A 54,367-nucleotide genomic window follows, 5' to 3' on the forward strand; every position below is an offset into this window, starting at 1 on the left:
GAGACTGGCGGTGCCGCCGGGTCAGGTGCCCTTCCGGAAGGGCGCGTTGATCCGCGGGCCCGAGGCCCTGCCCGTGACGTGGTGAGCCTGCCATGAGCACGGAGGGACTGCTCGTGCCACCCGGTCAGGGCCGCATCGTCGAGACGCCGGCCCAGCGGGTGACCTTCAAGGTGACCGGCTCGCACTCGCGGGCGGCCTCCACCTTCGAGGTGGAGGTCCCGCCGGGGTTCGACGTGGGCGCCCATGTGCACACGCGCAGCGAGGAGTTGTTCTACGTGCTCGAGGGCGAGCTGGACGTGCTCGCCTTTGAGCCGCGGATCCGCACTCCCGACCACTGGCAGAGGTGGGAGTCCCGTTCCGGCAGCCGCGTGGTGCGGGCGACCCCGGGCACGGTCATCGTCGTGCCCCCGGGATGCCCGCACGCCTTCGCCAACCCCACGGACGCCCCGGCGAAGATGTTCTTCCAGGCGTCCCCGCCCCCGGATCACGAGCGGTACTTCGAGGAACTGCTGGAGATCCTGGGGAACGGGGGGCCGCCGGACCACGCGGCCATCGAGGAACTCAGGAAGCGCTACGACATCGAGCAGCTGACGCCGCTCAGGCACCGCTAGTGCTGTGGCCGGAAAGGTTTGCCGGAGAGCTCGCGGCGTCCGGTGCGGTGCGTCGCAAGGCGGAGCATCGCCCGCGTACTGGACGTACTCGGGTGATGCGGCGACGCGGCGAGGTGCCGTCCCGGGCGTCGCTAGCCGGTGAACCTTTCCGGTCGCAGCACCAGGTCCTGTCGCCGCGGGTAAGGAACCTGACTACAGGGCCTAACGGATCGGCATCCCCGAGATCGTGCGGGAGATCACCAGCCGCTGGATCTCGCTGGTGCCCTCGAAGATGGTGTAGATCGCCGCGTCGCGGTGCATCCGCTCCACCGGGTACTCCCGGGTGTAGCCGTTGCCGCCCAGGATCTGGATCGCCTGGGCGGTGACCTTCTTCGCCATCTCGCTGGCGAACAGCTTGGACATCGAGCCCTCGGCGGCCGTGAACGGCTTGCCGTTGACGGCCATCCACGAGGCACGCCACACCAGCAGCCGGGCGGCGTCGATCTGCGTGCGCATGTCGGCGAGCTGGAAGGCCACGCCCTGATTGTCGATGATCGGCCGGCCGAACTGCTCGCGGGTCTTCGCGTAGTCGAGGGCGACCTCGTACGCGGCCCTGGCGGTGCCCACCGCCATCGCGCCCACGGCCGGACGGGACGCCTCGAAGGTGGCCATCGCGGCGTTCTTCACGCGCTCGCCGCCCTTCTTCGCCTTCTCGCGGGCGCGGGCGAGCCGCTCGTCCAGCTTCTCCTTGCCGCCGAGCAGACAGGAGCCGGGGACACGGACGTTGTCCAGGATCACCTCGGCGGTGTGCGAGGCACGGATACCGTGCTTCTTGAACTTCTGCCCCTGCGCGAGGCCCGGGGTGCCCGGCGGGACGATGAAGGAGGCGTGGCCCTTGGAACCGAGTTCGGGGTCGACGACGGCGACGACCACATGGACGTTGGCGATGCCGCCGTTGGTCGCCCAGGTCTTGGTGCCGTTGATCACCCACTCGTCCTTGGCCTCGTCGTACACCGCGCGGGTGCGCATGGAGGCGACGTCGGAGCCGGCGTCGGGCTCGGAGGAACAGAAGGCGGCGACCTTGACGTCGTCCGCGTCGCCGTACATCTGCGGGACCCAGGTGCCGATCTGCTCCTCGGTGCCGTTGGCGAGGACGCCGACCGCGGCCAGTCCGGTGCCGACGATGGACAGGGCTATCCCGGCGTCGCCCCAGAACAACTCCTCCATGGCCATGGGAATGCCGAGGCCGGTGGAGTCGAAGTACTGCTGGGCGTAGAAGTCGAGGGAGTAGATGCCGACCTTCGCCGCCTCCTGGATGACCGGCCAGGGAGTCTCCTCACGCTCGTCCCATTCGGCGGCCGCGGGGCGGATGACGTCGGCGGCGAAGCCGTGCAGCCAGTCCCGGACCTCCTTCTGTTCGTCGTTGAGCTCCATGGTGAACCCGGTCATGTCCCCTCCAGCGGCGCACATGCGTGTTACTTGCGGTAACCCTACTGTGTTACCGGCCGGTAGGAAAAGTCAAATCCCGCGCCCGTCATCGGCAGCCCGTTCGATGTGCCGGGCGCGGTCAGTGTTACTTTGCGCAGGCGTCACCGAAACAGCACGGGTGGGGAGAGCTCATGGACACCACACAGCGGACCGATCAGCAGCGGTCCGCCGACCGCCGCCGGCGCGAGCTGCTGGAGGCCGCCGACCGGGTGGTGCTGCGCGACGGCCCGCAGGCGTCGATGAACGCGATCGCCGCCGAGGCCGGCATCACCAAGCCGATCCTCTACCGCCACTTCGGCGACAAGGGCGGCCTGTACGCCGCTCTCGCCCAACGGCACACCGACGCCCTGCTCGACTCGCTGCGGGCCGCGCTGGACGCCCCCGCGGAGCGGCGGGAGCGGGTGGAGTCCACCCTGGACACCTACCTCGCGGCGATCGAGGCCCGGCCGCAGGTGTACCGGTTCCTGATGCACCCCGCGGAGGGCAGCCCGGGCAGTGACCAGGGCTTCGACGTCGGCAAGCACTCCGCGCCGCTGCTGCGCCGGATGGGCGAGGAGCTGGCCCAGGTCATCGAGGAGCGGCTGGACCTCGGTCCGGGCAGCCAGCAGCTGGCCCGGGTGTGGGGCCACGGCATCGTCGGCATGATGCACGCCGCGGGCGACTGGTGGCTGGGCGAGCGCCCTTGCACCCGCGCGGAGTTGGTGCGCAGCCTGGCCGACCTCCTGTGGGGAAGACTGGCCGCGGCCGGAGACAAGATCGGCGGGCCGGGGTTCTAGGCACCCCGGCCGCCCGGCCGTTGCCTCCCCGGCTGGAACCGGGGCCGGGGTCCCACGTCCGGCACACGCCCGCGCGGCCTGCCACCGGCCGCACCTCCGCGCGGCCCGGCGGGCACCGGGCTCCCTGGGAGGGCAGGCATGCGCGCACCCCTCGGCCGGCAAGCGGGGGCCGGCACTCACCTCCCCCGGCCGGGCGGCCCGACATCCGCGTCCACCGGCCTCCCCGCCGGCCCCGGCGGCCCTAGACCCGCCGCCCCCACGGCGCCTTCGCCGCCTGCCTGAGCAGCTTGCGGCGGCGCCGGCCCGTGAGGTGGTCCGCGTACAGGCGGCCGTCCAGGTGGTCGCACTCGTGCTGCAGGCACCGGGCGAAGAAGCCCGTGCCGTGGACGGTGACCGGTTCCCCGCTCGCCGTGAAGCCCTCGACGACCGCGTGGTCGTAGCGCTCCGTCCCGGCCTCCAGGCCGGGCAGGGACAGACAGCCCTCCGGGCCACGGACGACCACGCCGTCGGTCTCGACCAGCCGCGGGTTCACCACATGGCCCAGGTGACGGACGTCCTCGTCGTCCGGGCAGTCGTAGACGAACACGCGCAGGGCCTCGCCCACCTGGTTCGCGGCCAGCCCCACGCCGCCCGCCGCGTACATCGTGGCGAACAAGTCCTCCACGAGCGCCGCCAGTTCCGGGCCGAAGCCGGTGACCTCCCGGCAGGGCGCGTGCAGCACCGGGTCGCCGAGCAGGGTGAGGGGCCGGACGCGCCCGCGGACGCCCGGGATCGAGCCTTGTCGCATGGCGGCAAGGGTACGGTCCTACCCGACGCGCGAAGGGCGCGCGGGCGCCGTCGCGGTGCCGGGATTCGGGAGCGGGAATGGATCTCGATAGGCTGAGGTCCTCACCACGTTGCCGGATGGCTCAGGCGCGGCGCGTACGCAAGGAGGATCGAGAACTGATGGCAGGCAACTCGGACCCGCTCACGCCGCGGGCCAAGCTGGCCGTGACCGCGGGCAAGGCGGTCGCTGCGGCATCGCGCGCCGCGGGGCGCGGCAGCGGTTCGGTGATCGGCGGTCGGGTGGCCCTCAGGCTCGACCCCGACCTGCTGGCCCGGCTCGCCCAGAACCTGGACGTCGTCCTGGTGTCGGCGACCAACGGCAAGACCACGACCACCCGGCTCATCGCGGAGGCGCTGCGGGCCGCCGGCCCGGTGGTCTCCAACGCGCTCGGCGCCAACATGCCCGCGGGCATCACCTCGGCGCTCGCGGGCGGCTCGGACGCCCGCTACGGCGTGATCGAGGTCGACGAGAAGTACCTCGCCGGCGTCGCCCGGGACACCGACCCCAAGTGCATCGCGCTGCTCAACCTCTCCCGCGACCAGCTGGACCGCGCCGCCGAGACCCGGATGCTCGCCGAGAACTGGCGTGAGGGGCTCAGCGGATCCAAGGCCGTGATCGTCGCCAACTGCGACGACCCGCTGGTGGTGTGGGCCGCGTCCTCCTCCCCCAACGTGATCTGGGTGGCCGCGGGCCAGATGTGGAAGGACGACGCCTGGTCCTGCCCGTCCTGCGGCGGTGTGATGCAGCGCCCCGGCGACGACTGGTTCTGCGGCGAGTGCGGCTTCCGCCGTCCCACGCCCAGCTGGGCGCTGAACGGCGACCACGTGCTCGACCCGCACGGCTCCGCCTGGCCGATCCACCTCCAGCTGCCGGGCCGCGCCAACAAGGCCAACGCCGCCTCCTCCGCGGCCGTGGCCGCCGTCTTCGGGGTGCCGCCGCAGGTGGCGCTGGAGCGGATGTACCAGGTGCAGGCGGTCGCCGGCCGCTACGACGTGGTGCAGTTCATGCAGCGCGACCTGCGGCTGCTGCTGGCGAAGAACCCGGCCGGCTGGCTGGAGACGTTCTCCCTGATCGACCCGCCGCCCACCCCGGTCATCCTGTCGGTGAACGCGCGCGGTGCCGACGGCACCGACACCTCCTGGCTGTGGGACGTCGACTACACCCGCCTGACCGGCCACCCGCTGTTCGTGATCGGCGACCGGAAGCTGGACCTCGCGGTGCGTCTGGAGGTCGCGAACCAGCACTTCCAGGTCTGCGAGAACCTCGACCAGGCCGTACAGCAGGCCCCGCCCGGCCGGATCGAGGTCATCGCCAACTACACCGCGTTCCAGGACCTGCGCCGCCGCGTCGGCAACTGACCACGGAGGACGAGCACTTCATGAGCGACAACCAACTGCGGCTGGTGTGGATCTACCCGGACCTGCTGAGCACCTACGGCGACCAGGGCAACGCGCTCGTCGTGGAGCGCCGGGCCCGGCAGCGCGGCCTGGACGTGGCCCGCCTCGACGTGCGCAGCGACCAGCCGATCCCGACCTCCGGCGACATCTACCTGATCGGCGGCGGCGAGGACCGGCCCCAGCGGCTCGCGGCCGAGCGACTGCGCCGCGACGGGCACCTGTACCAGGCCGTGCAGAACGGCGCCATCGTCTTCTCGGTCTGTGCCGGCTACCAGATCCTCGGCCACGAGTTCGTCAACGATCTCGGCCAGCGCGAGCCGGGCCTGGGCCTGCTCGACGTGGTGTCGGTGCGGGGCGAGGGCGAGCGGTGCGTCGGCGACGTGCTGGGCGACATCGACCCGCGCCTCAGCCTGCCTCCGCTGACCGGTTTCGAGAACCACCAGGGCGTCACCCACCTCGGCCCCACCGCCCGTCCCCTCGCCCAGGTCCGCCTGGGCAGGGGCAACGGCACCGGGGACGGCACGGAGGGCGCGTACAACGACACCGTCTTCGGCACGTACATGCACGGTCCGGTGCTCGCCCGCAACCCGCAGATCGCGGATCTGCTGCTGAAGCTGGCGCTCGACGTCAACGCGCTGCCGCCGATCGACGACCGCTGGTACGAGGCACTGCGCGACGAGCGCATCGCGGCTGCGCAGCAGCCCGCATAGGCACGGTGGCGCAGCAGCCCGCGTAGGCACGGTGGCGCGGCAGCCCGCCCAGGCGCCACCCGGCGGCCCGTACCGCGCACCTTCGCGCATCGGCCCACGTAGGAACGATTCTCCTGCTCGTCCGCCGGGGCCCGCGCGACACGCGTGCGCACCGGCCCGTCAGCACGGAGCGACCAGCCCGTCTGACGGGCCGTACGCACAGGTGAGCGGGCCAGTCCAGCAGGCGGACGCATGGTTCGGTCCTGCCCCCCGGTGCCGCTAGGGTGGCGGGGATCGAGCCGGACAGCGCGGTCCGGTCCCGTGCCCATGTGGAGAAGGTTATTCGGGCTATGCGCATTGGTGTCCTCACGTCCGGCGGCGACTGCCCCGGCCTGAACGCCGTCATCCGGTCCGTCGTGCACCGTGCCGTCGTCGACCACGGCGACGAGGTCATCGGCTTCCGCGACGGCTGGAAGGGCCTCTTGGAGTGCGACTACCTCAAGCTCGACCTCGACGCCGTCGGCGGCATCCTGGCCCGCGGCGGCACCATCCTCGGCTCCTCCCGGGTCCGTCCGGAGCACCTGCGTGACGGCGTGGAGCGGGCCAAGGGCCATGTCGAGGAGCTCGGGCTCGACGCGATCATCCCGATCGGCGGCGAGGGCACGCTCAAGGCGGCCCGGCTGCTGTCGGACAGCGGTCTGCCGATCGTCGGGGTGCCCAAGACCATCGACAACGACATCGCGGTCACCGACGTCACCTTCGGCTTCGACACCGCCGTGACCGTCGCCACCGAGGCGCTGGACCGCCTGAAGACCACCGCCGAGTCCCACCAGCGCGTGCTGATCGTGGAGGTCATGGGCCGCCACACCGGCTGGATCGCGCTGCAGTCCGGCATGGCGGCCGGCGCCCACGCCATCGTCGTCCCCGAACGGCCCTTCGACATCGAGGAGCTGGCGAAGAAGGTCGGCGAGCGCTTCGCGGCGGGCAAGCGGTTCGCGATCGTGGTGGCCGCTGAGGGCGCCAAGCCCCGGGCGGGCACCATGGACTTCGACGAGGGCGGCAAGGACATCTACGGCCACGAACGGTTCGCCGGTGTCGCCCGGCAGCTCTCGCTGGAGCTGGAGGAGCGCCTCGGCAAGGAGGCCCGGCCGGTCATCCTCGGGCACGTCCAGCGCGGCGGCACGCCGACCGCGTACGACCGCGTGCTGGCCACCCGGTTCGGCTGGCACGCCGTGGAGGCCGTGCACCGCGGGGAGTTCGGCCGGATGACCGCGCTGCGTGGCACGGACATCGTGATGGTGCCGCTGGCCAAGGCCGTGGAGACCCTCAAGACGGTCCCGGCGGAGCGGTACGCAGAGGCGGAGTGCGTGTTGTAGAAGACGCACCAAGCACAAACCGCCCCCGGCCGCAAGAGCGGCCGGGGGCGGTTCTACTCTGGGTGCGGACAGACAGCTGCGGATGGGCACAGCTGTGGTCGGACAGCGCACAACCCCCACGAACCAGGAGCCGGCGGATGGATCACAGCGGCCACGGCATGACGATGGACCTGCCGCCGTTCACGCTGGGACGTGGCCTCGAGTGGTCCGCCGACCCCTTCTTCCTCGTCGCCTGCCTGCTCGGCCTCGGCCTGTACGGCTGGGGCGTGCTGCGGCTGCGGCGGCGCGGCGACTCCTGGCCGGTGGGCCGGACCGTCGCGTACGCCGCCGGCGTGCTGACCGTGATGCTGGTGATGTGCACCGGGCTGAACGACTACGGCATGGTCATGTTCAGTGTGCACATGGTCCAGCACATGGTCATCAGCATGCTGTCACCGATCCTGATCCTGCTCGGCGCCCCGGTCACGCTGGCGCTGCGCGCGCTGCCCCCCGCCGGCAAGGGCCGCAAGGGGCCGCGTGAGCTGCTGCTCGCGCTGCTGCACAGCCGCTACATGCGGATCGTCACGCACCCCGCCTTCACCATCCCGATGTTCATCGCGAGCCTCTACGCGCTGTACTTCACGCCGATCTTCGACTTCCTGATGGGGTCGAAGGCGGGGCACATCGCGATGATGGTGCACTTCCTCGCGGTCGGCCTGGCGTTCTTCTGGCCGATCATGGGTGTCGACCCGGGCCCGAACCGGCCGGGCCATCTGATGCGGATGCTGGAGCTGTTCGCGGGCATGCCCTTCCACGCGTTCTTCGGGATCGCCCTGATGATGGCGTCCACTCCCATGGTCGAGACCTTCAGGAACCCGCCGGCCTCGCTCGGCATCGAGGCCCTCTCCGACCAGACGGCCGCCGGCGGCATCGCCTGGGCGTTCAGCGAGGTCCCCTCCGTGCTGGTGCTGCTCGCGCTGCTCTTCCAGTGGTACCGCTCCGAGCAGCGGCAGGCCAAGCGCAAGGACCGGGCCGCCGACCGCGACGGCGACAAGGAGCTCGAGGCCTACAACGCCTATCTCGCCTCGCTCAACGCACGCGGGAACTGAAGCCCCGGAACCGACACCCCGGTACCGACGCCCTGGAACCGAGGCCCCGAGTGAAAGCCCGGAATCGGAGGGCGCATCCCCCACCTCCTCCCCCACGCTGTCCGCAGACGGCGGATCGGGGCACCATGGAGCAGGACGGACCATGAGGAGGGTGTCGCGATGCCCGGTTCCACGGACGGTTCCACGAAGGCGATGGGGGTGCTCACCGTCGGCGCCCTTGTCGTGGTGACGGCCTACACGGTGGCGCTCGGCGGCAACGGCTGGCTGTGGTTCGGCTGGGTCGTGCTGGGCCTGATCACCCTCGGCATGATCGCCACCCGCAGCACCTGACGCCCTCTGCGGGGCGTGTTCGGCCCTCACTCCCCGGGCAGCCGCCCCGCGGAGTGCACGCCCGGCTGGTACTTCGGCAGCCGGGCGGTGATCTTCATACCCGCGCCGGGCGCGGTCTCGATGACCAGGCCGTGGTCGTCGCCGTAGACCTGGCGGAGCCGGTCGTCGACGTTGGACAGCCCGATGCCGCCCGACGGGCTGACCTCACCGGCGAGGATGCGGCGCAGCAGGGCGGGGTCCATGCCGGCGCCGTCGTCCTCGATGACCACCAGCGCCTCGGCGGCCGCGTCCTGGGCGGTGATACGGATGCGGCAGGTACCGGTCTTGCCCTCCAGCCCGTGCTTGACGGCGTTCTCGACCAGCGGCTGCAGGCACAGGAAGGGCAGGGCGACCGGGAGCACCTCCGGGGCGATCTGGAGGGTGACGGCGAGACGGTCGCCGAAGCGGGCCCGGACGAGCGCCAGGTAGTGCTCGATGGCGTGGAGCTCGTCGGCCAGCGTGGTGAAGTCGCCGTGCCGGCGGAAGGAGTAGCGGGTGAAGTCGGCGAACTCCAGCAGCAGCTCGCGGGCGCGCTCGGGGTCGGTGCGGACGAACGAGGCGATCACCGCGAGCGAGTTGAAGACGAAGTGCGGGGAGATCTGGGCGCGCAGTGCCTTGACCTCGGCCTCGATGAGCCGGGTGCGGGAGTCGTCGAGGTCGGCGAGTTCCAGCTGGACGGAGACCCAGCGGGCGACCTCGGCGGCGGCCCGGACCAGGACGGCGGACTCGCGGGGCGCGCAGGCGACGAGGGCGCCGTGCACCCGGTCGTCGACGGTGAGCGGGGCGACGACGGCCCACCGCACCGGGCAGTCCGGTATCTCGCAGGTGAGCCGGAAGGCCTCGCCGCGGCCGGTGTCCAGCGGACCGGTGAGCCGGTCCATGATCTCGCCGCGGTGGTGTGCGCCCACGCCGTCCCAGGCCAGGACCTGTTCGTCGTCCGTGAGGCAGAGCGCGTCGGTGCCGAGCAGCGAGCGCAGCCGGCGGGCCGACTTGCGGGCGGTCTCCCCGGTCAGACCCGCCCGCAGCGGGGGCGCGGCCAGCGAGGCGGTGTGCAGGGTCTGGAAGGTGGCGTGCTCCACGGGGGTGCCGAGCCCGCCGAGGCTCTGTGGGCGGGCGGTGCGCCGGCCGAGCCAGTAGCCGGCGGCGAGCAGCGGCAGCACGGCCACGCACATCCCGGCGAGGAACCCGCTCACGTCCTCACCTCCGCCCGCAGTTGTTCGGGCAGGTGGAACCGGGCGAGGATGGCCGCGGTCCGGGGCGGCACCCGGCCCGGCGTGGCCAGGGACACCAGCGTCATGGTGAGGAAGCCCAGCGGCACGGACCACAGGGCGGGCCAGGCGAGCAGCGCGTGCAGTGGTCCGGTGCCCGGGAAGCCCGCCATGGTCGCGGCGACGGCGACGAGTGCGGCACCGCCGCCCGTCAGCATCCCGGCGGCCGCGCCGGGCGGGGTGAGCCGCCGCCACCAGATGCCGAGGACGAGCAGCGGGCAGAACGAGGAGGCGGACACCGCGAAGGCGAGCCCGACCGCGTCGGCCACCGGCAGCCCTCCGACCAGGACGCTCGCGGCCAGCGGCACGGCCATGGCGAGCACCGTGCCGAGCCGGAAGTGCCGCACTCCCCGCGAGGGCAGCACGTCCTGGGTGAGCACCCCGGCCACCGCCAGGGTGAGGCCGGAGGCGGTGGACAGGAACGCGGCGAAGGCGCCGCCCGCGACCAGCGCGCCGAGCAGGTCGCCGCCGAGGCCGCCGATCATGCGGTCGGGCAGCAGCAGGACGGCGGCGTCCGCGTTCCCGGTGAGGGTCAGCTCCGGGGCGTAGAGACGGCCGAGGGCGCCGTAGAGGGGTGGCAGCAGGTAGAAGCCGCCGACCAGGCCGAGCACGGCCACCGTGGTACGGCGGGCGGCGACGCCGTGGGGGCTGGTGTAGAAGCGGACGACGACGTGCGGCAGGCCCATGGTGCCGAGGAAGGTGGCGAGGATCAGTCCGTACGTGGCGTACAGCGGGCGTTCCTCGCGGCCGGTGGCGAGCGGGGTGGACATGCCGCCGCCCGCGCCGCGCTCGGCCGCGGGGACGGCGGCACCCCGGGCGAAGGTGAGCCGGGTGCCGCGCTCGACGTGATGGGTGCCGGCGGGCAGGCTCACCCGCCGGCCGTGGTGGGTACGGCCGTCGACGCTGCCGCTGACGGTGACGGTGAGTGGGCGGTCGAGGGTGAGGTCGAGGGTGTCGTCGACGCGTACGGTGCGCTGCTCGCGGAAGGCGGCCGGCTCCGTGAAGGCGTGTCGGGGCGCGCCGTCACCCTGCCACGCGAGCACGAGGAAGAGCGCGGGGACGAGCAGGGCGGTCAGTTTCAGCCAGTACTGGAAGGCCTGGACGAAGGTGATGCTGCGCATGCCGCCCGCGGCGACCGTGGCCACCACCACGACGGCGACGATCACTCCGCCGAGCGCTTCGGGCGCCCCGGTGAGCACGGCCAGGGTCAGCCCCGCGCCCTGGAGCTGGGGCAGCAGATAGAGCCAGCCGACCCCGACGACAAAGCCGCCCGCGAGCCGCCGTACGCCCGGTGAGGCGAGCCGGGCCTCGGCGAAGTCGGGCAGTGTGTAGGCGCCGGAGCGGCGCAGCGGGGCGGCGACGAACAGCAGCAGCACCAGATAGCCGGCCGTGTAGCCGACCGGGTACCACAGCATGTCCGGGCCCTGGACGAGGACCAGGCCCGCGATGCCCAGGAAGGAGGCGGCGGAGAGGTACTCGCCGCTGATGGCGGCCGCGTTCAGGCGCGGGCCGACGGTGCGGGAGGCGACGTAGAAGTCGGAGGTGGTGCGGGAGATGCGCAGGCCGAACGCGCCGACGAGCACGGTGGCCACGACGACGAGGGCGACGGCGGGGACGGTGTAGGCGGAGTTCAACGGCTGATCCCGGCCTCAGCGGTCCTCGACGAGCCGGACGAAGTCGCGTTCGTTGCGCTCGGCGCGGCGCACGTACCAGCGGGCGAGCAGCACCAGCGGGGCGTAGAGGCAGAAGCCGAGGACCGTCCAGGTGAGGCGGCGGGCCTCCGGGGCGGCCGCGAAGACCAGCGGAAGCGGGCCGACGAGCAGCACGAGCACCGCGAACACCGTGAGCGCGGCGCGCAGTTGGCTGCGCATCAGGGAGCGGACGTAGGTGTGGCCGAGGGTGGTCTGCTCGTCGATCTCGGTGCGCGGGCGGTAACGGCCCGGGGCCCGGCGGGTGCGGCGGGACGGCCCGGTGACGACGACACGGCGCTCGGTCGGGTCCTGCGGCATGGTTGACGCCCCCTAGCCCGCGGTCCGGCGTGTCAGCATCTCCCGCAGCTCGCGCGCGTGACGCCGGCTGACCTGGAGTTCGTCGGTCCCGATCAGCACGCTCACCGTGCCCGCGTCCAGGCGCAGTTCGCCGATGTGGCGCAGGGCGACCAGGTGGCGGCGGTGGATGCGGACGAAGCCGCGGCTGCGCCAGCGCTCCTCCAGCGTGGACAGCGGGATGCGCACGAGGTGGCTGCCCTTGCCGGTGTGCAGCCGGGCGTAGTCCCCGCGCGCCTCGACATGGGTGATGTCCTCCACGGCGACGAAGCGGGTCACGCCGCCCAGCTCGACCGGTATGTGGTCGGGGTCGGGCTCGCTCACCGGGATGCGTGGGGCGGCCCCGCTCAGCTGCGCGGACCGGCGGACGGCCTCGGCCAGCCGCTCCTTGCGGACGGGTTTGAGCACGTAGTCCACGGCCTTGAGGTCGAAGGCCTGCACCGCGAAGTCCTCGTGGGCGGTGACGAACACGATCAGCGGCGGCTCGGCGAACCCGCTGAGCAGCCGTGCCAGGTCCAGGCCGTCCAGGCCGGGCATGTGGATGTCGAGGAAGACGACGTCGATGGCGTCGGGTCCGTCCGGGCCGGACTGCAGCGCCCGGTTGATGCGGCGCAGTGCCTCGGTCGCGTCACCGACGCCCTCCGCGCGGCCGATCCGGGGGTCGGCGTTCAGCAGGTAGAGCAGTTCCTCGAGCGAGGGGCGTTCGTCGTCGACGGCGAGGGCGCGCAGCATGAAGGTGGAGTGTAGGGGCGAAAGGCATGCCTGGACATGTGCCGGGCATGGGCGTTCGCGCTGGATACAGTGCGGACATGAACAGCAGGCCGGCACCGTTCGACGAGCTCGACCGGAAGATCCTCACCGCCCTGATGGCGAACGCCCGCACCAGTTTCGCCGAGATCGGCGCGGCCATCGGCCTGTCCGCGACGGCCGTCAAGCGCCGGGTGGACCGGCTGCGCGAGACGGGGGTGATCACCGGGTTCACGGCCACGGTGAAACCGGCGGCGCTGGGCTGGCGCACGGAGGCGTACGTCGAGGTGTACTGCGAGGGCGCGGCCCCGCCCCGGCGGCTGGCCGAGGTGGTGCGCAACCATCCGGAGATCACGGCGGCGATGACGGTGACCGGCGGCGCGGACGCGCTGCTGCATGTACGGGCACGGGACGTGGAGCACTTCGAGGAGGTGCTGGAGCGGATCCGGACCGAGCCCTTCATCCGCAAGACGATCAGCGTGATGGTGCTTTCCCACCTGCTGCCGGACAGCCCCGAGGCGGGTGCCAGCCACGTAGCACCGCAGTGACGCAGCAGACGTGCGCTGAGCTCGAAGAACACGCAGCATTCCTGCTCCAACGCGCAGCTTTCGTTTCTTGTCGTCCGTCTGTGTCACTTTCTACCTTTGTGTCGACCCTCAGTCGACACCCAGGAAGCGGAGGAACCCCTCTGTGCCCGAATCCCGTGTGCCGCGCCGGCGGCGCTTCCTCGTCTGCGAACCCAGACACTTCGCCGTGCAGTACGCGATCAACCCCTGGATGCGTCCCGACACCCCCGTCGACGTGTCCCTGGCCCAGGCCCAGTGGCAGGCGCTGATCGATGCCTACCGCACGCACGGCCACAGCGTCGACGCCGTGGAACCCGTGCCCGGCCTGCCCGACATGGTCTTCGCCGCCAACGCGGCGGTCGTCGTCGACGGCCGCGTCTTCGGCTCCCTCTTCCACGCGCCGGAGCGCCGCCCGGAGTCCCTGCCCTACGACACGTGGTTCAAGTCGGCCGGCTACGACGTCTACCGCCCCGAGTCCGTGTCCGAGGGCGAGGGCGACTTCGTGCCGGCCGGCCGCTGGGTGCTCGCCGGAACCGGCTTCCGCACCACCCGTGAGGCCCATCGCGAGGCGCAGGAGTTCTTCGGCGCCCCGGTGATCGGCCTGACCCTGGTGGACCCGTTCTTCTACCACCTGGACACGGCTCTGTTCGTCCTGGACGAAGACAACATCGCCTACTACCCGGAGGCGTTCTCGCCCGGCAGCCGCGAGGTGCTGGCCCGGCTCTACCCGGACGCCGTGATCGCCACCCGGGAGGACGCGATGGCGTTCGGGCTCAACTCCGTCTCCGACGGACGCCACGTCTTCATCTCGCCCGGCGCCACGGCCCTCGCCGACCAGCTCACCCGCCACGGTTACATCCCCGTCCCCGTCGACCTGTCCGAGTTCCACAAGGCCGGCGGCGGCATCAAGTGCTGCACCCAGGAGATCCGCTGATGACCGCGCCCACCCGTACCCCTGCCCGCACCCGTACGTCCTCGGAGCTGATCCAGGCCGAGGAGCCGGTCCTCGCGCACAACTACCACCCGCTGCCCGTGGTCGTCGCCCGCGCCGAGGGCACCTGGGTGGAGGACGTCGAGGGCCGCCGTTACCTCGACATGCTGGCCGGCTACTCGGCCCTCAACTTCGGCCACCGCCACCCCGCGCTGATCGAGGCGGCCCACCGCCAGCTCGACCGGCTCACGCTCACCTCGCGCGCCTTCCACAACGACCGGCTCGCCGAGTTCGCCGAGCGGCTGGCGGCACTGACGGGGCAGGGCATGGTGCTGCCGATGAACACCGGCGCCGAGGCGGTGGAGAGCGGTATCAAGGTGGCCCGCAAGTGGGCCTACGAGGTCAAGGGTGTCCCGGCCGACCGGGCGACGATCGTGGTCGCGGCGGATAACTTCCACGGCCGTACGACGACGATCGTGAGCTTCTCCACGGACGAGACGGCGCGGTCGGGCTTCGGCCCCTTCACGCCGGGCTTCCGGATCGTCCCGTACAACGACCTGGCGGCGCTGGAGGCGGCGGTCGACGAGACGACGGCGGCCGTGCTCATCGAGCCCATCCAGGGCGAGGCCGGCGTGATCATCCCGGACGACGGATACCTGACCGGGGTACGGGAGCTGACCCGCCGGGCAGGCTGTCTGTTCGTGGCGGACGAGATCCAGTCGGGCCTCGGCCGCACCGGGCGCACCCTCGCCGTCGAGCACGAGAACGTGGTGCCCGACGTGCTGCTCCTCGGCAAGGCGCTGGGCGGCGGCATCGTTCCGGTGTCCGCGGTCGTGGGGAGCCGGGAGGTGCTGGGTGTGCTGCGGCCGGGCGAGCACGGGTCGACGTTCGGCGGCAACCCGCTGGCCGCCGCGGTCGGCACGGCGGTGGTCGAACTGCTGGAGACCGGCGAGTTCCAGCGCCGGGCGGACGACTTGGGCGCGGTCCTGCGCGAGGGGCTCACCGAACTGGTCGGCAAGGGCGTGACCGGCTTCCGCTCGCGCGGCCTGTGGGCCGGCGTGGACGTCGACCCGGCCATCGGCACCGGCCGGGAGATCAGCGAGCGGCTGATGCGCGCGGGGGTCCTGGCCAAGGACACCCACGGCTCCACGATCCGGCTGGCTCCGCCGCTCACCATCACGGAGGACGAACTGCGGTCCGCGCTGAGCTCGTTGGAGAAGGTACTGACCGACTGACGGGGCACGACGCGACGGGGGCGCCGGTGCGGCGCCCCGTCGGACGGTGCAGCCGCCGCCCCGCAGGCTGAACCTCGGTGGTTGGTCCTCTCTGGTCGGGACCTCACCGGTTGGACCTCACTGGGCGGACCTCGCCCCGCCGATGTCCCCGGGCGCCGCGCCGCGCCCGGGGCGCGCTCGGCGGCGAGGCCGCCGGGGGAGGCGAGGCCGCGGGCCGTGCCCCGGGGCGGGCGTGACCGGCCGTGGCCGGGCGTCAGTGGTAGGCGTGCACGACCGCATGTCCCTTTCCCCGGCCGATCATCCACCGGTTGACCGGCGTGGTCAGCACGAAGGCCAGGACGAGTGAGAGGGCCAGCGAAACCCAGAACAGGGCGTCGGACAGACCGGCGTCCATGGCGCCGGGCACCCCGACCGTGACGGTGTTGTCGATCAGCTCCATGACCGCGATGGACACGGTGTCGGCGGCCAGGGCGACCTTCACCGCCGGCCGGAGGGGAAGCCCTGCGCGCAGGACACCGCGCATGGTCAGCGCGTATCCGAAGACGAAGGCCAGCGCGACGGAGACGACCACCGTGGCCGTGTTGTGCAGCCCGGCGGCGGTGCCGACGACCATGCCCAGCACCTCACCGATGGCGCAGCCGGTCAGGCAGTGGAGCGTGGCCTGCGCGGCCGTGCGCCAGGAGGCGCCCGGCGAAGCCTGGTGAGGTCCCTGGTGTTCATGGTGTGCGTGCTGTTCGTGGTGTTCGTGCTGTTCGTGGTGTTCGTGCTGTTCATGTGCCGACCGAGTCATCGCCGCTCTCCCCTGCTGATGAGACGTTCACCGCACGACAACCCATATACCCCTAGGGGGTATTCCCGGCTCCCCTTCCCGTTCTACTCCGCACGCTCCCGGCGCCGTCGCAGCAGATGACGGGCGACGAGTGCCACGACGATGACGCCGAGCGCGGTGAGCACATAGGGCTCGTACTTGCCGATCGCGTCGTGGACGGCGCCGATGTGCGTGCCCGCGAAGTAGGCCAGCGTCAGCCACAGCCCCACCCACAGCGCCGCGCCGAGCGCGTTGAAGACGAGGAAGCGGCGCCAGGGCATCCCGGAGGTACCGGCGATGATGCCGTTGGCCTGACGCAGGCCCTCGACGAAACGGGCCACCACGACGATCTTTCCGCCGTGCCGGGCGAAGAACCGCTCGGCCGCCTCGAACCGCTTCGGCGTCAGGAAGACGTACCGGCCCCAGCGGTGGACGAGGGCGCGGCCCCCGAAGCGGCCGATGAGATAGCCGATGTTGTCCCCGGCGACCGCGGCGGCGAACGCGATCACCCCGACGGCCACGACGTCGAGCTCGCCCGCCCCCGCGTACACGCCCGCCGCGATCAGGATCGTCTCGCCCGGTGCGGGGATTCCGAAGTCCTCCACGAAGACCACACCGCCGACGGCCAGGTAGCCGTAGTGAGTGAGCAGCGGTGCCAGGTGGGCCAGCGGACCGGGAAGCGGAGGGGCGGCCATTTCCCCACCGTACGCCGCACCGTGCACGGCATCCGCCAGGCGCCCCCGGGCCGGCCGTCCCGGCACCAGAAGGCGAGTGGGGATTCAAGAGCCACATGCGCGCCAGCCACCACCAAGATCGCGTCACTCTGTGCGATCGACTTGATACGCAATGCTGATCCGCAGCAGGCTGATCCGGCCGCAACCGGTTCCGCGTCACTGCCCGTGCACTTAAACTGGCACCCCACGAGATACAGGTTGACCTGCGAGAACGCGGCGGTTGAGCAGATCCGCACGAGTGAGGAGCGACCCCTTGTTCTACTACCTGCTCAAATACGTCCTGCTGGGACCGCTGCTGCGCATGGTCTTCCGGCCGCGGATCGAGGGGCTGGAGCACGTCCCGGCGTCCGGGCCGGCCATCGTCGCGGGCAACCACCTGTCGTTCTCGGACCACTTCCTGATGCCCGCCATCCTCAAACGGCGCATCACCTTCCTGGCCAAGGCCGAGTACTTCACGGGCCCGGGCGTCAAGGGCCGGCTCACCGCGGCCTTCTTCCGCAGCGCGGGGCAGATCCCGGTCGACCGCTCCGGCAAGGAGGCCGGCCAGGCCGCGATCCGCGAAGGGCTCGGGGTGCTGCGCAAGGGAGAGCTCCTCGGCATCTACCCGGAGGGCACCCGGTCGCACGACGGCCGCCTGTACAAGGGCAAGGTGGGCGTCGCGGCGATGGCGCTCAAGGCGCAGGTGCCGGTGATTCCCTGCGCGATGATCGGCACGTTCGAGGCCCAGCCGCCGGGCAAGATCGTCCCCAGCATCCACCCGGTCGTCATCCGCTTCGGCAAGCCCCTGGACTTCTCCCGCTACGCCGGGCTGGAGAACGAGAAGGCGATCCTGCGCGCGGTCACCGACGAGATCATGTACGCCATCCTGTCGCTGTCCGAGCAGGAGTACGTCGACCAATACGCGGCCGTGGCCAAGGCCGAGCTGGCTGCGGCGAAGGGCGAGAAGGAGCGCAAGTTTCCGCGGGCGCCGCTGGGTTGACGCCCGTCGTCGGTACGAGGAAGGGGCGGCCGGGAGGTGATCCCGGCCGCCCCTCGCACGTCACGTCCGCCTGTTACGGCTGCGGCGTCGCGTGCGGACCGCAGGTCACGTCCGCCTCGTCCACCTTGCCGGTGAGCAGGTAGGCGTCCACCCGGGCGTTGATGCACGGGTTGACCAGGCCGGTGACGCCGTGGGAGCCCGCGTCCTTCTCGGTGATCAGACGGGACCCCTTGAAGCGCTTGTGCAGCTCGACGGCGCCGTCGTACGGGGTGGCGGCGTCACGCGTGGACTGCACGATCAGCACCTGCGGCAGGCCCTTGCCGGTCCTGACGCTCACCGGGGTCTGCTGCTTGACCGGCCAGGTGGCGCACGGCAGGTTCATCCATGCGTTGGACCAGGTCAGGAACGGGTACTTCTTGTTCAGCCGCGTGTTGTCCGCGTCCCACTTCTTCCAGCTGGTGGGCCACTTGGCGTCGGTGCACTCGACGGCCGTGTAGACGGCATTGCCGTTCTCCGCGGCGATGTTGCCCGCGGTGTCGGACATCTTCGGAGCGGCCGCGTCGACGAGCGCCTGGGTGTCACCGGCGAAGTACTTGCCGAACACCGTCGCCACCGGGACCCACGAGGAGTCGTAGTACGGGGCGCTCTGGAAGAAGGCGAGCAGTTCGGCCGGGCCGACCACGCCGCCGATCGGGTGCTTCTTCGCGGTGGCGCGCAGCTCGAGCCACTTCGCCTGGACGGCGTCGCGGGTGGTGCCCAGGTGGAAGGTGGCGTCGTTCTTGGCGACCCAGTCCTGCCAGTCCTTCCAGCGGCCCTCGAAGGCGATGTCCTGGTCCAGGTTGGCCTGGTACCAGATCTTCTCCTTCGACGGGTTGACCACGCTGTCGACGATCATCCGGCGCACATGGCCCGGGAACAGCGTGCCGTAGACGGCGCCCAGGTAGGTGCCGTAGGAGACGCCCAGGTAGTTGATCTTCTTCTCGCCGAGCGCGGCGCGGATGACGTCCAGGTCACGGGCGGTGTTCGCCGTGGTCATCTGCCGGAGCATCGCCCGGCCGGTGCGCTCGTAGCAGCCGTCGGCGTACTCGCGGGCCAGCTTGCGCTGGGCGAGCTTGTCGGCCGTGGAGTCGGGCACCGGGTCCATCTTGGGCGCCTTGACGAACTCCTGCGGGTCAATGCAGGAGATGGGCGCCGAGTGGCCGACACCGCGCGGGTCGAAGCCGACGAAGTCGTAGGCCTTCGCCACGTTGGCCCAGACGGCGTTCTTGGTGGTGACCCGGCGCGGGAAACGCAGGCCGGAGCCGCCCGGACCGCCGGGGTTGTAGACGAGCGCGCCCTGGCGCTCCTCCTTGGTGCCCGTGTTGCCGATGCGGTCGACGGCGAGCTTGATCTGCTTGCCGTAGGGCTTGGCGTAGTCGAGCGGCACCGAGACATAGCCGCACTGGATGGGCTTCTCCAGGCCCCAGTCGGCAGGGCAGTCCTGCCAGTCGATTCCGGCCTTCGCGGCGCGGGCCGCGGCGATCGCGGCGCCGCGGGCCTCAGGGTCCTGGCCGTGGCGGCTGTCCGCGCTGGCGGCGGGTGCCCCCACGGCGCCGGCTATCAGGGTCGCCGTGACGAGCGCGCCGGCCGAACCGAGCGCCGCCACCCGGTTCTTCGGTCTCATGTCCCTCAAGTGGGACCTCCCCGTACATCGTTGCGAATTGTGTACCGGGGGATCCTTCCGGCTCCAAGGCCCCTGAGAACAGGGGTTGTTGACCTTCTTTGCCAATCCGATAACCGGCGCGGCATGTTCCGCTGAGCGGAGACACCGGCGTGACTCAGCCGAGGGCCGCCAGTCCCTCGTCCAGCAGCCGGCGCAGCAGCAGCGCGTCGGGCGCGAGAGCGGTCACCAGCGCGGCGGGTCCGGCGAGCGGGACCAGGGCGGCGCCCTCGCCCAGCATCCGGGCCGGGACCGGCGTCCGGTCGAACTCCGGCCGGACCACGACGAGTTGACCCACGGCCCGCCGTCCGGCCAGCACGGCGGGGCCGTCCCAGCCGCCCGGGGCACCGGGTCCGCAGGCCAGCTCCTGGTCCAGGACGGTGCGCCCGGCGATCCGGACAGCAAGACGGCTGGTGAGCCGTCCGGGTTCCTCACCCGCGCGCCCCAGCACCTGCTCCTCACGCAGCACCAGCCGGGCTCCCGGCGCCAGTTCGACGTGCGTGGTGACGTACAGGTCGCTGCCCCGGGCGGAGATCAGCTGCTCGGGCAGCCAGTGCAGTTCGCCCCCGTCGGCCACGGTGAGCCGTACGTCGTACCGGGCCGCCTCGCCCTTCGTCTGGCCCGGCAGCGCGATGGTGGCCGCGGCCGACCCGACCCGCAGCCGGGCCCCCTCCGCCACCCGCGCCTCGACGGCGAAGTGGTCGCCGCCCAGCGGCCCGCTCATCGCGCCGACGAGCACGACCCGGGCCTCGCCCCCGCTCGACCGGGTGCGCCGCGGCGCGAGCGGCCCCTCGCCCTCCAGCACGGGCAGGGACGTACCGCCCCGGCCGTCGTCCCGGGCGGCGATCCGTGCGGTGGCCCGCACCCCGGTCGTGGTCACCGCCGCTGTGGCCGTGCCCGCCGCCGGGGTGGTCGCGGTCACCGCCACTGCGGTCTCGTTCGCGTCCGCCATGCCCCCGGTTGCCACCGGTTTGGTCGCGGTCACCGCCGCTGTGGTCCCGTTCGCGTCCGCCGTGCCCCCGGTTGCCACCGGTGTGGTCGCGGTCACCGCCACTGCGGTCTCGCTCGCGTCCGCCGTGCCCCCGGTTGCCACCGGGGTGGTCGCGGTCACCGCCGCTGCGATCTCGCTCGCGTCCGCCGCGGTCGCCGTCATGACGTCACGCATGACGTCACGCCGTCCACGCCGCGAGCCGCCCCCGGACCCAGCCGGCGACGCCCGACACCCCGGCCCCGCCACGCAGCGACTGCAGGACGACCGGCAGTTCGCCGCGCGCGGCCGCTGCGTCGGCGGCCATCCGCGCGAGGTCGGCGCCGACGTGCGGCGCGAGGTCGGTCTTGTTGACGACGAGCAGGTCGGCGGTGGTGACGCCGGGGCCGCCCTTGCGCGGGATGTCGTCGCCGCCTGCGACGTCGATGACGAAGATCTGCGCGTCGACGAGCCCCCTGGAGAAGGTCGCGGTGAGGTTGTCCCCGCCGGACTCCACGAGGATCAGGTCCAGCGGCCCGACGGCGTCCTCCAGGTCCTCCACCGCCTCCAGGTTGGCCGAGATGTCGTCCCGGATCGCCGTGTGCGGGCAGGCGCCCGTCTCCACCGCCGTGATCCGCTCGGGCGGCAGTACGGCCTCACGCAGCAGGAACTCGGCGTCCTCGCGCGTGTAGATGTCGTTGGTGACGACGGCCAGCGACAACTCCTCGCGCAGCGCCCGGCACAGCGCGGCCACGGTGGCGGTCTTCCCGGACCCGACCGGCCCACCGAGCCCGATGCGCAGGGCCCGGCGGGTCCCGTCGGGCCGGCGCGCGTCGGCACCGGGGACGGGAGTGACATCGTGGAAATGATCAAGGTGCATGACAACGGCTCCGGAAGGGGTCCGGGGGCCGAAGCCCCCGGGGTCGGGATTGGGGAAGGGACGGCGGCGAAACCCCTAGGACGCGAACAACCGCACAGGCCAGGCGGCATGCGCCTGCGCCGCGACCTCCAGCAGCGGCGCCGAGGCCGCGGGCAGCACGTCGGCCCCGTCGACGACGGCCAGCCGGCCCGCCGCCACCGCCCGGCCGGCCACCCGGTCCAGCTCGGGCGCCAGCCGCGCCAGGACGCCGGTCGCATCGAAGGGATCAAGCGCGAGCAACCGCACCGTGGCCGTCGCCGGCCCGCTCACGCTCTCGTACGCCGCGCAGTACGCCGCGGCCTCGGGCTCCAGCCCCGCCGCTCGCGCCACCAGACCGAGCACCACCGGCTGATGCGCCCCCTTGGGGAACTCCCCGGCAACGGCGTCGAGTTCGGGTGACGGCCAGGTCGCCCGGGCGGCCCGCATCAGTTGCCGCCCCAGCCTGCGCGCCGCGACCCGCAGAGCGGGCGAGCAGGTCCGCGCGTCCGCCGCGGCGTCCAGCTCGCCGGGGTCGCATCCGAACGCGGCGGCCGCCGCGAGCGAGGCCGCGACAAGACCGGCCGTGTGCAATCGCCCACGGCAGAAGTCCTCGAGACTCGCGGCCCCGGTGATGTGCCCGGCCCTGACGGCCGCCTCGGCCCCGCCGGAGTGCGCGTGCCCTCCGGCGGGGAAGCGGCCGTCGGCCAGGACGAGAAGTGCTGCCTTCGACATCACGGCGCCCTCAGAAGAGGAAGTAACGCTGGGCCATGGGCAGTTCGGCGGCCGGTGTCGCCTCGACCAGCTGCCCGTCGATGTGCACGGCGAAGCTGTCGGGATCGATCCGGACGTCGGGCAGCGCGTCGTTCTCCCGCATGTCCGCCTTGGTCACCGCGCGCGTGGACTCGATGGCGACGAACGGCTTGCCGAGCCGCAGCCGCTCCGGCAGGCCGTCCTCGATCGCGAGCGGTGCCACGAAGTTGAACGAGTTCGAGGCCGGCGCCCGCCCGATCGCCCCGTACATCGGGCGCGGCAGGATGGGCTGCGGTGTCGGGATCGAGGCGTTCGCGTCACCCATCTGCGCGTACGCGATCTGGCCGCCCTTGATGACGAGCTGGGGCTTGACCCCGAAGAACGCGGGCTCCCACAGCACCAGGTCGGCGAGCTTGCCCGTCTCGACGGAGCCGATCTGGCGGTCCAGCCCCTGCGCGGCTGCCGGGTTGATCGTGTACTTGGCGACATAGCGACGTACCCGACGGTTGTCGGCGCGCGTGTCGCCGGGCAGGGCGCCCCGGCGCCGCTTCATCACATGTGCCGTCTGCCAGGTGCGCAGGATCACCTCGCCGACCCGCCCCATGGCCTGGGAGTCGGAGGAGATGATCGAGATCGCGCCCAGGTCGTGCAGGACGTCCTCGGCGCCGATCGTGGACGGTCGGATCCGCGACTCCGCGAACGCCAGGTCCTCGGGCACCGCCGGATTCAGGTGGTGGCACACCATCAGCATGTCGAGGTGTTCCTCGGCGGTGTTGACGGTGAACGGGCGGGTCGGGTTCGTCGAGCTCGGCAGCACGTGCGGCTCGCCGACCACGGTCATGATGTCCGGGGCGTGCCCGCCCCCCGCGCCCTCGGTGTGGTAGGCGTGGATGCCGCGTCCCGCGATCGCGGCGAGCGTGTCGTCCACGAAACCGGCCTCGTTGAGGGTGTCGGTGTGAATGGCGACCTGGACGCCGGTGCGGTCGGCGACCGTGAGCGCGGCGTCGATGACGGCGGGCGTCGACCCCCAGTCCTCGTGCAGTTTCAGGCCGAGCGCTCCGCCGCGGATCTGGGAGAGCATCGCCTCGTGGGAGACGGTGTTGCCCTTGCCCAGCAGGCCGATGTTGAGGGGGTACGCCTCCAGCGCCTCCAGCATCCGTGCCAGGTGCCAGGGGCCGGGCGTCACGGTGGTGGCCTTCGAGCCCTCGGCGGGTCCGGTGCCGCCGCCCACGAGGGTGGTGATGCCGGAGGCGAGCGCCTCGTCGGCGATCTGGGGGCAGATGAAGTGCACGTGCGCGTCGATGGCGCCGGCGGTGAGGATCCGCCCGTTGCCCGAGATGACCTCGGTCTCCGGGCCGAGGACCAGATCGGGGTGGACGCCGTCCATGGTGTCGGGGTTGCCGGCCTTGCCGATGCCGGTGATCCGGCCGTCCCGGATGCCCACGTCGGCCTTGACGATCCCCCAGTGATCGACGACGACAGCCCCGGTGATCACGGTGTCGGGGGCGCCGTCGGCCCGCGTGACGCGCGACTGGCCCATGGACTCGCGGATCACCTTGCCGCCGCCGAAGACGGCCTCGTCACCGGCGAGCCCCGGACCGCCGCAGCGGTCCTCCTCGATCTCGATCAGCAGGTCGGTGTCGGCGAGCCGGACACGGTCGCCGGTGGTGGGGCCGTAGAGGTCGGCGTAGGCGGCGCGGGAGATCTCAGGCATCGAGGGCACCTCCGGTCCGACCGCGCAGTCCCGGTACGATCCGGGCGCCGGTGAGCGGGACGAGTTCGACATCGACGGGGATGCCGGGCTCGAAGCGCACGGCGGTTCCGGCGGCGATGTTGAGCCGCTTGCCGTGCGCCGCCGAACGGTCGAACTCCAGTCCGGGGTTGGCCTCGGCGAAGTGGTAGTGCGAGCCGACCTGGACGGGCCGGTCGGCGGCGTTGAGGACGGTCAGCCGGGTGACCGCGCGGCCCTCGTTGTAGACGATCGGGCCGTCGGCGAAAAGGATCTCTCCGGGAATCACGGCAGCCCGCCCCTCAGACGATCGGCTCGTGGACGGTCACGAGCTTGGTGCCGTCGGGGAAGGTGGCCTCGACCTGGACGTCGTGGATCATCTCCGGGACACCGTCCATGACGTCGTCGCGGGTGAGCACCTTGCGCCCGGAGGACATGAGTTCGGCGACGGTACGGCCGTCGCGGGCCCCTTCGAGGATGTGCGACGTGAGGAGCGCGACCGCCTCCGGGTGGTTCAGCCTCAGCCCGCGGGCCCGGCGCTTCTCGGCCACGTCGGCCGCCACGTGGATCAGCAGCCTCTCTTGTTCGTGCGGGGTCAGTTGCACGTGCCCACCTCACAGTCCTTGCTCCGGACCGTGCGGGGCCCGGTTGCCGCAGCCACCGCGACGGGGACAGGTGTAACACACAGACAGATTGCGCGATCTTGAGCAATCCGGACGGAAAAACCCCAGGTGGCGTGGAGGGGCAGGCTAGTTCGCCGGAGTTTCAGCGACGTTAACCGGACCTTGATCGATCCATGACCGGCCGCTGGGCTGCGCCATACGTGTCACGGCGGGCGCCGTACCGCCCACCCTCCGGGCCGGCGCTTTCCTGCCACCGCCAGTGCTGCGACCGGAAAGGTTCACCGGCTCGCGACGCCGCAGGGCATCTCGCCGCGTTGTCGCATCACCCGAGTACATCCAGTACGCGGGCGGTGCTCCGCCTTGCGATGCACCGCACCGGACGCCGCGAGCTTTCCGGCAAACCTTTCCGGCCACAGCACTAGCGGGACTTGGGGCCCCGGTGCTCCGCGGTGATGCCGAAGCGGCCCTGCTCGCGCGCGGCGGACGGAACGTCGTGGACCCGCGAGACCGCGCCGACCACCTCTTCACCGGCCGCCTCCGCGAGCCCCTCGAGCCGTTCCAGGTCGGCGGCGGAGACCAGGGCGACCAGGGGCTTGCCGTGCCGCGTGACGACGACGCGCTCACCGCCGTACACCACCCGGTTGATCAGGTCGGCGAGCTCAGCCCTGGCTTGCGTCACCGGAATCTCGTAGGCCATACCCCCACCTTACGGGGCCTTCGCGGTTGCCCTCAGGGCCCGGACCGGCCGGTGGAGAAGCGCATCGCGTGCCGGTCGAGCGCCTGCCGCAGCTCCTCCAGCTCGGTGTCGGGCAGGGCCCCGCCCTGGGCGAACTTCAGCACGCGCTCGGCGACCGTGCGCACCTTGGTGTTGGAGCGCTGGGAGACGTCCCTCAGGACCCACCAGGCGTCGTCGGGCGGGATCCGCCCGAAGGCCACGACGGCGCCTATCGCCTGGTCGATGACGGCGTGCGAGGTCAGGGCGCAGCGCAGCTGGTCGATCTCCTCGTGCAGCCGCTCGTGCTCCAGCACCAGGTCGGTGGTGGACAGCGGCTGGAGAGGGTGCCGCTTGGAAATCGCGAAGAACACCATGGCAATCCCCTGGGTCGTCGAGCGGCCGTACTTCCAGCTTCACCCAGGAGGACGCCGCGCACGACCCGGCGCCGCCCGGACGGCCCGCCCCGAAGAGCTGCCCCAGCTACGTACGTCCTGTACATTCTTTACAGGGACCTCTTCGCCGGAGGCGGCCCCTGCCCGCATGGAAGGGGCGTGTCATGACCCGAGCATCCGCCCGCCACGTCCTTCCGGGGTCCACCGAGCGCACCAGCGCCGGTCACCGGACCCTGGACCCCTGCGCGAAGCTGCTGGAGGAGCGCATCGTCGTTCTCGGCACACCGATCGACGACACCGCGGCGAACGACGTCGTCGCTCGGTTCGTCCTCCTGGAGCACCAGGACCCCGGCCGGGACATCTCGCTGTACATCGACTCCCCCGGCGGCCCGTTCGAGGCGATGGCGGCCGTCCACGACACGATGCGCTTCGTCGGCTGCGACGTGGAGACGGTCTGCGTGGGCCGGGCAGCCTCCACCGCCGCCGTGCTGCTGGCCGCCGGCACCCCCGGCAAGCGGTACGCGCTGCCGGGCGCCCGCGTGGTCCTCCAGCAGCCCTCGCTGCCCGAGCCGGTGTGCGGGCAGACGTCCGACCTGGCCGTCCGGGCCGAGGAGTTGCTGCGCGTCCGGGCCCGTCTGGCGGACATGCTCGTACGGCACACCGGGCGCACCCGGGAACAGGTGCGCGCGGACCTGGAGCGGGAGCGGGTCCTGGACGCGGCGGGCGCGCTGGAGTACGGGCTGGTGGACCGTGTCGTCCCCCACCGCGCGGCTCCGCGCACCGAGCCGGACGCGAGGTGACCGGCCCGATGCCACCGGCCGAGCCGCCGCCACCGCCGCTGCCGGCGCTGACACGGGCGGAGGGGGAGCTGATCGACCGTACCTCGACGCGGCCGATCTGCCCGGCCGCGTCAACCCCGCCCTGCACGGGGGCACCTATCGGAGCCTGAGGGCCGCTCAGGCGCTGGTCGCCAAGGCGGCCGAGCTGCGCGACGCGCTGACCCTGATGCACCAGCGGGGCGAGACCGAACTGCACACGGCCACCCTGGCGCGGGCCCTGCGCGTCCTGGACGGCGAGCGGCGCACGGCCCGCGTCACCGTGCCGCCGCCCTGCGCAAGTTGACGTCCCCACGGCCGGACGTCCCGTCGACGGCGGAACACGGGGCGTCCGGCCGTGAGTCGAAACGGACCAAATGGCGTACCCCCTTCCGGCGTAGATTCGCCTCCTTTTTTGCGGCCGTCGCGGTTGCGCAACTCGGCTGCCCTAATGGCGGAATGGAACCTTCCGGTGCTGGTCCGGGGGTCATCGGGGAGGGAGACAGTCGTTCGAGCGCGCGGGTGTCCACCCGAACGGGTGAGTGGTGAGTAACAACACAAATCCCCGGTTCCGTTGGGATTTTCGGACATCGGTAGGTGAAGATCCCTGTCTGACGACAAGCCCCCGCCACAGCGGCGGGGCGGTCCGGGCGGACGCCGAGTCCTGCCGCCGCCCGGATGACCGGTCGACAGGAGTGGATCGGCAGGAGTGGAGGACCCAAGCACGACGGGTCGCCGGCACGGTCACGCCATGGCCGGGCCGAGCAGCCCTTGGGGTGAAGCCGCGTCTCGACGCGGCCGGGCAACTTCGCCAGCCCGAATCCGACAGGTCATCCTTCACAGGCGGCTGACGAAGGGTTGCGCATGACTGCGCTCAATCGTGTCCCGTCGCTGATGGCCCGGGCCGGTACGGCCTCTGCCCTGACCATTGCCGCCGTGGGCGGCTCGATCGTGGTCCCGGGCGTCGCGTCCGAGGCCTCGGCCGCGACCATGGCGACGAAGGCGCTTCAGGTCGCGGCGTCCAAGAAGGGCTCCCCCTACCAGTGGGGAGCGACCGGGCCGCGCCGGTTCGACTGCTCCGGACTCACGCTGTACTCGTTCAAGAAGGTGGGCAAGAGGCTGCCCCGCACGGCGGCCCAGCAGTACAACAAGACCCATCACATCTCCGCGAAGAACCGCCGCGCCGGGGACCTGGTGTTCTTCCACTCGGGCTCGTACGTCTACCACGTCGGCATCTACGCCGGCGGTGGCAAGATCTGGCATGCCCCGAAGACCGGGGACGTGGTGAGGCTTCAGAAGATCTGGACGCGCAGCGTCTGGTACGGCCGGGTCAGCTGACCCGCCCGGGCGCGGTGGCGGTGCCCTGACGCGCCGCCATCGCCCTCGGGTTGCCGCCGCCTCCCCCGGAGCCACCGCCCCCGGGCCGGCGCCCCCGGGCCACCGCACGTGCCGCGGCGGCACGGTTCCGGCCGCCGCGACGCCCTAAGGTTCCTGCCGGCCCGCGGTCGTGACCGGGCGGACCGGGACCGTCCACGGAAGCTCGATGCAGACCGTCTTGCCGCCCTCGCGGGTGGGCCGCACGGTCAGCCTGCCGCCGCACTCCGCGGTGAGCCACCGGATGATCACCATCCCCCGGCCGTTGTCCTGCTGGACGGCGGCCGGCAGTCGTTTCGGGAACCGCGGATGGCTGTCGGTGACCCCGATGCGCAGCCATTCGTCGCGCTCCAGGACGAGGTCCACCGTGAAGGTGGGGGACTGCCCGAACGTGTGCTGTACCGCGTTCGTGGCGAGTTCGGAGACGATGAGCCGGACGGTGTCGGCGGTGTCCGTCCCGGACGGCAGTCCCCACTCGGCCAGGGTGCTCACCACATAGGCCCGGGCCGCGGAGACCGAGGCGGGATCGCTCGGCAAGGTGACGGATGCTTCCAGATGGTCTGCCATGGCGACGCCGTCCCTTTCCCGCGGGACCGCGGTCCGACACGGAGTGGATGGTTCGAGTACGGTCCCGGACTGGTGCTTCGCCGTCAGACTGCCATCACCGCGCCGGTCCGGGTGGCGATCCACCAAGATATGCATATATCTGTCGCTCGAAGCGGTGAACTCTGCGACGGCAGGCCGTATCGGGGCGGCTCGGAAGGAGTAAGGAGTAGCCCATGCAGCACGGTCCCGCGGTGCGCCGCCGGAAACTGGGCGCCGAACTGCGCGCGCTGCGCACCGGTGCGGGTCTCACCAGTGGTGAAGCGGCGCGCCTGGTGGGCTGGCACCAGTCCAAGGTCAGCCGGATCGAGACAGGATCCAGCGGGGCCAAACCGGCCGATGTGCGGTTACTCCTGGACGCGTACGCGGTCCGGGACGCCCAGCTGCGCGAGCTGCTGCTGGTGCTGGCCGGCTCCGACGACGGCGGTGGCCGGCACCACTGGTGGCACGCCTACCGCGGCGTACTGCCGCCGACCTACCGGGACTTCATCAGTCTCGAGTCACAGGCGAGCGGCATGCGCACCCTGGAGACCTCGGTCGTCCCCGGACTGCTGCAGACCCCCGAGTACGCGCGTGCGGTCACCCGGGCCGCCGTGGAGGGGCTCGACGACGAGCGGCTGGACGCGCTGGTGGAGGTGCGGCTGGCCCGGCAGGACGTGCTGCGGGCGCGGCCACCGCTGGAGCTGAGCGCGGTCCTGGACGAGGCGGTGCTGCGCCGGGAGATCGGCGGCCCGAAGATCATGGCGCGCCAGCTGGAGCGGCTGACGGAGGCGGCACGGCTGCCCCAAGTGCGGCTTCAGGTACTGCCGTTCGCCGCCGGGGCGCATATCGGCCTCACAGGGCCTTTCGTTATCTTCTCATTTTCGAACACTTCTGATCTGGACGTGGTTGTTCTCGACCACTTGACGAGTAGCCTCTACCTCGAACGGAAAGAAGACCTAGAGGCCTACACCGAGGCCTTCGACACCCTTCGGAGCCACGCCCTTTCGCCCGAGGACTCGTTGGACTTCATCGCCGGGATACACCGGGAAAGGTGACGGCGCTCCACCGCGTCAAGGAGGCACCTTGTCTGCTCTGCCTCGGAACGTACCTTCCAGTACCCAACTGCCCGCTGCGCGATGGCTGCGCAGCAGCTACAGCACGGGAGCCAACAACTGCGTCGAAACGGCCCGGCCGGTCTCAGGACCGTGGGCCGGACTGCTCGCCGTGCGCGACTCCAAGGACCCGGCCGGGCCCGCGCTGCTCTTCTCCCCCGGGAGCTGGGCGGACTTCACGGCCGCGGTCCACCGCTTCTAGAACCGGACCCGGCGACGCACGGCCGTGTCACGCCGACTCATGGTCGCGTCTCGCCGATGACTGCCACAGCACGTTCGATCTGCGCCCCGGAGAGGTCCGCGCGGGCGGTCAGCCGCAGCCGTGAAATGCCGTCGGGCACGGAAGGAGGACGGAAACAGCCCACGGCCAGCCCCGCGGCGCGGCAGTCGGCCGCCCATCGCACGGCCCCCTCCGGGGACGGCGCGCGCACCGAGACCACCGCGGCGTCCGGACGCACCGCCTCCAGGCCCGCGGCGGTCAGCCGCGCATGGAGTTCACTCGCCACCGCACGCGCGCGTGCCGCCCGCTCCGGCTCGCGGCGCAGCAGTCTCAGCGCCGCCAGGGCCGCGCCCGCCGCCGCGGGGGCCAGGCCCGTGTCGAAGATGAAGGTCCGGGCCGCGTTGACCAGGTGGTCGATCACCCGCGCGGGGCCGAGCACGGCCCCGCCCTGACTGCCGAGCGACTTGGACAGCGTGACCGTCACGACCACGTCGCCGGCACCCGCGAGCCCCGCCGCGTGCGGGGCGCCGCGGCCGCCGGCGCCCAGCACGCCGAGCCCGTGGGCGTCGTCCACGACGAGCCCCGCGCCGTGTTCCCGGCAGACCGCGGCGAACTCCGCGAGCGGTGCCGCGTCTCCGTCGACCGAGAACACCGTGTCGGAGACGAGGACCGACGGGCCCTCGTGCGTGCCGAGCGCCTTGCGCACGGCCTCCGGCTCGGCGTGCGCGACGACCTGCGTGGTGCCACGGGCCAGCCGGCAGCCGTCGATGAGCGAGGCGTGGTTGCCCGCGTCGGAGACGACCAGCGTGCCGTGCGGCGCGAGTGCGGTGACCGCGGCGAGGTTGGCCGCGTACCCGGAGGAGAAGACCAGGGCCGCCTCGAAGCCGCAGAAGGCGGCCAGCTCGCGCTCCAGTTCGGTGTGCAGCTCGGTGGTGCCGGTGACCAGCCGGGAGCCGGTGGAGCCACCGCCCCAGGCACGCGCCGCGGCCGCCGCGCCCTCGGTCACCTCCGGATGGCGGGCGAGCCCGAGGTAGTCGTTGCTCGCCAGGTCCAGCAGCGGCGAGTCGGCCGGGCGGGGGCGCAGGGTCCGTACGAGTCCGGCCCGGCGGCGTGCGTCCGCCTGCTCGTCGATCCAGCCGAACGCCATGGGTCCTCCGGGGCTTTTGTAGGCAGTGCACAGACCCTAGCGGGACGACCCGCCGCCCATGGTGTGGCAATACCCACACGTCGATGGGTCTCTGTTGTGCAAACTCTCCTTGGCCCCGGGCGGCCCGGTAGGACAGGATCGGCTCTCATGGACCTGCTGAACACGCTGGTGGACAAGGGGCTTCGGCGCGAGCTGCCGACCCGTGAGGAAGCTCTGGCCGTGCTGGCCACCTCCGACGACGACCTGCTCGACGTGGTGGCCGCGGCCGGAAAGGTGCGCCGTCACTGGTTCGGCCGGCGGGTGAAACTCAACTATCTCGTCAACCTCAAGTCCGGCCTGTGCCCCGAGGACTGCTCCTACTGCTCCCAGCGGCTCGGCTCGAAGGCCGGCATCCTGAAGTACACCTGGCTCAAGCCCGGCGACGCCTCCAAGGCCGCGGCGGCCGGGCTGGCCGGCGGCGCCAAGCGGGTCTGTCTGGTGGCCAGCGGGCGCGGCCCGACGGACCGTGACGTGGACCGGGTCTCGGAGACCATCAAGGCCATCAAGGACCAGAACGAGGGCGTCGAGGTGTGCGCCTGTCTGGGGCTGCTCTCCGACGGCCAGGCCGAGCGGCTGCGCGAGGCCGGGGCCGACGCCTACAACCACAACCTCAACACCTCCGAGTCCACCTACGGCGACATCACCACCACCCACACCTACGCCGATCGGGTGGACACGGTGAACAAGGCGCACGCGGCCGGACTGTCCGCCTGCTCCGGGCTCATCGCCGGCATGGGCGAGAGCGACGAGGACCTCGTCGACGTCGTCTACTCGCTGCGCGAGCTGGACCCGGACTCGGTACCGGTGAACTTCCTGATCCCCTTCGAGGGCACCCCGCTCGCCACGGAGTGGAACCTCACCCCGCAGCGCTGCCTGCGCATCCTCGCCATGGTCCGCTTCGTCTGCCCCGACGTCGAGGTCAGGATCGCGGGCGGCCGCGAGGTGCACCTGCGCACCATGCAGCCCCTCGCCCTGCACCTGGCCAACTCGATCTTCCTCGGCGACTACCTCACCAGCGAGGGCCAGGCCGGCAGGGCCGACCTGGAGATGATCGCGGACGCCGGCTTCGAGGTGGAGGGCACCGGCCAGGTGACCCTCCCGGAACACCGGGCGGCGGCCATGGGCGGCTGCGGGTCCCACGAGGGCGCGGGCTGCGGGTCGCACGCGGACGCCGGTGCGGGTGCCGGGTGCGGGTCCCACGCGGACGCCGGTGCGGGTGCCGGGTGCGGGTCGCACGAGGGCGCGGGTGTGTGCGGTTCCTCCGCTCGGGCCGCCGCCAGTCCGGCCGCCGAGCCGAAGGGCAACGAGCCCCGCACGGATCTCGTCGCCGTACGCCGCCGGGGCGCCGGAACGGACCTCGCACCCAATGCCTGACCTGCCCGGCCTGAGCGTCCCCGAGCTGCTGGACCTCGACCGGCGGCATGTCTGGCACCCGTACGGTCCGATGCCCGGCCGTCAGGAACCGCTCGTCGTGGAGTCGGCGAGCGGGGTGCGGCTGAGACTCGCCGGCGGATCGGGCGAGCTGATCGACGGCATGTCGTCGTGGTGGGCCGCCATCCACGGCTACCACCACCCGGTGCTCGACGAGGCCGCCCGCGAGCAGCTGGCGCGGATGAGCCATGTGATGTTCGGCGGGCTCACCCACGAGCCCGCCGTCCGCCTGGCGAAGCTCCTTGTCGACATGTCGCCCGAAGGTCTCGAACACGTCTTCCTCGCCGACTCCGGTTCGGTGTCGGTCGAGGTGGCCGTCAAGATGTGCCTGCAGTACTGGCGTTCGCTGGGCCGCCCGGAGAAGCGGCGGTTGCTGACCTGGCGGGGCGGCTACCACGGCGACACCTGGCAGCCGATGTCCGTGTGCGATCCCGAGGGTGGGATGCACGAGCTGTGGTCCGGTGTGCTGCCGCGCCAGGTGTTCGCGGACGCGCCGCCGGCCGAGTACGAGGAGGCGTACGCCGCCCATCTGCACGACCTGATCGAACGGCACGCAGGCGAACTGGCCGCGGTGATCGTCGAACCGGTGGTGCAGGGCGCGGGCGGGATGCGGTTCCACTCCCCCGCGTACCTGCGGGTGCTGCGCGAGGCGTGCGACGCGCACGACGTGCTGCTGGTGTTCGACGAGATCGCGACCGGATTCGGCCGCACCGGCGCGCTGTTCGCGGCGGGGCACGCGGCCGTGACGCCGGACGTGATGTGCGTGGGCAAGGCTCTGACCGGCGGCTACCTGACGATGGCGGCGACGCTGTGCACCGCTCGGGTGGCCGACGGGATCTCGCGTGGCGAGGTGCCGGTGCTGGCACACGGCCCGACGTTCATGGGCAATCCACTGGCCGCCGCGGTGGCGTGCGCGTCGATCGAGCTGCTGCTCGGCCAGGACTGGCGCACCGAGGTCAAACGGATCGAGGCGGGCCTGCGGGACGGACTGGCACCCGCGGCGGAGCTGGCCGGAGTCAGGGACATAAGGGTCCTGGGCGCCATCGGCGTGGTCCAGCTGGACCACACGGTGGACATGGCGGCGGCGACGCGGGCCGCGGTGCGCGAGGGCGTGTGGCTGCGGCCGTTCCGGGACCTGGTCTACACGATGCCGCCGTACGTCACCGGTGACGCGGACGTGGCACGGATCGCGCGCGCGGTGTGCGCGGCGGCGCGGGAGGGATGAGATGCCGGTACTGGTGATCACGGGCACGGGTACGGAGGTCGGCAAGACGGTCACCACGGCCGCCGTCGCCGCGGCGGCGGTCGCGGCCGGCCGGTCGGTGGCCGTGCTCAAGGCCGCGCAGACGGGCGTGGGCCCCGAGGAGCGCGGGGACGCCGACGAGGTCGCCCGGCTGGCCGGCCCGGTGACGGCGGGCGAACTCGCCCGCTACCCCGAACCGCTGGCGCCCGGAACGGCAGCACGCCGGGCCGGGCGGCCCCCGGTCCGCCCGCAGCAGGTGGCCGAGGCCGCCGCCAAGCTGGCCACCGAGCACGACCTGGTGCTGGTGGAGGGCGCGGGCGGGCTGCTCGTACGGTTCGACGATGCGGGCGGGACGCTCGCGGACGCGGCGAAGCTGCTGCGGGCCCCGGTCCTGCTCGTCGCCTCCGCCGGTCTGGGCACTCTCAACACCACCGAACTGACGGCCCGTGAGCTGCGCTTTTGCGAGCTGGACCTGCTCGGGGTGGTGATCGGCAGCTGGCCGGCCGAACCCGACCTGGCCTCCCGCTGCAACGTCGCCGACCTGCCCCACGTGGCCGGCGCACCCCTGCTCGGCGCGCTGCCCCACGGCGCCGGGACGCTGTCCCCCGCCGAATTCCGCGCCACGGCCCCGGCCTGGCTGGCCCCCCGCCTGAACGGCAGCTGGGATGCGGAGGCCTTCACGGTGCGGGAGGCCCCGGCACCGTTCGCGTAGACGGGTGCCGCGGCGCATCCTGACGCGGCGGCAGGGCCCGCCGGACCCGCCCACGCGGGCCCGGGAGCGGTTCGCGGGAGGCGGCGTGCGACCGGTCCGCACCGGGCGACCGGTCCGCACCGGCGCCTGCGCGAGCGGTCCTGGGCAGGCGTCCCCCCTGTGCGGGGCGTGCACCGGGGTCCCTTCGGGCGGGCCTGCGGCTGCCCGCGGCAACAGGGGCGCGGCCCCCGTCCCCGGCCGGTCCGGCTCCTGGCCGGGCGGCACACCGCGGACCGCGTGGATGGGCGGGCGTCCGGCAGCCCGGCCGGGGCGCGCGTGCGCGAGTCTCGTCGGGGTGGGCGTGCGGCGGGTTTCGTCGGGGTGGGCGTGCGGTGCGGGTGTGCGGGGGACACTTTCCGTAGGCCCGTCCGACCGGGGAGGTCGCCATGCCGCTACGGTCCGCCGGATCCGGCAAGGTGGCACGGGATGCCGTGCACCATCCGCTGTTCGCCCGCTACTACGCCCGCGCCAGCGTGGCCGCGGAGACCAGGCTGGGCATGGCGCGGCTGCGGGAGCGGCTGCTCGCCGGACTGGGCGGGCGGGTGATCGAGATCGGCGCGGGCAACGGGCTGAACTTCGCCCACTATCCGGGCACGGTCGCCGAGGTCGTCGCGATCGAGCCGGAGCGGCTGCTGAGGCAGCGGGCCGTGGAGGCGGCCCTGCGTGCCGGGATCCCGGTCGACGTGGTGCCGGGCTGTGCGGAGGCGCTGCCGGTCAAGAGCGAGGGGTTCGACGCGGTGGTGCTGTCACTGGTGCTGTGCAGCGTGCGCGACCTGCCGCGGGCGCTCGCCGAGATACGGCGGGTGCTGCGGCCGGGCGGCGAGGTGCGGTTCTTCGAGCACGGCAGGGGTGGCGGCCGGGCGATGGTCCTCACCCAGCGCGCCCTGGACCGCACGGTCTGGCCCGCGCTGAGCGGCGGCTGCCATCTGTCCCGCGATCCGGTCGGCGCGCTGCGGGACGCGGGGTTCGAGCTCGGCCCGTACCGCCGGCTGCTGGTGCCGGACAAGGGGCCGGCCCTGCCCTGCTCGTACTGCGCGCTGGGCACCGCCTGGCGGCCCGGGCGCGGCGACGATCCGGTCCCCGAACGCTGATCAGCGCCTCACCGGCTCCACTGGCGCAGCTCCCGCGCGATGTCGTGCACCGACGCCTGGCCGCTCTTGACCAGCCGGGCCAGGTCGCGGACCTGTTCGGGCGAGGTGACGACCTTCAGGCCGCTGGCGACCAGGTAGGCGTAGGCGACCGCGGAGGCGAACAGGGCGTTGGAGCGCTCCAGCGCGGGCACGTGGACGAGGAGTTGCAGCAGCGCGGCGGCCCGGGCGTGCGGAGTGTCGTAGACGGGGACGTCGAAGATCTCCGCCTGGTGACGTGCCACCGCGGCGACCAGGGCTCCCCAGTCGGTGACCTGGGGGTCTCCCGGTGTCATCCGTTCCGCGAGCATGAGCAGCCAGGCGAGGTCGATTCTGAGATCGCTCAAGGGATCAGCGACGGCCTTCGCCCCGGTGCCCGCGGCCGCCCTCGCGCTCCGCCCCGAACTCCTCGGCGAAGACGGCCTCGTAGCTCTTCATGAAGTCCGCGGCGGCCTCCACGAAGGTGTGGCCCACCTCTCCGGTGTCCTGGCGGACCAGTTCCTCGATGTAGCGGTTGACGCTCATGCCGCGGGCCAGAGCACGCTCGCGGGCGGCACGGGCGGTGCCCTCGTCCACTCTCACGTTCAGCTGGGTCTTCGCCATGCCTCGACGCTAGCGCCGGACCGCTAGCACGGGCAAGGGCGTGCCGCTCCCGCCCGGGTGGATAACCCGCCCAGGGGGGAGATCCCGCCACGGGTGGAGAGTGTCCCTTACACGGGTCCCGTGACGCCGACCCGGGGGTGGAGACCGGCCTGGGCCCAACGGGGGATACCGGCTCTGCGGCCGGTCACACTAGGCTCGGCCGGGGACAAAGGTGTCATGAGCCAGGACGTGCAGGGTCGCAGGACCACCGAGGAGGCCGCCGTGACCACACCTGACGGGGCGCCGGGCCAGGCGTCGGCCGACCGGATCGCGGCCCGCGCCCGCGGTCTGACCAAGGCGTACGGGTCGGGCGAGACCACCGTGCTCGCGCTGGACTCGGTGGACGTCGACATCGCGCGCGGCCGTTTCACCACGGTGATGGGGCCCTCCGGCTCGGGGAAGTCCACGCTGATGCACTGTCTGGCGGGGCTCGACACCGTCTCGGCCGGCCAGGTGTGGATCGGCGACACCGAGATCACGGGCCTGAAGGACCGCGAGCTGACCCGGCTGCGCCGGGACCGGATCGGCTTCATGTTCCAGTCCTTCAACCTCATCCCCACGCTGAACGCGCTGGAGAACATCACCCTGCCCATGGACATCGCGGGCCGGGAGCCCGACGAGAAGTGGCTGGACCAGGTCATCGACACACTGGGCCTGCGCGACCGGCTCAAACACCGGCCGTCCCAGCTCTCCGGCGGCCAGCAGCAGCGCGTGGCCTGCGCGCGGGCACTAGCCTCCCGGCCGGAGCTGATCTTCGCGGACGAACCGACCGGCAACCTCGACTCGCGGGCCGGCCTGGAGGTGCTGGGCTTCCTGCGCGACGCCGTCGACACCCTCGGGCAGACCGTCGTCATGGTGACCCACGACCCGGGCGCCGCCGCCCACTCCGACCTGGTGCTCTACCTCGCGGACGGACGGATCGTGGACGAGATGGAGAACCCGACGGCGGAGGCGGTGCTGGAGCGCATGCGCCTGTTCGCGGGGGTCGGCGCCCAGCCATCCGGTCCCGACGCGATGGACGACCGGTTCGTCGAGGAGGGGACTCTGCTCCACGGCGGGGACGGCGCCGCCGTCGAGGAGGCCTGACCCGTGCTCAAGGCAACGCTGCGCAGCTTCCTCGCCCACAAGGGGCGGCTGCTTCTCTCGGCCCTGGCCGTCGTCCTGTCCGTGGCCTTCGTCGCGGGCAGTCTGATCTTCTCCGACACCGTCACCCGCACCTTCGACCGGCTCTTCGCCTCGACCGCCGCCGATGTGACGGTGGAGCCGAAGCAGGATCTGAAGTCGCCCGTGCGGACCGGCGCGGTGCAGACCGTGCCCGCCTCGCTCGCCCGGCGGCTGGCCGGGATCGACGGGGTCGCCGCCACCCGCGTGGACGCGGTCGTGCAGAACGTGGTGGTCGTCAACAACCGCAACGAATCGGTCGGCCCGACCACCGGCGCCCCCACCATCGCCCGCAACTGGGAGACCACCGACCGCAGTCCGGTGAAGCTGACCTCCGGTCACGCCCCGCACGGCGACGGCGAGGTCCTGCTGGACGCCGACACGGCCGGTCACAAGCATGTGCGGATCGGCGACGTGCTCACGGTGCAGGCCCAGCCGGGCACGTTCCATGTGCGGGTCGTCGGGATCGCCACCTTCACCACCACCAATCCGGGCGCGGCCCTGCTCTTCCTCGACACGCCCACCGCGCAGACCCGGCTGCTCGGCTCCACGGCCCGCGCGACCAGCATCTCGGTGGACGCGGCGAAGGGCGTCACCGACGCCGAGCTCAAGCGCCGCGTGGGCGAGGCGATCGGGACCGGTGCCGGGGCCGGCACCTACGACCTGAAGACCGCGGGCGAGCAGGCCAAGTCGGCCGCCGCCGAGCTCGGCGGGTTCCTGAAGGTCATCAAGTACGTGATGCTCGGCTTCGCCGGGATCGCGGTCCTCGTCGGCGTGTTCCTGATCGTCAACACCTTCTCCATGCTGATCGCCCAGCGCACCCGTGAGCTGGGGCTGCTGCGCGCCCTCGGCGCCGACCGCCGGCAGGTGCGGCGCTCGGTACTGACCGAGGCCGTGCTGCTCGGCCTGGTCGGGTCCACGCTGGGACTGGCCGCCGGGATCGGTCTCGCGGCCGGACTGATCAGGCTCATGAGCGCCTTCGGGATGAACCTGAAGACCACGGAGATGGTGATCGGCTGGGTCACGCCCGTCGCGGCGTACGTCGTCGGTGTCGGCGTCACCTTCGTGGCGGCCTATCTCCCGGCCCGCCGGGCCGCCACCGTGTCCCCGATGGCGGCCCTGGCGGACGCCGAGGTGGCCGGTGTGGGGCGGCCGTTGCGGGTGCGCGCGGTGGTGGGCGCGGTCGTCGGGACGGCCGGCGCGGCCGCGCTCGCCGGCTGCGCCGCCGCTGCCAGGACCGCGACCGCCGCCTCCCTGCTCGGGCTCGGAATCGTGCTCACCCTGATCGCCACCGTGGTCGCCGGACCGCTGCTGGTGCGCCCGCTGATCCGGGTGCTGGGCGGGGCCTTCCCGGCGCTGTTCGGCTCGGTCGGCCGGATGAGCCAGCGCAACGCCCTGCGCAACCCGCGCCGGACCGGTGCCACGGCGGCCGCCCTGATGGTGGGTCTGGCCCTGGTCGGCGGGATGTCGGTGGCCAGCGCCTCGATGACCCGGTCCTTCGACCACCAGATCGAGAAGACGCTGGGCGCGGACTTCGTCGTCCAGAACCGCCAGTTCCTGCCGTTCTCCTCGGACGTCACCGACAAGGTGCGCGGCACGCAGGGCGCGGGACTCGTCGTACGGCAGCGGCTCGCGGCGATCGCGGTGCGGCTGCCGGACGGCAAGCGCGTCGAGACGGCCGCCTCCGGCTACGACGGGCAGCTGGACGCCGTCGCGCACATCAAGTACGCGGCCGGGAACACCGCGGCGGCGCTGGCCGACGGGCACATGGCCATGGACGCCGGCTTCGCCCGGAAGCACGGCGTACGGGTGGGCACCGTGCTGCCCGCCGAGTTCCAGGGCGGACGCCGTACCGCACTGACGGTGGGCGCCCTGACCGACCAGGAGGCGGCCGAGGGTTTCGGCATGCAGGGCGGGCTGTACTTCGGCATCGGCACGGTCGACAAGTACGTGCCCGGCACGCAGGACGCCGCTCTGTATGTGAACGCCGCCCCCGGCACCGGCGCCGACCAGCTGCGCTCCCGGCTGGAGCGGACCCTGACTCCGTATCCCAATGTGCAGGTGCGCGACCAGGCCGACTACAAGAAGCTGGTCCACGACCAGATCGCGGTGCTGCTCTACCTGGTCTACGCGCTGCTCGGACTCGCCATCGTCATCGCGGTGCTCGGCGTGGTCAACACCCTCGCCCTGTCGGTGGTGGAGCGGACGCGGGAGATCGGGCTGCTGCGGGCCATCGGGCTCGGCCGGCGGCAGCTGCGGCGGATGATCCGGCTGGAGTCCGTGGTGATCGCCGTCTTCGGCGCGGTCCTGGGCCTGGCACTGGGGCTGGTCTGGGGCGTGTGCATCCAGCAGGTGCTGGCGCTGCAGGGCATGACGGCGCTGGCGATCCCCTGGGGCACGATCGTCGCCGTCGTGATCGGCGCGGCGGTCGTGGGCATCGTGGCGGCCCTGCTGCCGGCGTTGCGTGCCTCCCGCATGAACGTGCTGGCGGCGATCGCGCACGAGTGACGGAGCCGCGGCAGCGCTCCGGGACCCACGTGGCCGGGAGCCCCGGGACGGCTTCTTCTCGTTCGGGCCGTCCCGGGTGCATTCCGGCTCAGTCCCCGTGCCCCTCGCCGGCCGGGGACACCGAAGCCTCGCGGAAGGTCATCTGCCGGACACGTTCTGGCGCAGGTCGAGCACCGTGCGAAGCTTGCCGCTGGCCGGGGTCCGTTCGAAGGCGTCCATCGGCACCGTTTCCACCGTGAACGTCAGCAGCCCCTCCGCCTCGGCCGGGGCCAGCTCCGTCACCTCGGTGACGAAGGCCGCCCGGGCGGCAGCGGCATCGGGTGCGTACCGCTCGTCGAGGCGTACCGTCAGCCGCTCGCGGCCGGAGCCGGGGCCGACGAGCATCTGAACCTCCCCGTGGTAGCCGAGCCGTTCCTGCGCGGCCTGCACGAAGCGCCGGTAGTTGAAGAAGTAGGTGCCGACGCGCACGACGTCGCCGTAGCGCCCCAGGAGTTCCAGGCGGGGAACATGACTGCCGCAGGGACAGACGCCCGCGACCGCGCGGCCCAGGTCGCCGATCTCGTAGCGCTCCAGCCGCTGCCCGGCGCGCGTCCGCGAGGTGAACACCAGCCGGCCGGGTTCGCCGGGCACCACCGGCCGGTCCTGGTGCGGGTCGAGGATCTCCAGCGTGTGCAGGTCGGTCAGCACGTGGTGCACCGAACCCGTGGACTCGGTGCACTGGTAGCCCAGGGGCCCCAGGTCGGTGCTGCCGTAGGCGGCCGAACGGATCACCTCGACTCCGAACTCCTCGGTCAGCACCCGGCGTTGCTCGGCGGTGAAGTGCTCGCCGCCGTAGAACACCGTGCGGATCCCGCCGTAGGCGCGGAACCGGTCCGCCTCGGCGTGGAAGAGCTGCCACAGGTAGGACGGCATGCCGAGGACGGTGTCCGCCCGGTGAGTGACCAGCGCTTCGGCGACCGCGGCGTGGTCGGGTCCGGCGGCCATCGGGATCTGGGTGGCGTTCAGCCGCTCCAGGATGGAGAAGAAGCTGATGAAGCTGCCGTACATGCCGCCGCAGTAGAACAGGTTGGCCGCCCGGTCCCGGGCCGGGTCGAAGCCGGCGGCGAGCAGCCCGTCGGCGGCGGCGCGCATCTGGTTGTCATAGTCGTCGCAGGTGAACACCGACAGCGCGGGCGCGCCCGTGGAGCCGCCGCTGCGGAAGTACAGGTGCGCGTACCGGGGGTCCAGCGACGCCAGGGCGCGCTGCACGCCCTCCTTGCCCAGCAGGGGCCCGTCCGGCGCGGGGGACAGCACCGGCGGCGTCACCAGGTCGTCCAGGCAGGCCACCGCCCGGAACTCGGCGCCGGGTGCGCGCACTCCCACCCGCCGGCTGTAGCGCTGCAACGCGTAGACCCCGTCGTGCGGTTCGCCCTCGTAGCCCTCCAGCATCGAGCCGATCGGGGTGACCCGGGTGACCCCCGCGGCGAACAGCGCACGGGAGAGTTCGGCCACGTCCGCCCGGCCGCCGCCGATCGCCGCGGTCTGCAGGTAGCGGCGCATCGGCCGCAGCGTCGCGGTGACCGCGTGCCGGGGCAGCGGCTTCACCCAGACGCTGCGATGCAGCGGGGATGCGCTCAGTGCCGGACGGCTGTCCGCCAGCACCCGCCAGGAACCGTCGTCAGCGGCGATCACCCGGGTCAGGCCGAGGTGCTGTTCGAGCCGGGCGAGCTGCTCCGTGGTCGTGATCTCGGCCTGCTCCGCCATGTCGGGCAGCGGCGCCCGCCGGGTGCCGGAAACCTTCGCCAGCCGCTCGGCGAACCGCCCGGCGAACGCGAATGCGTCCTCGGTGCTCTCGGTGTCCAGATAGACCACCTGAGGGCTGGAGCAGGCCTGCTGCTCGAAGCGGCACACGTCCTCGGCGAGCGCGTCGAGGGTGGCCTCGTCGGCTGCGGCCCGGGGGGTGAGGTAGGCGAAGGAGATCCGGTGTCCCCACTCCACGACCCGGCAGCCGGGCGGCGCCAGGTCGCTCACCGCCCGTACGGCCTCCTCCCCACCCCACGCGGCGATCGCGTCCGCCTGCCCGCACAGCGTTTCCAGCCACTGCCGGCGCGAGGAGGGGAAGCGCAGGGCGACGACCCGTTCTGCGATCAGCCCCGTCGGGTCGGCGTCCCCCAGCGCGGCGAGCAGCTCGAGCGCGAACGGGGTGTCGTCGCCGCTGGTCTTGAGCACGTTGAGATTCCCGGCCAGCAGGCCCTCGACGACGCTCAGCGGCGCCACCGTGGCGGCGTTGCCCGGCGCGATGTGCACCAGGAGTCCGACGGGGGCCCAGGACTCGTACACCGGCTCGCGGGCGTCCGGCCTCGTCAGCCGCTCGGGGCGCAGGCCGCCCAGCTCACGGCGGAGCTTGCGTTCCAGGGCCTGCCGGGCGAGCGCGGCGGCCAGCTCACCGAGGGTGGTGCCGGCGTCGTCCGCGGGCAGGTGCGCCGCCAGCCGGGCGCGCAGCGCGCAGGCGGGACCGGTCAGTTCGGCGCTCAACGCGGCGCAGGCGTCGAGCACCACGTCCGTGGGCAGCGGACGCGCCAGGACCCGCCCGGTCAGCTCCGGCAGTGCGGCGAGCTGCCGGCCGGCCTCGGCGTCGTCGACGAACCGGCCCTGCCAGAGGTGGAGCGCGGAAGCGGTGGTGGTCACGACATTCCCTTCAGGAGTTCGGCGGCGGCGACCGCGCAACTGCGGTTACGGCTCACCCCGGCCCGGCCGTGCACGGTGAACCAGTCGGTGGACAGCGGACAGCCGCACTCCTCGCCGGGGTGCAGCGATGCCAGGTCGCCCATCACCACGCTGTGCGCGGGCACCGAGGTGATGTACGGGCTGACCAGGTGCAGGAAGCCGCGTTCGCCGTAGGGCAGCGGACGCAGCGTGGCCGTGTCGCGGACGGCGGCGCGCGACCAGACCGGCACGTGCAGCCGGTGCAACGCGCACTCGACGTACGGCACGCAGTGCTCGACGGAGCCGAAGGTGTCGCGGACGCGATCACCGGGGATGCCGAGGCGCTCGGTGACCTCGGCGTAGAACTCGTCCTTGCCGATCCGGCGGTCCGCGTGGCCCTTCCAGCCGCCGCCCAGCACCACCAGCGAGCCCTCGGGCAGCCGCAGCGGCGGCAGGCCCTGGGCCCTCATCCGCTCCAGGGTGAAGTGCAGGAAGGCGGGGAAGCCCAGGATGCGTACGGGCACGTCGTCCTCGGCGTACCGGTGGAGCGCATCGATGCAGCCGTGCACATCGAACTCGTGGCCCGAACCGGTGTGCCGCAGCGCGTGCGTGGTGTGCCGCGCCGGGGCGAAGTCGCACAGGTAGTTGTCGGTGAAGGAGGTGCCCAACTTCACGGAGGGCGCCGGCTCGTAGCTGTAGAGCAGGTAGTTGACCGGTTGGCCGGGGGTGATCCAGCCGTAGTGGTCGAAGATGCGGGCCACCATCCGCTGCGCCGAACGGATGGTCCACTGGTCGAAGAACATCTGCGACTTCTGGCCGGTGGTGCCCGAGGAGGTCAGGTGCAGGAACACCTCCTCGTGGGGGATCGACAGCACCTCGTGGCGTTTGAAGAAGGCGGCGGGCACCAGCGGGGTGCGCACCCGCGGGCCGACCGTGGGCGCGGGTGCCTCCGGCGGCTCCTGGAGCAGGGAGCCGAAGAACGGGGAGCGGTGTGCGTGCCAGGCATTGGTCTCGGCCATGGCGGCGGCGAACAGTTCGTCGGTCGCGGCGCCGGTCGCGTACGGCGTCACCAGGTCGCACAGCCGCTGCACATGGGTGAGTGCCGTCGGGTCGGGGACCTGGACGGGAGCGAGATGGGCGTTCATCGGGGCACCTCGTGGCGGGGCAGGTAGGTGGAGGTCCAGGCGCTCAAGTAGGCGCTCAGGTAGGGCTGGAGCAGCGCGCTGACGGCAGCCGTCCGGAAGTCGATCTGACGGTTGGTCCGGGACAGCACGACGTAGTCGTGGAGGCGGTCGCCGATGCGGCGCATGGCCGGGTACACGGCGCTCGGGACGAAGCCCGAGGCCAGGAAGACCTCCAGCGCTGCGGTGTCGGCGAGCGGCAGCAGCGCCTCGGCGTAGTCCGCGCCGGCCCGGGTGACCGCCGTCATCACGGCCTCCAGCGCGCCGTCGACGGCTGCCGGACGCGGATGCACAGCCACCAGGGCGCAGCTGCCCCCCACCGGGTCGAGGTCGGCGTACACCTCGAAGCCGCCGTCGGCCGCGACGAGCATCGCATTCGGCGTGTGCAGCGGGAAGAAGCGGTCGCCGGCGTCGGGAAGACGCTGGAGGAAGCGGCGGCGCACGAAGGCCGGGGCCGCGATCAGCTCGATGGGCTCGGCACGGTTGACGGCGCGGCCCGCAGGGGTCTCGGGGCGGGAGGCGGCGCGTCGGGTACCGGCGTAGTCGATGCCGGTGCCCGAGGACGCCGCCGACAGCAGCCACCCGAGAGGTTGCGGCACGCACTCCACCGCGGCGCGGCGCTCCAGCACGCCGTCGGCGTAGCGGGCGAACAGCGCCAGGCTCTCGCATCCCTCGACCTCGACCGCATTCGGCATCAGGCCGAGCGGCCGGAAGCCGTTGCGCACGACGACCTGCTGCGGGCCCTCGGTGACGACGCGGACGGTGGCGTACACAGAGTCGAGCCCTCTGGCGCCGAACGCCTCCTCGCACACGGCGCCGGTCAGCCGGGAGGCCAGTCCCCCGCCCCGGTGGCCGGGGTGCACGGCGAGGCCGACGAGCTTGCCGATACGACTGCCCGGTTCGGTCTGCACCACGGCGGAGCCGACCAGGTCGCCCCGGGTGGTGCGGGCGGTGAGCCAGTGCGCGGTGCCCTCGGTGATCAGCCGGCGCATGACGGCCGGGTCGCTGCCCAGCGGCACCGGGTAGCCGTGCCCGTACACGTCGAAGTACAGCTGCCGCAGCTCGGCGATGTCGTGGACCGCGGCCGGCGAGAGGAGAACGGTCATGACGCGTCTCCCGTCGGCGTGACCTGGTGTGCGGGGACGGTGGACTGTTCCCGCCCCGCACGGGGCGCCGGCCCGGTGGAGGGTTCCGGACGAGCGGGACGCACCGTTTCGGCCGGTGGCTCCGATCCGGCCGACGACTCCCATCCGGTCGCAGGCTCCGGACCGGTGGTGTCCGTACGGCGGCCCAGCCACCACAGCGCCAGCGCGACCGGGGCGAGTCCCGCGCCCTGCGCCAGGCACAGCGTGCGGGCCGCCAGATGGTCGCCGAGCGCCCCGAAGACCAGCGAGGAGACGGGAAAGGCGGCGCCGAGCAGTGCCTGCATCACAGTGAAGAAACCCGGCTTGTCGTCGGCGGGCACCAGCCGCTGGAACAGGGCGACGAACCGGACGCCGATGACGCCGACGCAGCAGCCGACGACGGCCAGCGAGCCGAGCGCCACCGCCCGCCCGGTGAGCAGGCCCGGCAGGCCGAGGGCGGCCGCCGTCGCGGCCAGGCACGCGCTGCCCACGGTGACCGGGCGGCCCGGAAGGCGCCCGCCGGCGAAGGAGCCGAGGAGCGTGCCCACGCCCAGGGCGGCCTCCAGCGAGGCCACGGTCGAACCGGTGGCGTGCAGCACGCCCCGCGTATAGAGGGGCATGACGACGTAGACGGCGGTGGTGAAGACATTGGCGGCGGCGAAGCACAGCAGGACACGGCGGATGAACGGCAGCCCGGTCAGGACGTGACGCAGTGTCCGCCGCCCGGCCGTGGCAGCGCCCGCCGGGCCGCGCGGCCCGGTGGCGCGTGGGAAACGGGCGGAGGAGACCAGCAGGGCCGCGAGCAGGTACGCGCCCGCGCACCCGGCGACGACGCCCGCCAGGCCGCCCGCGTCGACCACCAGGGGGCCGAGCAGCCCACCGGCGAGTCCGGCGATCGACTGGGTGGACAGTTCGAATCCGGTGGCCGCCTCGATGTCCGCGTCGTCGACGAGTTCGGGCACCGAGGTGGTCAGGCAGGGATCGAAGAGGGCCTGGCAGGCCGCCAGCGCCAGACCTGCCGCGAAGGCGGCGGCCACGGGCAGTGTCCCGGCCTGGGCGCAGGCGGCGGTGGCCGCGGCGACGAAGCCCGCCGCGGCGGCCGCCGCGGTCAGCACCGTGCGCCGGGTGTGGCGCGCGACGACGCGGGCGATCACCGGTGCGAAGGCGACGGCGGGCAGGGTGCTCACCGTGAGGAAGAGGCCCGCGCCGAGCCCGCGGTGGTCACCACCCCCGAACTGGACGAGCCACCAGACCACGCCGACCTGGAACATCCGGCTCGCCGCCTGGGTGAGCAACTGGCCGGCCCAGACGGTGCCGAAGGACGGGTTGCGCAGCACGAGGGGCAGCCGTCGTGTGCGCGCGGCCGGTGCGCTCATGAATGCGGCCGTTCGTCGACCACGCGGACCAGCTTGCCCGAGCGGGCGTTGACCGCCAGGTCCCGGTGCCGTACCCATTCGGCGGTGAGCGGGTTGATGTGGCCGGCACTGGTCGCTCCGGCGTAGAACGGACGCTGGTCGAGCACCGCCCGGATCAGCGATTCGCCCAGCGCCGCGTGCCGGTCCGCCGGTTGGGCCGTCGCCAGACGCAGCACCAGCCCGTCCCGGCCACCCTGACGGCGGACCACGAGTTGCAGGCCGGTCACCTCACCGGCCTTGTCGGCCGCCGTGACGATGTCGTGCACGTCCTGCGTGTGGAGGGAGACGGGGCCGACCCGGACACCCTCGTCGGCCCGGCCGAGGATCCGGAAGACGCCCGCTTCCCGGTCCAGCCATTCGGCCCGGTCGCCGGCCGGGTAGCGCAGTACCGGCATCAGCCGTCGGCGCAGGTCGGTGACGATCAGCCGTCCCGGCGTGCCCTCGCCGACCGGCCGGTCGGCGTCGTCGAGGATCTCCACCACGGTGTACGGGGTGAACGCGCGGTGCACTCTGGGGTCGGCGCCGGGTATCGCCTCGCCGAGCAGTCCGGCGTCCACGCTCGCGTAGCCCAGGGAGCGGGCCTCGGCGTGCGGGAACGCCGCCTTCAGCACGGGGAGTTGGTCGCCGAACAGGCACTCGCCGCCGAAGAACAGCAACTCCACGTCGGGCAGAGTGCGACGGGCCGCGGTGAGGCGCTCGGCGAACGAGCAGAGCGTGGTCGGCGTGCCGGCGACGACCTGCGCCCGGAATTCCTCCAAGGTGGCCGCGGTGGATTCCCAGGGGGCAGCACCGCCGATGGGCAGGCGCACGTTGGTGACCGGGGAACGGTGAAGTGAATCGAGAATGAAGCTGAAACTGGCGTACAGGTCACCCGCGTAGAACAGGTCGGCCACCCGGTGTCCCGGCCGCAGTCCTGCCGTGACCATTCCGGCACCGAATGCCGTGGTGAAATCCCGCCATTCCGTGCGGGTGAAGCAGGAGAACTTCGGGGAGCCTGTGGTGCCGCCGCTGCGGAAGACGACCGCCTCGTCCAGCGGCGCGGTCAGCAACCTGTTGTCGCGCGGTGAGTTGGCCCGCCAGAATTCTGCCTGAGGAACCACCGGAAGATCCGTGAGAGATGCCGTGCGGTCCGGAAGGTGCGCGTAAAGCTGCTGGTAGAAGGGCGAGTTGCGACGGGCGAAGCGTATCAGCTCCGCAAGAGATTGAACGGGCATCAATTCCTGCTCAAGGGCATGCTTGACAGCCGTCGGAAACCGAAAACACCGACGGCAATGGGACGGAGGCAGTTCGCTCCGCGAAGGGGGTACGTGCGCTGATGATGTGGTCCGGTCGAGCGCCCGCGGAGAACTGGGGCGCCCGGAGTCAAGGGTATCTCATCATTCGGAACACGCTTGCATCAACCGGCAAGCTGTGAACGGGTCTTCCTCGGCGCACTGCGACGAATTTCGGCGGCGTTCGGTTCCGTCGGCGCGAGAGGCGGCCGTCACAGCGCGAATTGGTTTCATCGTCAAATTTCGAGCGCTCCTGCCGTCGTCCGGCAGGCCACGGACGAGTGGCACGCGTGGCACGCGCGGCTCACCGTCTTGCGCACCGGTCCACAAGTCCCGCACCCGCCCGGAAGTCCCGCCCCCGCCCGGAAGCGGAAGGCCCCCTCGCGGCCGGCCGGTGACGGGCTGGAGCGCACATGCCGTGGCACCGGGTGGCCTCCGCGATGGGAACCCCGCCGCCATTGACGGTCCGTCTCTTTGGCAAATCGCCGGGTGCGCCCGAAGTACGCGCTGTTACCGTCACTGGGCACCAGACCCGGCACCTGCGGCGAGTGGACCCGTCGTGCCGGGCAACGGGGATGTCCCTCCGCCCCACTGAACAGGGTCGGTACCGCCGTGACCAGCGCGTGCCCGGCGCGACCTTGGGTCGCCCCCACCGGAGGGAAGCACAGTGAGGAGCAGGTCGGTGCCCATGCAGAACTTCACACACTCACCACGCACTTCCCGGCGGGAGCATGCCCGGCGCTGGAAGCGGTCGAAGTTGTCGATCGCCCTGATCGGCGGTCCGGTGATCCTCGCAGTCGTCGCCGGATCGGTGTTCGCTGCGGGCAGCGGTCATCATCACCGGCAGGGAAGCCTGGCAGCCTCCGCGCAACGGACGCCGGCCGGCAAGCCGGATCCGAACTGCACGCTGCTGGTCCCCGACCACCCCCTTACCGCCCGGGGCCTGGCCACGCCCTACGAACTCGTCGCGACGGACCCGGCGAAGGGGCCGTGCCACGAGGCCAATCCCGATCAGTCGGCATTCGTGGAAGCCGCGATCCTCACCAAGGGCGGCAAACTGACCATCTTCAACCCGCTGGTGATCGACAGAGGAACGAGACCAGCCGCGCCCACCGCTCGGCCCTCGGTGCCGAAGGGCTCGACGGTAGGCATATGGTTCGGTTTCAACAATGCCGATCTGACGCTGCGGACGAGCGGTCGCTCCCACAGCCTCACCCAGGGCAAATGCGTCAACGGCGTGCCGGGATCCATCTTCGGCCAGTTCGCGTACTGCAACGCGCCGGCCTTTTTCCGGGCCGCCAAGGCCCGGATGACCGAAAAGCGCCTCAAGATCCCGGCGCTCGGGACCGCCAAGGACGGCTTGCCCTGCCCGACCACGAGGGACTTCTCCGTCGTGGACCAGGACGGAAGCGACAACGTGGTAACCCACTACCTCGCCGACGCCCGCGGCCGGATCGCCCAGAACAACGCCGCGAGCAGAGCGGCCATGAGAAGGGCCGCGCGGCTGGCCAACCGCGGCGACCGCCGCCATCGTCACAACGGCAAGCCCAGGTGGGCGGCCACCAGTACCCCGACGGATCTGGCCAACGGCAGCGACAACCTGCTGCTGACCCAGTTCATGGACCCGGCGCTGGGATGCAAGCCGTTCACCGCGCCCAACCAGTCCAGCGACGGCCGGGCCACTTCCGCCCTGGCACTGGACGAGTTGTCCGCCGCGGCCCGTCAGAAGGCGCCCATCGCGCTGGTCCCGCGGAATGACCCGATGACGCTTCTCGACGGCCACAGCAGCGTCGAGAAGACCAACGCGTACCGCGCGGGAGTCGACATGCCTGCGATCGGTGCCGGCCACGACGGTGACGGAGCGGCCTTCTGCACGACCCTCTTCCGTGACCCGGCCGGCATCCAGCGCGTCTTCAAGGACAAGGCGCTCTTCCGGAAGGCGCCCTCTCCGGACCCGGGCACGGCACCGAACCTCTTCGCCTTCCTCGCCGCACGCGCCAACCAGACGTTCACCAACCTGGGCTGCGACCGGCTCCTCGACGTTGCCGACCCCGTCACCCTCACGACGAACCGGGACGGCCTGGTCACCGACGCGGTGCTGACACCGCTCGGCCAGACGCCCCCCTCGGCCGACCCCACGGCCCCCTCGGCCGACCCCACGGACAGCGTGCCTCCGTCCCCGTCCCCGTCCGCATCGCCGACCATTCCGTCAGCCTCCGCCAGCGCCACCCCCACCGCCACCGCAAGCGGCGGTCCGGCAGCGCCGGCCACCGCACCCACAGCACCCACCGCACCCACCGCACCCACCGCGTCCTGAGGACATCCTCCGGCAGCGCCGCCCCGCCACGGGAAACCGTTGGCGGGACGGGCCGGCGCTCTGCTTGGCTCGCACCATGAGCGATCTTCACATTCGCTGCGCCACCCTCTCGGACATCGACACCGTGCTGCGGTTCTGGCGTGAAGCCGCGGCAGGAACGAGCATCAGCGACGATCGCGACGGTGTGGCCCGACTCGTCACGACCGACCCCGAAGCCCTGCTCCTCGCAGAGCGCGGCGGCCTGCTCGCAGGAACCGTCATAGCCGGCTTCGACGGATGGCGGTGCTCCGCCTACCGACTTGCCGTCCACCCGAACCACCGCAGGCAAGGCATCGCAACCGCCCTGCTGGAAGCAGCCGAACAACGGTTCGCCGCCCTGGGAGGGCGAAGGGTCGACGCCATGGTCCTGGAGGTCAACGAACGGGCACACCAGATGTGGGCCGCGGCCGGCTACCAGCGCGAGGACCAGTGGCGACGCTGGGTGAAGTCCCTGGCAGACTGAGATTCCGGCTTTCTTTGCCCATCCTTTACCATTGGAGGATCACTCGGTCCACCATGAAAGGTTGTGAGCGTCCGCCCATGGGCGAACCTCCCCGTGCGCGACATCGCGCGATCGCCCCTGCCCTGTCCGACCATGGGACGGGGGTGACCCGATGACCGAAGTGCTCCTGTTGCTTGTGGCGGTCCTGCTGTCCCTGGCCTGCGGCGCCTTCGTCGCGGCCGAGTTCTCGCTGACCACCGTGGACCGCGGAGCCCTGGCGCGGGCCGTCGAGCGCGGCGAGCACGGTGCGGCGGGCGCCCTGAAGGCCGTACGGAACCTGACGTTCCAGCTCTCCGGGGCGCAGCTCGGCATCACCGTCACCAACCTGGTGGTCGGCATGCTCGCCGAGCCCTCGATCGCCAGGCTCATCGCGGGCCCGCTCGAGTCGCTGGGCTTCTCGCCGTCGGCCGCGAGCTCGTTGGCGCTGGTCCTGGGCACCGCCCTGTCCACGGTGTTCCTGATGGTCGTGGGCGAGCTGGTGCCCAAGAACTGGGCGATCTCCTCGCCACTGGCCGTGGCCAAGCGGGTGGCCACCCCGCAGCGGTGGTTCAGCGCCACGTTCCGCCCCTTCATCACCCACCTCAACAACACGGCGAACCGCGTGGTGCGCCGGCTCGGGGTGGAGCCCGCAGAGGAACTGGCCTCCGCACGCAGCCCCCAGGAGCTGGCGGCACTCGCCCGGCACTCCGCCAGGGAAGGCGCCCTGGCGGCGGACACCGCCGAGCTGTTCGTGCGCACCCTCAACCTGGCCGACCTGACCGCGGAGAACGTGATGACCCCGCGTGTGCAGGTCGTCGCCCTGGACGCCCAGGCGACCTGCGAGGACGTGGCGAACGCGACCCGCGCGACCGGGCTGTCCCGCTTCCCCGTCTACCGCGGCAGCCTCGACTCGGTGGTCGGGACCGCCCACGTGAAGGACGTACTGGCGGTGCCCGCCGACCGCCGGATACGCATCCGGGTCTCCGAGATCATGCGCGAGCCGCTCCTCGTCCCCGAGTCACTGACCGTCGACCGGCTCCTGGACCGGCTGTCCGGCAGGCGCACGATGGCGGTCGTCATCGACGAGTACGGCGGCACGGCGGGCGTGGCGACGCTGGAGGACATCGTCGAGGAGGTCGTCGGCGAGGTGCGGGACGAGCACGACCCCCACGAGACGCCGGACCTTGCCCCGGCCGGGGCCGACGCCGAGGGCCGCGCCCTGTACTCGGCGGACGGCTTCGCGCGGGTGGACCAGCTCGCGCGCGTCGGACTGCGCGCTCCGGAGGGGCCGTACGAGACGCTCGCGGGCCTCGTCGCCACCGAGCTCGGCCGGATCCCCGAGATCGGCGACGTCCTGCAGGTCGGCGACTGGCGGCTGGACGTGGTGGACGCGAGCGGACGCCGGGCCGCGCGCGTACTGCTGCACGCACCGCTCGACGACGCGGGGGCCGGTCAGGAACAGCGGGCCGGGAAGGACCACAAGACCGGCAGGAAGACCGGCAGGAAGGACGACGGGAGGACCGGCAGCGACAGGAAGACCGGCAGGAAGGACGGCAAGAAGGACGTGGTGCCCGAGAAGCACCTGGGCGCGCAGAAGACGGAGAAGAGGGCCGACCGGTGACCGGCGTACAGATCCTGATCGGTCTGGCGAGCCTGGTCGTCAACGCCTTCTTCGTGGGCTCCGAGTTCGCTCTGATCTCGGTGCGCCGCAGCCAGGTCGAGCAGTACGTCGAAGAGGGGGCGGAGGGCGACCGGCGCGCGAAGAGCGTGCTGTGGGGCCTGGAGCACGTCTCCGCGCTGCTGGCGGCGGCCCAGCTCGGCATCACCCTGTGCACACTGGTCCTCGGTGTGGTCGCCGAGCCCGCGATCGCGCATCTGCTGGAGCCGGTGTTCCACGCGGTGGGCGTGCCGGCGAGTGCCGGACACGCGGTGTCGTTCGTGATCGCGCTGACGCTGGCGACGTATCTGCACATGCTGCTCGGCGAGATGGTGCCGAAGAACATCGCGGTCGCGGAGCCGGTGCGCAGCGCGCTGATGCTCGGCCCGCCGCTCGTCGCGCTGTCCCGGGCGCTGCGCCCGGTGATCTTCACGGTGAACGCCTTCGCGAATGTGCTGCTGAAACTGCTGCGGGTGGAGGCCAAGGGCGAGGTCTCGGCGACGTTCACGGACGCGGAGCTGGCCGAGATCGTCAAGGACGCCAGCGAGGCCGGTCTCATCGACGACCGGGCGCAGGAGCGGCTGCACGACGCGCTGGAGCTGGGCAGCCGGCCCGTGCGCGACGTGGTGCTTCCGCTGGAGCGGGTCGTCTACGCACGACTCGGTGTCACCCCGGAACAGCTGGAGAGGCTGTCGGCCGACTCCGGCTTCTCCCGCTTCCCGGTGGTCGACGAGGGGCGCCGGATCGTCGGGTACCTGCACGTGAAGGACGCGCTGGACGCCTCGCCGCGCAATGAGCCGTTCCGGCTGCGGGACATGCGGCCCATCGCCCGGGTCCGGGAGGGCACGCCGCTGGACGACGTGCTCACCGCGATGCGGGGCAGCCGTACGCACCTCGCGGCAGCCATCGGCGCGGACGGGCGACTGGCGGGCCTGGTGACCATGGCGGACGTGCTGCGGGAGCTGTTCGGACAGCAGGTCTGAGCGGGCCGTCGCGGAATTCCCCGCCACGACCGACCGCTTGGTATGTGAGTGGGATCGCGGGTTACCATCGCTCACGCCATGCAGACGAATCCCACATACAGCAGCCTGGTCGCGGTCGGCGACTCCTTCACCGAGGGCATGTCGGACCTGCTGCCCGACGGTTCGTACCGGGGCTGGGCCGACCTACTGGCGGCCCGTATGGCCGCCCGCACACCCGGGTTCCGGTACGCCAACCTCGCCGTGCGCGGCAAGCTCATCGGGCAGATCGTCGACGAGCAGATCGAGGTCGCGGCGGCCATGCGGGCCGATGTGGTGACACTGGTCGGCGGGCTGAACGACACCCTGCGGCCCAAGTGCGACATGGGCCGGGTCCGGGGCCTGCTGACCGAGGCGGTGGAACGCCTGGCTCCGGCGTGCAAGCAGCTCGTGCTGATGCGCAGCCCCGGTCGCCAAGGCCCCGTCCTGGAGCGCTTCCGGCCGCGCATGGAGGAGCTGTTCGCCTGCGTCGACGGACTCGCCGAGCGGCACGGCGCGCTCGTCGTCGACCTGTACGGCGCTCCGTCGCTGGCCGACCCTCGCCTGTGGGACGTGGACCGGCTGCATCTGACCGCCGAGGGCCATCGCCGGGTCGCGGAGGCGGTGTGGCAGACGCTCGGGTACGAGGCCGAGGACCCGCAGTGGCGTACGCCCATGCCGGCGGCCGTGCCGCCGGGCTGGGTCACCCGGCGGGCCGCAGACGCCCGGTTCGCCCGGCAGCATCTGCTGCCGTGGATAGGACGGCGTCTGACGGGCCGCTCCTCCGGCGACGGCCGGACAGGCGCCCACTTTTGCGCTGAGCTGGGCAAAGCCTTCTGGGTCACCCCTGCGGACCACACAAACCCCGGCCCTGTGACGGACTGGCGACGGGTGGAGTACTAACCCGGAACCCCGCCCGGCTGCCATGCACCGATGAAGAGCATCCGCTGTGCCGGGCTGCGCCCGACGCATACGCCCGAAGTGCTGATCTCACGAGGCCGGATCGACGAGCAACTGGGAAAGATCGCCGGTCTCGCGCCTCTCGACGAACGCCGCAAGGCGTTCAGGCTGCTGATCGCGGTGCTCACGATTGCCGACGCGCGACGCCGCGAGCGCTTCTGCTCCGGCGGCCGCAGTCACCGGTGGCACAAGCTGTCCCCGACGCCTGACAACCCAGCACCGTACTCCTGAAGGCCAGTTCCCCCTTGAGCGTCTTCTGCGGAGCGGACCAGTCCCACCAGAAGTCCCAGTGATGAGCCCCGGTGATCGGCTCAGAGTACGCGGCCGGCCTGCCGCAGCAAAGGGCTCACGGCACTGGTCTTCAGGGGACCGATGAGGATCTTCTCTGCCTGCTCAACG

The 54,367-nt window shown here is 72.1% G+C and carries 54 protein-coding genes, 1 pseudogene and 1 riboswitch (1 of these 56 running past the window's edge); of the genes and pseudogenes, 29 read left to right on the forward strand and 26 right to left on the reverse strand.

The window, feature by feature from the left end; genetic code table 11:
- Positions 1-85, forward strand: the final stretch of a protein-coding gene (locus ACH4UM_RS27585; RefSeq protein ID WP_398184687.1) for a cytochrome P450. 1,130 nt of this gene lie to the left of the window's left edge; the window shows 85 of its 1,215 coding nt (coding positions 1,131-1,215); its start codon lies off the left edge, out of view; it ends in the stop codon at positions 83-85.
- Between the two features lie 7 nt (positions 86-92).
- A complete protein-coding gene (locus tag ACH4UM_RS27590) occupies positions 93-611 on the forward strand; it encodes a cupin domain-containing protein (protein WP_398184690.1) in 519 nt (172 codons plus the stop codon).
- A gap of 201 nt (positions 612-812) precedes the next feature.
- Here the strand turns inward: ACH4UM_RS27590 and ACH4UM_RS27595 are convergent, their stop codons facing one another.
- Positions 813-2,039, reverse strand: coding sequence for an acyl-CoA dehydrogenase family protein (locus tag ACH4UM_RS27595; RefSeq protein ID WP_398184692.1), 1,227 nt, complete (start codon positions 2,037-2,039; stop codon positions 813-815).
- Between the two features lie 170 nt (positions 2,040-2,209).
- Between ACH4UM_RS27595 and ACH4UM_RS27600 the strand changes: the two genes are divergently transcribed.
- Positions 2,210-2,854, forward strand: a complete 645-nt coding sequence (locus tag ACH4UM_RS27600) for a TetR family transcriptional regulator (protein WP_398184695.1) — start codon at positions 2,210-2,212, stop codon at positions 2,852-2,854.
- Positions 2,855-3,095: 241 nt separating this feature from the next.
- Here ACH4UM_RS27600 and def read toward each other — a convergent pair whose 3' ends face one another.
- Positions 3,096-3,641 (reverse strand): peptide deformylase, encoded by a 546-nt coding sequence (gene def, locus ACH4UM_RS27605; protein WP_398184697.1) that lies wholly within the window; start codon positions 3,639-3,641, stop codon positions 3,096-3,098.
- Positions 3,642-3,799: 158 nt separating this feature from the next.
- On the opposite strand from def, the gene ACH4UM_RS27610 reads away from it, so the two are divergent.
- The 5 genes from ACH4UM_RS27610 (at position 3,800) to ACH4UM_RS27630 (ending at position 8,560) form a co-directional block, all read left to right on the forward strand.
- Positions 3,800-5,038 carry a MurT ligase domain-containing protein gene (locus ACH4UM_RS27610; protein ID WP_398184700.1) on the forward strand — a complete coding sequence of 413 codons (1,239 nt, stop codon included), beginning with the start codon at positions 3,800-3,802 and terminating at the stop codon, positions 5,036-5,038.
- A 20-nt stretch (positions 5,039-5,058) separates the two neighbouring features.
- Positions 5,059-5,787 carry a type 1 glutamine amidotransferase gene (locus ACH4UM_RS27615; RefSeq protein WP_398184703.1) on the forward strand — a complete coding sequence of 243 codons (729 nt, stop codon included), beginning with the start codon at positions 5,059-5,061 and terminating at the stop codon, positions 5,785-5,787.
- A gap of 329 nt (positions 5,788-6,116) precedes the next feature.
- Positions 6,117-7,142, forward strand: coding sequence for a 6-phosphofructokinase (locus ACH4UM_RS27620; RefSeq protein ID WP_398184705.1), 1,026 nt, complete (start codon positions 6,117-6,119; stop codon positions 7,140-7,142).
- A 137-nt stretch (positions 7,143-7,279) separates the two neighbouring features.
- Complete coding sequence (locus ACH4UM_RS27625; protein WP_398184707.1) at positions 7,280-8,230, forward strand: cytochrome c oxidase assembly protein; 951 nt, start codon at positions 7,280-7,282, stop codon at positions 8,228-8,230.
- Between the two features lie 159 nt (positions 8,231-8,389).
- Positions 8,390-8,560 carry a hypothetical protein gene (locus ACH4UM_RS27630; RefSeq protein WP_398184708.1) on the forward strand — a complete coding sequence of 57 codons (171 nt, stop codon included), beginning with the start codon at positions 8,390-8,392 and terminating at the stop codon, positions 8,558-8,560.
- Positions 8,561-8,586: 26 nt separating this feature from the next.
- On the opposite strand, the gene ACH4UM_RS27635 is transcribed toward ACH4UM_RS27630, so the two are convergent.
- From ACH4UM_RS27635 to ACH4UM_RS27650, 4 genes are read right to left on the reverse strand one after another with little or no spacing between them, the layout of a single operon-like run.
- Positions 8,587-9,792 (reverse strand): sensor histidine kinase, encoded by a 1,206-nt coding sequence (locus ACH4UM_RS27635; RefSeq protein WP_398184709.1) that lies wholly within the window; start codon positions 9,790-9,792, stop codon positions 8,587-8,589.
- Entirely contained in the window at positions 9,789-11,501 is a 1,713-nt protein-coding gene (locus ACH4UM_RS27640) for a cation acetate symporter (protein WP_398184711.1), read from the reverse strand. Before ACH4UM_RS27640 ends, ACH4UM_RS27635 begins: the two co-directional genes overlap by 4 nt.
- A gap of 15 nt (positions 11,502-11,516) precedes the next feature.
- The gene (locus tag ACH4UM_RS27645; protein ID WP_398184713.1) at positions 11,517-11,876 is read right to left on the reverse strand and encodes a hypothetical protein; all 360 of its coding nucleotides are present in this window, start codon (positions 11,874-11,876) and stop codon (positions 11,517-11,519) included.
- A 12-nt stretch (positions 11,877-11,888) separates the two neighbouring features.
- The gene (locus ACH4UM_RS27650) at positions 11,889-12,644 is read right to left on the reverse strand and encodes a LytR/AlgR family response regulator transcription factor (RefSeq protein ID WP_398184715.1); all 756 of its coding nucleotides are present in this window, start codon (positions 12,642-12,644) and stop codon (positions 11,889-11,891) included.
- A gap of 77 nt (positions 12,645-12,721) precedes the next feature.
- Between ACH4UM_RS27650 and ACH4UM_RS27655 the strand changes: the two genes are divergently transcribed.
- The 3 genes from ACH4UM_RS27655 (at position 12,722) to rocD (ending at position 15,391) form a co-directional block, all read left to right on the forward strand.
- Positions 12,722-13,207: an Lrp/AsnC family transcriptional regulator gene (locus ACH4UM_RS27655; RefSeq protein ID WP_398184717.1), complete on the forward strand. Its 486-nt coding sequence runs from the start codon at positions 12,722-12,724 to the stop codon at positions 13,205-13,207.
- A 142-nt stretch (positions 13,208-13,349) separates the two neighbouring features.
- On the forward strand, positions 13,350-14,159 hold the full coding sequence (gene ddaH / locus ACH4UM_RS27660) for a dimethylargininase (RefSeq protein WP_398184720.1): 810 nt from the start codon (positions 13,350-13,352) through the stop codon (positions 14,157-14,159).
- Complete coding sequence (gene rocD / locus ACH4UM_RS27665) at positions 14,159-15,391, forward strand: ornithine--oxo-acid transaminase (RefSeq protein WP_398184723.1); 1,233 nt, start codon at positions 14,159-14,161, stop codon at positions 15,389-15,391. The genes ddaH and rocD overlap by 1 nt, the downstream gene beginning before the upstream one ends.
- A 253-nt stretch (positions 15,392-15,644) precedes the next feature.
- On the opposite strand, the gene ACH4UM_RS27670 is transcribed toward rocD, so the two are convergent.
- Positions 15,645-16,181 (reverse strand): DUF4396 domain-containing protein, encoded by a 537-nt coding sequence (locus ACH4UM_RS27670; protein ID WP_398184725.1) that lies wholly within the window; start codon positions 16,179-16,181, stop codon positions 15,645-15,647.
- Positions 16,182-16,264: 83 nt separating this feature from the next.
- Positions 16,265-16,894 (reverse strand): DedA family protein, encoded by a 630-nt coding sequence (locus tag ACH4UM_RS27675; RefSeq protein WP_398184728.1) that lies wholly within the window; start codon positions 16,892-16,894, stop codon positions 16,265-16,267.
- Positions 16,895-17,186: 292 nt separating this feature from the next.
- Here ACH4UM_RS27675 and ACH4UM_RS27680 point away from each other — a divergent pair, with 292 nt between their 5' ends.
- A complete protein-coding gene (locus ACH4UM_RS27680; protein WP_398184731.1) occupies positions 17,187-17,912 on the forward strand; it encodes a lysophospholipid acyltransferase family protein in 726 nt (241 codons plus the stop codon).
- A 73-nt stretch (positions 17,913-17,985) separates the two neighbouring features.
- Here the strand turns inward: ACH4UM_RS27680 and ACH4UM_RS27685 are convergent, their stop codons facing one another.
- The 9 genes from ACH4UM_RS27685 to ACH4UM_RS27725 form a co-directional block, all read right to left on the reverse strand.
- Positions 17,986-19,584 carry an alpha/beta hydrolase gene (locus ACH4UM_RS27685; protein WP_398184734.1) on the reverse strand — a complete coding sequence of 533 codons (1,599 nt, stop codon included), beginning with the start codon at positions 19,582-19,584 and terminating at the stop codon, positions 17,986-17,988.
- Positions 19,585-19,729: 145 nt separating this feature from the next.
- Entirely contained in the window at positions 19,730-20,491 is a 762-nt protein-coding gene (locus tag ACH4UM_RS27690; protein ID WP_398185091.1) for an urease accessory protein UreD, read from the reverse strand.
- A gap of 289 nt (positions 20,492-20,780) precedes the next feature.
- Positions 20,781-21,458: an urease accessory protein UreG gene (gene ureG, locus ACH4UM_RS27695; protein ID WP_398184737.1), complete on the reverse strand. Its 678-nt coding sequence runs from the start codon at positions 21,456-21,458 to the stop codon at positions 20,781-20,783.
- A 75-nt stretch (positions 21,459-21,533) separates the two neighbouring features.
- Positions 21,534-22,208: an urease accessory protein UreF gene (locus ACH4UM_RS27700; RefSeq protein ID WP_398184740.1), complete on the reverse strand. Its 675-nt coding sequence runs from the start codon at positions 22,206-22,208 to the stop codon at positions 21,534-21,536.
- A 10-nt stretch (positions 22,209-22,218) separates the two neighbouring features.
- The gene (locus ACH4UM_RS27705) at positions 22,219-23,940 is read right to left on the reverse strand and encodes an urease subunit alpha (protein ID WP_398184743.1); all 1,722 of its coding nucleotides are present in this window, start codon (positions 23,938-23,940) and stop codon (positions 22,219-22,221) included.
- Positions 23,933-24,244, reverse strand: coding sequence for an urease subunit beta (locus tag ACH4UM_RS27710; protein WP_398184746.1), 312 nt, complete (start codon positions 24,242-24,244; stop codon positions 23,933-23,935). The genes ACH4UM_RS27705 and ACH4UM_RS27710 overlap by 8 nt, the downstream gene beginning before the upstream one ends.
- 13 nt (positions 24,245-24,257) lie before the next feature.
- Positions 24,258-24,560, reverse strand: a complete 303-nt coding sequence (locus ACH4UM_RS27715; RefSeq protein WP_398184749.1) for an urease subunit gamma — start codon at positions 24,558-24,560, stop codon at positions 24,258-24,260.
- A gap of 436 nt (positions 24,561-24,996) precedes the next feature.
- Positions 24,997-25,275: a type II toxin-antitoxin system Phd/YefM family antitoxin gene (locus ACH4UM_RS27720; RefSeq protein WP_398184752.1), complete on the reverse strand. Its 279-nt coding sequence runs from the start codon at positions 25,273-25,275 to the stop codon at positions 24,997-24,999.
- Between the two features lie 32 nt (positions 25,276-25,307).
- On the reverse strand, positions 25,308-25,667 hold the full coding sequence (locus tag ACH4UM_RS27725; protein WP_398184755.1) for an ANTAR domain-containing protein: 360 nt from the start codon (positions 25,665-25,667) through the stop codon (positions 25,308-25,310).
- Between the two features lie 182 nt (positions 25,668-25,849).
- On the opposite strand from ACH4UM_RS27725, the gene ACH4UM_RS27730 reads away from it, so the two are divergent.
- From ACH4UM_RS27730 to ACH4UM_RS27740, 3 genes and pseudogenes are all read left to right on the forward strand, one after another.
- On the forward strand, positions 25,850-26,485 hold the full coding sequence (locus ACH4UM_RS27730) for an ATP-dependent Clp protease proteolytic subunit (protein ID WP_398184758.1): 636 nt from the start codon (positions 25,850-25,852) through the stop codon (positions 26,483-26,485).
- Positions 26,486-26,493: 8 nt separating this feature from the next.
- Positions 26,494-26,807 (forward strand): annotated as a pseudogene (locus tag ACH4UM_RS27735) (hypothetical protein).
- Positions 26,808-27,145: 338 nt separating this feature from the next.
- A riboswitch (cyclic di-AMP (ydaO/yuaA leader) is annotated at positions 27,146-27,361 on the forward strand.
- Positions 27,362-27,364: 3 nt separating this feature from the next.
- Positions 27,365-27,838 carry a C40 family peptidase gene (locus ACH4UM_RS27740; protein ID WP_398184761.1) on the forward strand — a complete coding sequence of 158 codons (474 nt, stop codon included), beginning with the start codon at positions 27,365-27,367 and terminating at the stop codon, positions 27,836-27,838.
- Positions 27,839-27,982: 144 nt separating this feature from the next.
- Here the strand turns inward: ACH4UM_RS27740 and ACH4UM_RS27745 are convergent, their stop codons facing one another.
- Entirely contained in the window at positions 27,983-28,441 is a 459-nt protein-coding gene (locus tag ACH4UM_RS27745; RefSeq protein ID WP_398184763.1) for an ATP-binding protein, read from the reverse strand.
- A 212-nt stretch (positions 28,442-28,653) separates the two neighbouring features.
- Between ACH4UM_RS27745 and ACH4UM_RS27750 the strand changes: the two genes are divergently transcribed.
- Positions 28,654-29,514: a helix-turn-helix domain-containing protein gene (locus tag ACH4UM_RS27750; RefSeq protein WP_398184766.1), complete on the forward strand. Its 861-nt coding sequence runs from the start codon at positions 28,654-28,656 to the stop codon at positions 29,512-29,514.
- A 28-nt stretch (positions 29,515-29,542) separates the two neighbouring features.
- A complete protein-coding gene (locus ACH4UM_RS27755) occupies positions 29,543-29,773 on the forward strand; it encodes a DUF397 domain-containing protein (protein WP_398184769.1) in 231 nt (76 codons plus the stop codon).
- Positions 29,774-29,810: 37 nt separating this feature from the next.
- Here the strand turns inward: ACH4UM_RS27755 and ACH4UM_RS27760 are convergent, their stop codons facing one another.
- Complete coding sequence (locus ACH4UM_RS27760) at positions 29,811-30,938, reverse strand: 8-amino-7-oxononanoate synthase (protein ID WP_398184772.1); 1,128 nt, start codon at positions 30,936-30,938, stop codon at positions 29,811-29,813.
- A gap of 147 nt (positions 30,939-31,085) precedes the next feature.
- On the opposite strand from ACH4UM_RS27760, the gene bioB reads away from it, so the two are divergent.
- The 4 genes from bioB (at position 31,086) to ACH4UM_RS27780 (ending at position 35,493) form a co-directional block, all read left to right on the forward strand.
- Positions 31,086-32,351 carry a biotin synthase BioB gene (gene bioB / locus ACH4UM_RS27765; protein WP_398184775.1) on the forward strand — a complete coding sequence of 422 codons (1,266 nt, stop codon included), beginning with the start codon at positions 31,086-31,088 and terminating at the stop codon, positions 32,349-32,351.
- The gene (locus ACH4UM_RS27770) at positions 32,344-33,633 is read left to right on the forward strand and encodes an adenosylmethionine--8-amino-7-oxononanoate transaminase (protein ID WP_398184778.1); all 1,290 of its coding nucleotides are present in this window, start codon (positions 32,344-32,346) and stop codon (positions 33,631-33,633) included. The genes bioB and ACH4UM_RS27770 overlap by 8 nt, the downstream gene beginning before the upstream one ends.
- 1 nt (position 33,634) lies before the next feature.
- On the forward strand, positions 33,635-34,363 hold the full coding sequence (bioD, locus tag ACH4UM_RS27775) for a dethiobiotin synthase (protein ID WP_398184781.1): 729 nt from the start codon (positions 33,635-33,637) through the stop codon (positions 34,361-34,363).
- A 425-nt stretch (positions 34,364-34,788) separates the two neighbouring features.
- Positions 34,789-35,493, forward strand: coding sequence for a class I SAM-dependent methyltransferase (locus ACH4UM_RS27780; RefSeq protein ID WP_398184784.1), 705 nt, complete (start codon positions 34,789-34,791; stop codon positions 35,491-35,493).
- Positions 35,494-35,501: 8 nt separating this feature from the next.
- Here the strand turns inward: ACH4UM_RS27780 and ACH4UM_RS27785 are convergent, their stop codons facing one another.
- Positions 35,502-35,876 (reverse strand): fic family toxin-antitoxin system, toxin component, encoded by a 375-nt coding sequence (locus tag ACH4UM_RS27785; RefSeq protein ID WP_398184787.1) that lies wholly within the window; start codon positions 35,874-35,876, stop codon positions 35,502-35,504.
- A gap of 4 nt (positions 35,877-35,880) precedes the next feature.
- A complete protein-coding gene (locus ACH4UM_RS27790) occupies positions 35,881-36,132 on the reverse strand; it encodes an antitoxin (protein WP_398184790.1) in 252 nt (83 codons plus the stop codon).
- 216 nt (positions 36,133-36,348) lie between these two features.
- On the opposite strand from ACH4UM_RS27790, the gene ACH4UM_RS27795 reads away from it, so the two are divergent.
- Both ACH4UM_RS27795 and ACH4UM_RS27800 read left to right on the forward strand, forming a co-directional pair.
- Positions 36,349-37,257, forward strand: coding sequence for an ABC transporter ATP-binding protein (locus tag ACH4UM_RS27795; RefSeq protein ID WP_398184792.1), 909 nt, complete (start codon positions 36,349-36,351; stop codon positions 37,255-37,257).
- A 3-nt stretch (positions 37,258-37,260) separates the two neighbouring features.
- Complete coding sequence (locus ACH4UM_RS27800) at positions 37,261-39,840, forward strand: ABC transporter permease (protein ID WP_398184795.1); 2,580 nt, start codon at positions 37,261-37,263, stop codon at positions 39,838-39,840.
- Positions 39,841-39,978: 138 nt separating this feature from the next.
- On the opposite strand, the gene ACH4UM_RS27805 is transcribed toward ACH4UM_RS27800, so the two are convergent.
- From ACH4UM_RS27805 to ACH4UM_RS27825, 5 genes are read right to left on the reverse strand one after another with little or no spacing between them, the layout of a single operon-like run.
- On the reverse strand, positions 39,979-42,507 hold the full coding sequence (locus ACH4UM_RS27805; protein WP_398184798.1) for an acyl-CoA reductase: 2,529 nt from the start codon (positions 42,505-42,507) through the stop codon (positions 39,979-39,981).
- Complete coding sequence (locus ACH4UM_RS27810) at positions 42,504-43,670, reverse strand: acyl-protein synthase (RefSeq protein WP_398184801.1); 1,167 nt, start codon at positions 43,668-43,670, stop codon at positions 42,504-42,506. The genes ACH4UM_RS27805 and ACH4UM_RS27810 overlap by 4 nt, the downstream gene beginning before the upstream one ends.
- A complete protein-coding gene (locus ACH4UM_RS27815) occupies positions 43,667-44,812 on the reverse strand; it encodes a GNAT family N-acetyltransferase (RefSeq protein WP_398184804.1) in 1,146 nt (381 codons plus the stop codon). The genes ACH4UM_RS27810 and ACH4UM_RS27815 overlap by 4 nt, the downstream gene beginning before the upstream one ends.
- On the reverse strand, positions 44,809-46,206 hold the full coding sequence (locus ACH4UM_RS27820) for an MFS transporter (protein WP_398184807.1): 1,398 nt from the start codon (positions 46,204-46,206) through the stop codon (positions 44,809-44,811). The genes ACH4UM_RS27815 and ACH4UM_RS27820 overlap by 4 nt, the downstream gene beginning before the upstream one ends.
- Entirely contained in the window at positions 46,203-47,345 is a 1,143-nt protein-coding gene (locus ACH4UM_RS27825) for a phenylacetate--CoA ligase family protein (protein ID WP_398184810.1), read from the reverse strand. Before ACH4UM_RS27825 ends, ACH4UM_RS27820 begins: the two co-directional genes overlap by 4 nt.
- 859 nt (positions 47,346-48,204) lie before the next feature.
- On the opposite strand from ACH4UM_RS27825, the gene ACH4UM_RS27830 reads away from it, so the two are divergent.
- The 6 genes from ACH4UM_RS27830 (at position 48,205) to ACH4UM_RS27855 (ending at position 54,199) form a co-directional block, all read left to right on the forward strand.
- Entirely contained in the window at positions 48,205-49,833 is a 1,629-nt protein-coding gene (locus tag ACH4UM_RS27830) for a hypothetical protein (RefSeq protein ID WP_398184813.1), read from the forward strand.
- A gap of 76 nt (positions 49,834-49,909) precedes the next feature.
- Positions 49,910-50,335 carry a GNAT family N-acetyltransferase gene (locus tag ACH4UM_RS27835; RefSeq protein WP_398184816.1) on the forward strand — a complete coding sequence of 142 codons (426 nt, stop codon included), beginning with the start codon at positions 49,910-49,912 and terminating at the stop codon, positions 50,333-50,335.
- 151 nt (positions 50,336-50,486) lie between these two features.
- Positions 50,487-51,974 carry a hemolysin family protein gene (locus ACH4UM_RS27840; RefSeq protein ID WP_398184819.1) on the forward strand — a complete coding sequence of 496 codons (1,488 nt, stop codon included), beginning with the start codon at positions 50,487-50,489 and terminating at the stop codon, positions 51,972-51,974.
- On the forward strand, positions 51,971-52,993 hold the full coding sequence (locus tag ACH4UM_RS27845) for a hemolysin family protein (RefSeq protein ID WP_398184822.1): 1,023 nt from the start codon (positions 51,971-51,973) through the stop codon (positions 52,991-52,993). The genes ACH4UM_RS27840 and ACH4UM_RS27845 overlap by 4 nt, the downstream gene beginning before the upstream one ends.
- Positions 52,994-53,071: 78 nt before the next feature.
- Entirely contained in the window at positions 53,072-53,911 is an 840-nt protein-coding gene (locus ACH4UM_RS27850; protein WP_398184825.1) for an SGNH/GDSL hydrolase family protein, read from the forward strand.
- 30 nt (positions 53,912-53,941) lie between these two features.
- Positions 53,942-54,199: a DUF5958 family protein gene (locus tag ACH4UM_RS27855; RefSeq protein ID WP_398184828.1), complete on the forward strand. Its 258-nt coding sequence runs from the start codon at positions 53,942-53,944 to the stop codon at positions 54,197-54,199.
- Positions 54,200-54,367: the final 168 nt, after the last annotated feature.

This window comes from Streptomyces sp. NPDC020801, from assembly GCF_044334385.1.
Lineage (GTDB): Bacteria > Actinomycetota > Actinomycetes > Streptomycetales > Streptomycetaceae > Streptomyces.

What these genes read in the sequence shown, in the direction of transcription:
- ACH4UM_RS27600 (WP_398184695.1), top strand. Translation starts at nt 2,210, where the DNA reads ATGGACACCACACAGCGGACCGATCAGCAGCGGTCCGCCGACCGCCGC.
- ACH4UM_RS27590 (WP_398184690.1), top strand. Translation starts at nt 93, where the DNA reads ATGAGCACGGAGGGACTGCTCGTGCCACCCGGTCAGGGCCGCATCGTC.
- ACH4UM_RS27830 (WP_398184813.1), top strand. Translation starts at nt 48,205, where the DNA reads ATGCAGAACTTCACACACTCACCACGCACTTCCCGGCGGGAGCATGCC.
- ACH4UM_RS27730 (WP_398184758.1), top strand. Translation starts at nt 25,850, where the DNA reads ATGACCCGAGCATCCGCCCGCCACGTCCTTCCGGGGTCCACCGAGCGC.
- ACH4UM_RS27840 (WP_398184819.1), top strand. Translation starts at nt 50,487, where the DNA reads ATGACCGAAGTGCTCCTGTTGCTTGTGGCGGTCCTGCTGTCCCTGGCC.
- ACH4UM_RS27810 (WP_398184801.1), bottom strand. Translation starts at nt 43,670, where the DNA reads ATGAACGCCCATCTCGCTCCCGTCCAGGTCCCCGACCCGACGGCACTC.
- ACH4UM_RS27780 (WP_398184784.1), top strand. Translation starts at nt 34,789, where the DNA reads ATGCCGCTACGGTCCGCCGGATCCGGCAAGGTGGCACGGGATGCCGTG.
- bioD (WP_398184781.1), top strand. Translation starts at nt 33,635, where the DNA reads ATGCCGGTACTGGTGATCACGGGCACGGGTACGGAGGTCGGCAAGACG.
- ACH4UM_RS27725 (WP_398184755.1), bottom strand. Translation starts at nt 25,667, where the DNA reads ATGGTGTTCTTCGCGATTTCCAAGCGGCACCCTCTCCAGCCGCTGTCC.
- ACH4UM_RS27790 (WP_398184790.1), bottom strand. Translation starts at nt 36,132, where the DNA reads ATGGCGAAGACCCAGCTGAACGTGAGAGTGGACGAGGGCACCGCCCGT.
- ACH4UM_RS27655 (WP_398184717.1), top strand. Translation starts at nt 12,722, where the DNA reads ATGAACAGCAGGCCGGCACCGTTCGACGAGCTCGACCGGAAGATCCTC.
- ACH4UM_RS27700 (WP_398184740.1), bottom strand. Translation starts at nt 22,208, where the DNA reads ATGTCGAAGGCAGCACTTCTCGTCCTGGCCGACGGCCGCTTCCCCGCC.
- ACH4UM_RS27615 (WP_398184703.1), top strand. Translation starts at nt 5,059, where the DNA reads ATGAGCGACAACCAACTGCGGCTGGTGTGGATCTACCCGGACCTGCTG.
- ACH4UM_RS27595 (WP_398184692.1), bottom strand. Translation starts at nt 2,039, where the DNA reads ATGACCGGGTTCACCATGGAGCTCAACGACGAACAGAAGGAGGTCCGG.
- ACH4UM_RS27670 (WP_398184725.1), bottom strand. Translation starts at nt 16,181, where the DNA reads ATGACTCGGTCGGCACATGAACAGCACGAACACCACGAACAGCACGAA.
- ACH4UM_RS27620 (WP_398184705.1), top strand. Translation starts at nt 6,117, where the DNA reads ATGCGCATTGGTGTCCTCACGTCCGGCGGCGACTGCCCCGGCCTGAAC.
- def (WP_398184697.1), bottom strand. Translation starts at nt 3,641, where the DNA reads ATGCGACAAGGCTCGATCCCGGGCGTCCGCGGGCGCGTCCGGCCCCTC.
- ACH4UM_RS27705 (WP_398184743.1), bottom strand. Translation starts at nt 23,940, where the DNA reads ATGCCTGAGATCTCCCGCGCCGCCTACGCCGACCTCTACGGCCCCACC.
- ACH4UM_RS27795 (WP_398184792.1), top strand. Translation starts at nt 36,349, where the DNA reads ATGAGCCAGGACGTGCAGGGTCGCAGGACCACCGAGGAGGCCGCCGTG.
- ACH4UM_RS27630 (WP_398184708.1), top strand. Translation starts at nt 8,390, where the DNA reads ATGCCCGGTTCCACGGACGGTTCCACGAAGGCGATGGGGGTGCTCACC.
- rocD (WP_398184723.1), top strand. Translation starts at nt 14,159, where the DNA reads ATGACCGCGCCCACCCGTACCCCTGCCCGCACCCGTACGTCCTCGGAG.
- ACH4UM_RS27760 (WP_398184772.1), bottom strand. Translation starts at nt 30,938, where the DNA reads ATGGCGTTCGGCTGGATCGACGAGCAGGCGGACGCACGCCGCCGGGCC.
- ACH4UM_RS27820 (WP_398184807.1), bottom strand. Translation starts at nt 46,206, where the DNA reads ATGAGCGCACCGGCCGCGCGCACACGACGGCTGCCCCTCGTGCTGCGC.
- ACH4UM_RS27610 (WP_398184700.1), top strand. Translation starts at nt 3,800, where the DNA reads ATGGCAGGCAACTCGGACCCGCTCACGCCGCGGGCCAAGCTGGCCGTG.
- ACH4UM_RS27835 (WP_398184816.1), top strand. Translation starts at nt 49,910, where the DNA reads ATGAGCGATCTTCACATTCGCTGCGCCACCCTCTCGGACATCGACACC.
- ACH4UM_RS27625 (WP_398184707.1), top strand. Translation starts at nt 7,280, where the DNA reads ATGGATCACAGCGGCCACGGCATGACGATGGACCTGCCGCCGTTCACG.
- ACH4UM_RS27815 (WP_398184804.1), bottom strand. Translation starts at nt 44,812, where the DNA reads ATGACCGTTCTCCTCTCGCCGGCCGCGGTCCACGACATCGCCGAGCTG.
- ACH4UM_RS27645 (WP_398184713.1), bottom strand. Translation starts at nt 11,876, where the DNA reads ATGCCGCAGGACCCGACCGAGCGCCGTGTCGTCGTCACCGGGCCGTCC.
- ACH4UM_RS27675 (WP_398184728.1), bottom strand. Translation starts at nt 16,894, where the DNA reads ATGGCCGCCCCTCCGCTTCCCGGTCCGCTGGCCCACCTGGCACCGCTG.
- ACH4UM_RS27720 (WP_398184752.1), bottom strand. Translation starts at nt 25,275, where the DNA reads ATGGCCTACGAGATTCCGGTGACGCAAGCCAGGGCTGAGCTCGCCGAC.
- ACH4UM_RS27855 (WP_398184828.1), top strand. Translation starts at nt 53,942, where the DNA reads ATGAAGAGCATCCGCTGTGCCGGGCTGCGCCCGACGCATACGCCCGAA.
- ACH4UM_RS27750 (WP_398184766.1), top strand. Translation starts at nt 28,654, where the DNA reads ATGCAGCACGGTCCCGCGGTGCGCCGCCGGAAACTGGGCGCCGAACTG.
- ureG (WP_398184737.1), bottom strand. Translation starts at nt 21,458, where the DNA reads ATGCACCTTGATCATTTCCACGATGTCACTCCCGTCCCCGGTGCCGAC.
- ACH4UM_RS27850 (WP_398184825.1), top strand. Translation starts at nt 53,072, where the DNA reads ATGCAGACGAATCCCACATACAGCAGCCTGGTCGCGGTCGGCGACTCC.
- ACH4UM_RS27745 (WP_398184763.1), bottom strand. Translation starts at nt 28,441, where the DNA reads ATGGCAGACCATCTGGAAGCATCCGTCACCTTGCCGAGCGATCCCGCC.
- ACH4UM_RS27770 (WP_398184778.1), top strand. Translation starts at nt 32,344, where the DNA reads ATGCCTGACCTGCCCGGCCTGAGCGTCCCCGAGCTGCTGGACCTCGAC.
- bioB (WP_398184775.1), top strand. Translation starts at nt 31,086, where the DNA reads ATGGACCTGCTGAACACGCTGGTGGACAAGGGGCTTCGGCGCGAGCTG.
- ACH4UM_RS27650 (WP_398184715.1), bottom strand. Translation starts at nt 12,644, where the DNA reads ATGCTGCGCGCCCTCGCCGTCGACGACGAACGCCCCTCGCTCGAGGAA.
- ACH4UM_RS27740 (WP_398184761.1), top strand. Translation starts at nt 27,365, where the DNA reads ATGACTGCGCTCAATCGTGTCCCGTCGCTGATGGCCCGGGCCGGTACG.